The sequence below is a fragment of the Azospirillum sp. B21 genome (assembly GCF_008364825.1).
In the GTDB taxonomy this organism is placed as follows: Bacteria; Pseudomonadota; Alphaproteobacteria; order Azospirillales; family Azospirillaceae; genus Azospirillum.
Map to the genome: position 1 here is coordinate 115,344 of NZ_VTTO01000005.1, position 47,335 is coordinate 162,678.

Sequence of the window (47,335 nt, forward strand, 5' to 3'; positions counted from 1 at the left end):
GATGTCGGCATTGTTCCGCAGCGTGTCGGCCGAGGATCCCCAGCTGAAATGTTTCACCGGATTGGTGATGTGGCTGCAGATCGAATGGACGAAGGCGAGGTTGCCGTTGTTGTGCCCGATGCCGTTGTACAGGTCGTCGAATGCGGCGTTCGAATACAGGCCGAGATTCGGCGTCTTCCACAATACCGCGACGCGCAGAGGCTGGGTCGACGCACGGCCGGAGCCTTGTCCGGACGTGTGCGGCCGGTCGACAGGAGTATCGATGACGATGTCTTCAAGCATGTCGGCTCTAGCCTCGGGTCGGTGGATGCTGGAAACGAACCGACCGTATGCGCAGAAGAGGTACGACTGCAAGTGACATCCGAAAAATAACACAAAGAGGAAAAACGCGGACTGTGCTTAGAATTTCAATACAAAGCGGGACGTCTTTCGGCTATTGATCGGGATGCTGCGAGATATCCCGCAACATTTCATGGAAACGCATAGAAATTCGAAAGAAGTTCATGCGGGTACATGTGGAAGCGTGCGGCCAGAGCGATGGGCTTGAAACCGGCGAAGCGCCATCCTATTTCAGGCGAAGTTCCCGCCAATCCAGACGCGGGGCCAAGCGTAAGCTAAGGTGCCAGGAAAATTCGCCTGGGCGCCCCTTTAATCCGTTGTCGAAATTCCTATATAGAGTCTGTTGCGCCGTTGAAAGCGCCGGCCCCTACAGGATGGTTTCCTCTTTTGTAATCGATCCGTTCCCTTCGGTTCGGCTGCGCTGAACGGTGTGGCCCTGCCTCTCCTCTCCGGCCCTGTGGCGTGCCGGCTGCCGCGATCCTTTCCCCGGTCGCGGCGCTGCCCGCGGGGCTGGAGAGGACCCCTTCACGATCCGGCACCGTAACCGGTGCACGCCGTCCGGCAGCGTCGAATGCCGGCAACGCAATGAACAAACAAACGCAACGTCAACAGGACCGACCCGAACGACGCGGGGGGGGCAAACCCCCGCGGCGCCGTTTCCGTCGGCTGGGAGAGACAGAGACACCATGCAGCGAGACGCCGAGACCGATACCGTCCAAACCCGCACCGCCCAATCCAACTCCACCGGGGCTCGCATCAACGAACCCCGCACCGCCGAACCGATGCAGCTCTATCTGCAGGATGCCCGCAAGTACCAGTACCTGACGGCCGAGCAGGAGCATGAGCTGACCGTCCGCTGGCACGACCACCAGGACCCGGCGGCACTCGACCAGCTGGTCGGCAGCCATCTGCGGCTCGTCGTCAAGATGGCCCGAGGCTATCTCGGCTATGGCCTGCCGTTGGCCGATCTGGTGGCGGAAGGCAATGTGGGCGTGATGCAGGCGGCGCAGAAGTTCGATCCCTCAAAGGGCTTCCGCTTCGCCACCTATGCGTCCTGGTGGGTGCGTGCGGCGATCCAGGAATATGTCCTGCACAACTGGTCGCTGGTGAAGATCGGCACCACGGCCGGGCAGAAGAAGCTGTTCTTCAGCCTGCGCCGCCTGAAGGCGCGGATGCAGGAACTGGAGAGCGGCGACCTGTCGCCGGACGCGGTGGAGAGCATCGCCACCGAGCTGAACGTGTCGAAGGCCGAGGTGGTGGAGATGAACCGCCGCCTGGGCAATGACCGTTCGCTGAATGTCGGGCTGTCTGAGGACGGCGATGCCGAATGGCTGGACCTTCTGGCCGACGATCGCCCCGACCAGGAGACGACGCTTGCCGATTCCGAGGAACGCCGCCGGCGCCAGCAGTTCCTGAAGCTGGGGCTGGGCGTGCTGGACGACCGCGAGCGCCAGATCCTGGTCGCCCGCCGCCTGCGTGACGAGCCGCTGACGCTGGAAGAGCTGAGCCAGACCTTCCACGTCTCGCGCGAGCGCGTCCGGCAGTTGGAGGTGCGTGCCTTCGAGAAGCTCCAGAAGGCGGTGATCGCCAATGCGCGGACGGAACAGGCGGCGATGGAGAAGAACCGTCTGCTGTCCCGCGCCTGATCGCACGGGGTTCGCATCTGTCGTCTCGAATTTGAGTGTCCTGGGGCGTGGCTTTCAAAAGGCCGCGCCTTTTTCTTGTCCGGACTCCTCACTCCCCTTCGAACGACACCACCCGCATGTCGCGCCCGGCCAGAAGGGTGCGGTCATGGCTGCCGCAAGATGGGCAGGGGGAGATCAGCGTTTCCGGGGAGAAGCCGGTTCCGCAGCTGGCGCAGCGGGCCTTCAGCGCGATGCGGTTGACGGCGAGTTCCGCCCCCGCCGCGGCCGTGCCCTCCGTCACGATGGGGAAGCAGAACAGCAGGGCGTCCGGATCGATTGCGGAGGCCACGCCGATGTCGACCGTCACGCGGGTGACCCGGTGCAATCCCTCACGGCGGGCGCTTTCCGCCACCATGGCGACGATGCTTTCGCACAGCGACAGTTCATGCATCGATTACACCCGCCGAACGACCAGCTGCCAATTGTATCAAGTCTTCACCGCAATCGATCTGCGCGCGTTGATGTAAATCATATCGGAGCATGCCAAGTCGTGATAAATCTGGCACGTCTGTTCCAAAGATTGCCAGACCCGCCTTCCAGACCAAGTCGCCAGACGGGCCCTATGTTTTTCCAATCATAGCGGGCCAAAACTATGAACGACAAAACGGCGCATACCCTGCTCTTCCCCGATCTTCCCCTCCGCGGGATGGAACCGGTCATCGCCGGTTGCCACCCACCCTGAGCCGGGATCCGTCCTGACGGACTGGCATCGTCCCCGGACCGGTCCCCGACGGACTCCACCCGCGCATCCCCTGCGCCGCATGCCGGCGCCCTCCCTGTCGACGCAATCGGACCGTCCAACATCGTGGCGGTGATCCCTATTGCGTGCGGGGGTGCGGGACCATCCGGGGTCATCCCAGAGCCGGACGCGCAAGAACGGCCGCCAACCGCAAGCGGCGCCCGCGTCACGGTATCGAGGAGGTCATCGACCATGAGCATGATGCTGATGATCCATCCGGACAAATGCACCGGATGCCGCAACTGCGAACTGGCCTGTTCCATGGAGCATGAGGGGAGCTTTCGCCCGAAAGCCTCCCGCGTCCATGTCTATACGTGGGAGCGCGAAGGCTTCTCCGTTCCCATGATGTGCCAGCAGTGCAAGGATCCCGCCTGCGTCGCCGTCTGCATGCCCAAGGCCATGCATCGCAACCCGGCGAACGGGCAGGTGGAGCTTGATGCAGATAAATGCATCGGCTGCAAGATGTGCGTCCAGGCCTGCCCCTTCGGCTGCGCCTCCTGGGATTTCCAGGGCCTGCAGATCCTGAAATGCGACACCTGCGACGGTGCGCCGTCCTGCGCGGCCATCTGCCCCACCCACGCGCTTGAATGGGTCGAGGACACCGTCTCGGCGCAGGCGCGCAAGCGCTCCTTCGCCGCCAAGCTCAAGAACGCCTTCGCGGAGGTCTGATCATGCATGGCTGGATTGGAAAAATCCTTCGGGTCGATCTCGGCACCGGCAAGATCACGACCGAAGCGTTGAAGCCCGACCTGGCGCGCGATTACATCGGCGCCCGCGGGCTGGGCACCAAATACATGTATGACGAGGTCGATCCCACGGTGGATCCGCTGTCGCCGGCGAACAAGCTGATCTTCGCCTCCGGGCCGATGACCGGCACCTTCGCGCCGTCGGCGGGCCGCTACGACGTCGTGACCAAGGGTCCGCTGACCGGCACCATCGCCGCCTCGAACTCCGGCGGCGCCTGGGGGCCGGAGCTGAAATATGCCGGCTACGACATGCTGATCCTGGAAGGCCGCGCGGCCAAGCCGGTCTATCTGTGGATCCAGGACGACAAGGTGGAAATCCGCGACGCCGCCCATCTGTGGGGCAAGGACGTGCCGGAGACCACCGAGGCGCTGAACGAGGAGACGGCGGCCGACGCCAAGATCGCCTGCATCGGCCCGGCGGGCGAGAAGCTGTCCTACATCGCCTCGATCATGAACGACATGCAGCGCGCCGCCGGCCGCACCGGCGTCGGCGCGGTGATGGGATCGAAGAACCTGAAGGCGGTGGTGGTGCGCGGCACCGGCGCCGTGACCGTCGCCGACAAGGAGGCCTTCCTGGCCGCGGTCGCCAAGGCCAGCACCATGATCAAGGAGCATCCGGTCGGCGGCACCGGCCTGCGCCTCTACGGCACCAACGTGCTGGTCAACATCCTGAATTCGGTGGGCGGGCTGCCGACCGGCAACTTCCAGGACGGCCATTTCCCGACCGCCGACAAGGTGGGCGGCGAAACGCTGGCGGCCAACCAGCTGCAGCGGCCGAAGGGCTGCTTCTCCTGCATCATCTCCTGCGGCCGCGCCACCAAGGTGACCAACCCCAAATACAAGGGCGAGGGCGAGGGGCCGGAGTACGAGACCGCCTGGGGCTTCGGCCCGGACTGCCGGATCGACGACCTGGATGCGGTGATCAAGGCCAACTATTACTGCAACGAATACGGTCTCGACACCATCTCCATGGGCGGCACAGTCGCCTGCGCCATGGAACTGTTCCACCGCGGCATCATCACGCGGGACGACACCGAAGGGCTGGAACTCGACTTCGGCAACGCCGACGCGATGGTGGAGGCGGTGCGGCTGACCGGTCTCGGCCAGGGCTTCGGCAAGAAGCTGGCGCTGGGATCTTACCGGCTGGCGAGCCTCTACGGCCATCCGGAACTGTCGATGACGGTCAAGAAGCAGGAAATGCCGGCCTATGATCCGCGCGCGGTGCAGGGCATCGGCCTGAACTATGCCACCAACAACCGCGGCGGCTGCCATGTCCGCGGCTATACCATCAGTCCCGAAGTGCTGGGCGTGCCGGTGAAGGTCGACAAGGACAGCATCGACGGCAAGGCCGAACTGGTGGCGCTGTTCCAGAACCTGACGGCGGCGCTGGATTCCAGCGGCTCCTGCCTGTTCGCCACCTTCGGCATCGGCGCGCCCGAATTCGCCGAACTGATGACCGCGCTGACCGGCTTCGCCTACACCGGCGACAGCTTCATCGAGGCGGGCGAGCGGATCTGGAACCTGGAGCGGCTGTGGAACCTCAAGGCCGGCCTGACCGCCGCCGACGACACGCTGCCGCCGCGCCTTCTCAATGAGCCGATCGTGACCGGCCCGTCGAAGGGGGCGGTCAGCCGCCTGCCGGAAATGTTGCCGCTCTACTACGGTGCCCGCGGCTGGGACGCCCAAGGCGTTCCGACCAAGGAGAAGCTGAGCGCCCTGGCGCTGGCCTGACATCACCGGGCCGCCGTCGCACCCTGCGGCGGCGGCTCGGATGGTGGGGTCGGCGGCTATCCAGGCAGGAAGGCAGCTGTGCCATGAAAGTCTCCTATTTCGCGCTGCTGCGCGAAGCCACCAAGAAACGCAGCGAGATATGGGAGCGGCCGGCACCCACCGTCCGCGATCTGTTGCGCGATCTGGTGGCCGAATACGGCCCCAACTTCGCCCGCTGGATCCTGAAGGACGGTGAACTGGCCGGCTTCGCCATCATCCTGGTCAACGGCCAGGACGTGCGCGGCCTGCAAGGGCTGGACACGCCGCTGACCCCGGATTCCGACGTCTTCATCTTTCCGCCGCTGGCCGGCGGCTGAGAAAGGGGCGAGCCATGACCTTTGTAACGCTCCCCATTCTTCTTCTGCTCGGCGGCTTCGTCCTGCAACTGCTGCTCGCCCGGCTGCTGACGCCGGTCGGCAAGGGCGTGCTCGCGACCGCGGCGGTCTTCGCCTCCTTCCTCGCCACGCTGCCGCTGGTGCCGGCCGGCATGACCGGCATCGCGATGGAGGCCCCGCTGCTGCCGGTGTGGGACGGGCCGTTCTCCCTCGCTCTGCGCATCGACGGGCTGAGCGTCCTGTTCATGCTGATGGGCACCGGCATCGGCGCCGCCATCCTGCTGTTCTCCGTCCGCTACATGGAGCATGAGGAACAGGGTACGACGCGCTTCTACGCGATCATGCTGGTCTTCATCGCCGGACTGCTGCTGCTGGCGAGTGCCGCCGACATGCTGGGCGCCTATGTGGCGTGGGAGGTGATCGGGCTGTGCTCCTACAGTCTGGTCGGCTTCTGGTACAATCAGAGGGCGGCGACCGACGGCGCCCGCAAGGTGCTGGTCATCACCCATCTGGCGGGTTACGGCTTCCTGATCGGGCTGGTGCTGGTCTATTCCCGCGCCGGGACGCTGGTCTGGACCGATCCGGCCGTCGCCACCGCCTTCACCTCCGGCGTCGCGGCGCTGTTCATCGTCGCGGCGATGGCGAAGTCTGTGATGTTCCCCCTGCACACCTGGATTCCGGAGGCGATGAACGCCCCGACCCCGGTGTCGGCGCTGCTGCACTCCGCCTGCTACGTCAAGGCCGGCGTCTATCTGATCGCCCGCATGTATGTGATCGGCGACGGGCAATGGCAGGCCGCGCTGGAGGTGCCGCTGCTGGCGGTCGGCTGCGTCACCATCCTGGTCGGCGTCATCTTCGCCATGGCGCAGACCGACCTGAAGCGGCTGCTGGCCTTCCACACCGTCAGCCAGCTCGGCTACATCGTCGTCGGGCTGGCGCTCGGCACCGATCTCGGGCTGGCGGCCGGGCTGTTCTATTGCCTGAGCCACGCGCTGTTCAAGGGCACGCTGTTCATGTGCGCCGGCGCCATCCAGCATGCGACCGGCACCCGCGACCTGCGGGAGTTGGGCGGGCTCGCCACCGCGATGCCGGGGACGGCGAAGGTGTGGATCATCGCCGCCGCGTCAATTGCCGGCGTGCCGCTGACCAACGGCTTCGTCGCCAAATGGCTGCTGTTCGGTGCAGCACTGGACAAGGGGCTGCTGGTTGTGGTGCTGGTCGGCTGGATCGGCAGCATCCTGACCGCCTTCTCCTTCCTGAAGGCCACCGTCAACGCCTTCTACGGTGTTCCGTCCAAGGCGATGCTCGGCCGTCCGGTGCATGAAGCGTCCCCCAGCATGCTGGCCGGCATGGGCTCCATGGCAGGGCTGTGTCTGCTGTTCGGGCTGGCGCCGCAGCTGCTGATGGTCCCGGTGGTGGCACCGGCCGTGCGTTCGCTGGGCTTCGACTGGGCGGTGCAGATGAGCTGGCTCGGCATCCTCACCGACCGCGGCAGCATCGCGATGACGGTCGGCGGCGTGGTCGTGCTGGCATCGGCTATGCTGGGGCTGCTGGTCTACCGGCTGGCCCAGGCGCCGGCTTCCGGGCTGGTGTCGGTCTATTCCGGCGGCGAGCCGCTGCCGGCCGGCGACCGGCCCGGCGCGGTCGACTTCGCCGAGATGGCCGAGCACGCCTTCCATCCCGTCTATTCGCTCGATCCCGATCCCGCCTACCTGCGGATCTGGCGCAGCCTGACCCGTGTGGCCGGTGCGGCGCAGACAGCGGCAGGTGCCGTTTTCGAGAATCGTCCGCTCCTGGCCATCGGTCTCGTCGCGGTCGCGGCGCTGGCCGGCGTGTGGCTGGTCTGAGCGCAGCCGGAGGCATCCATCATGGATATGGTGCTGATCCCCCTCTTTCTGGCAATCGCGCTCGGCGTCGGCCTCTATGCCCGCGTGATCCCGCAGGGGAATGGCGGATGGTGGCGCTTCGCCGCCGCCGCCGTCGCCCTGGCGGTCGCCGCCCGGCTGGCCGGCCATGGCTGGGCCGCCATCCTGCTGGCCTCGGCCGCCGAGTTCCTGGCGGTGGGCATGGTGTGGAGCGGCGGGACCGCAGAGTCCCGCGCTGCCGCCCGCAAATATCTGACCGCGGTCGCTCTCGCCGCCCTGTGCGGCTGGACGGCCCTGGCGCTGATCCAGCTTGGCGCGGTGCGCCCGGCTGCGCCCTGGGACAGGCTGGCGGTGGCGTTGCTGCTGGTCAGCGTGGCGCTGAAGCTTGGTCTGGTGCCGGTCTATTTCTGGCTGCCGGCGGTGGCCCGTGCCTCCTCGGCGATGACGACGGCGCTGATCGTCGCGGTGGTCGATGTCGGTGCCTTCTGCGAGTTGCTGGCCCTGCGTGATGCGGCGCCGTGGATCTTCGTGGATTTCGCGCCGCTGTGGATCGGGCTGGCGGTGGTGTCGCTGCTGGGGGCGGCGCTGCTGGCGCTGGCCCAGCGCGAGCTGAAGCCGATGCTGGCCTTCTCCTCCATCGACGACATGGGTTATCTGCTGCTTGGGCTGGTGGCCGGCGGGGCGGACGGCATGGCCGGGGCGTGGTTCGGCATCCTCGGCCATGCGATGGGCAAGATCGTGCTGTTCGGCGCGGTCGGGGCGGCGGAGTGGCATCTCGGCCGGGCGGTGACGCTGGACGACCGCGGCCTGTCCACCCCGCTGCCGGTGGCGAGCGCCGCCTTCATGCTGGGGGCGCTGGGCTTCATCGGCATTCCGCCGACGCTGGGCTTCATCGGGCACTGGCGGCTCTATCTGGCGGGGGCGGAGCTTGGCGGGCCGCTGCTGCTGGCGGTGCTCTATGCGTCGTCTGCCATGGCGCTGCTCTGCTATGTCCGCGCCATCCACCGGGTGTGGCTGGGGCCGGTGGAGGCACCGGTCGCGGGACGGCCCCTGCCGCGTGCCGCAGCTTTGGTGCTGCTGTCCTTCGCCATCGCCCCGGTGCTGTTCGGGCTGGCCCCCAACGGGCTTCGTCCGGCCGCCGAGCCGCATCCCCATGTCGCCGAACTGCCAATTGAGCCGGCGGGAGGTGTGAAATGAACCTGATCGAACGGGTCATCGCGATCTCGCGCCGCCGGTCGCCCTGGATCTGCCGGTTGAATGCCGGATCCTGCAACGGCTGCGACATCGAGATCACGCCCCTGCTGAGTCCGCGCTACGACGCCGAACAGCTGGGGGTCGAACTGCACGGCACGCCCAAGCATGCGGACATCGTGCTGATCTCCGGCACGCTGACCCTGCGGTCGCGCGAGGCCATCCTCGACATCTACGCGCAGGTGCCCAATCCGAAGGCAGTGGTGGCGCTGGGATCCTGCCCGGCGTCGGGCAACGTCTTCGCCGGCAGTCCGCTGGTGCTGAGCGAGTCGCTGGACAGCGTCGTTCCGGTCGATGTCTGGGTGCCCGGCTGCCCGCCGCGGCCGCAGGCCATCCTGGACGGCATCGCCCGCGCCGCCAAGCTGCTGGAGGACGGCGCCACCAAAAGCCAGCTGGAGAGCCGGCGGGGGAGGCTGTCATGAACGCCGTCTGGTCTTCTCTGGGATCCTATCTGCTCGCCTTCGCCGTCTGGCCGGGACTGTTGCTCGCCGCCCCGCTGGGATGGCTGGAGCTGTGGTTCATGCGCAAGCTGGTGGCCCGTCTGCAGGGACGCCAGGGTCCGCCCTTCTTCCAGCCCTTCTTCGATTTCATGAAGCTGCTGGGCAAGGAGACGGTGATCCCCCGCGGCGTCAACCGCGGCATCTTCCTGGCCCTGCCGGTGGTGTCGGTGGCGGCGGTGACGGCGGCGCTCGCCATTGTGCCGCTGCCCGGCAACCCGGCGCCGTCACTGCCCGGCGACGTCGTGCTGCTGCTGTACCTGATGGAGGTGCCGATCCTGTGCGAGGTGCTGGCCGGCTATGTCAGCCGCTCAATCTACGGGCAGGTGGCGGCGATGCGCGAGGCGCTGCTGTCGCTGGCCTACAATCTTCCCTTCCTGGTCGCCATCATCGCCATGGCTCAGGAGGCCGGAAGCTTCCAGATGAGCACGCTGCAGGCCGCCCCCTATGGTCTTGTCCATCTGCTGGCGGCGGTGACCTTCCTGCTGGCGCTGCCGGCGCGGATGAAGCTGAACCCCTTTTCCATCGCCAACGCCGAGCATGAGATCGTCGCCGACAGCCACATCGAATACAGCGGCCCGCCGCTGGCCCTGTTCAAGCTGTCCCATGCCGTCGAGCTGGTTCTGCTGACCGAGCTGTTCGCCGTGGTCTTCATTCCGGCCACGCCCTGGCCCCTGGTCAACCTGCTGGTCTATCTGGCGGCGGGCGTCGCGGTGCTGGGCGGGGTGACGCTGCTGGCGACGGCAACGGCGCGGCTGCGGCTGACCCAGGCCTTCCGCTTCTACTGGGTCTGGGGCGGGCTGGCGTCGGCGGTCACCCTGGCCGCGACGCTGGTCCGTTGAGGGAGGATGCGCCATGGCCATGCTGAAAACCATCCTCGGCAACCTGCTGCGCCCCCCGCGCACACGGGATCCTGCCGACATGCCGGAGGTGCCGCCGGTCTACCGCGGCGCGCTGGCCCATGATGCCGCCCGCTGCACCGCCTGCGGCACCTGCGCCTTCGTCTGCGCGCCGAAGGCGATCACCTTCACCCAGGAGCCCGGCGTGTCGGTGTCCTGGCACTTCTTCATCGGCCAATGTTCCTTCTGCGGGCTGTGCGCGCAGAACTGCCCGACGCGGGCCATCAGCCTGCAGGCCGACGCGCCCGGTGCGACGAACAGTGCGGCCGGTGATGGGCTGCGGCTGGAAAGCGTCATCCGGCTGCAACCCTGCACCCGCTGCGGGGCCGCCCATGTGCCGCTGCCGGATGCGACCATCGAGGCGCTGTGGGGAGTGGAGGAGGCCGAGCGCGGCTATTGCCCGGAGTGCCGGCGCCGGGCGGCGAGCGAGAAGCTGCGCGCCGCCTTCGTTCCGGCGGAGGAGGCCCATCATGACCGCTGACCGAAACCGCAACCCCCGCCGGCTTGCCGAGGCGCTGCAGGCCATCCCCGGTGTCCGCACCGTCACCGAACGCAACGGCGCCCTGTGGGTGGATGCTCCGCTGCTGCAGGTGGAGGCGATGGCCGCCGCCATGGCGGACCTCGGCATCCGGCTCGGCACCGTCACCGCCATCCCGCATGCCGGGGACGCCGAATCGACGGTAATCTACCACTACATCGACGAGCATCGCGTCATCAACGTGAAGACCTGCACCCGCAACGGCGCGCTCGCCTCGCTGGCGCCGACCGTCCGCGCGGCGTCCTGGGCGGAACGGGAGATCCGCGACCTGTTCGCAGTGGAGTTCCCCGGCCATCCCAACCCGGTGCCGCTGATCCGGCCCGACGGCATCGACACGGCCACCCTGCGCGCGGCGATGTGCCGGCCGGCGGAGGTCGCGCGCAAGCCGGTGTCGCCGCTGGCCTCGCCCTCGGCCAACAATCCGGCCCGTTCCTAGGAGTTTCCGGCCATGCCCTACAGCTTTCCGCTCGGCCCCTATCACCCGGCGCTGGAGGAACCCTTCAAGGTCAAGGTCCAGTGCCGCGGCGAGGTCATCGACAGCGCCACCGTCGAGGTCGGATTCAGTTTCCGCGGCATCGAGCTGCTGGCGCAGAAGCGCAACTGGGTGGAGGTCATCACCCTGATCGAGCGTGTCTGCGGCATCTGTTCCAACACCCATGCCATGACCTTCTGCATGGCGGCGGAGACGATCGCCGGGATCGAGGTGCCCAAACGGGCCGCCCATATCCGCACCATTATCGCCGAGCTGGAGCGGCTGCATTCCCACCTGCTGTGGGCCGGGGTGGGGGCGGAGGACATCGGGTTCCATTCCCTGTTCATGGAGGTGTTCACCCTGCGCGAACTGGTGATGGACACGCTGGAGGCGATCAGCGGCAACCGGGTCAATTACGGCATGAACTGCATCGGTGGCGTCCACCGCGACATTCCCGATCCCAAGCGGCATCTGCCGGCGCTGGACACGCTGTCGAAGGGGCTGGCGGAGATCGTCATCCCGACCTTCACCGAGAACCCCACGGCGCTCACCCGCACCCGCGGCGTCGGCCGGCTGACGCGGGAGCAGGCGGTGGAATGGGCGGTGGTCGGGCCGGTCGCCCGCGCCTCCGGCCTGGACATCGACGTGCGCAAGGACCAGCCCTACCTGTCCTACGCCGATCTGGGGTTCGAAAGCGTCGTTCGGCCCGAGGGGGACGTGCTGGCCCGCGTGGTGGTGCGTGCGCTGGAGATGGTGGAGAGCATCCGCCTGATCCGCGAGGCGCTGCTGTCCCTGCCCGCCGGGCCTTTGCGGGCGACGCAGGGTGTGCCGGAAATTCCGTCCGGCGAGGCCACCATCCGCACCGAGGCGCCGCGTGGCGAAGCCTTCTACTATGTTGCGTCGGAAGGCGGGGCCACCCCGGCGCGGGTCAAGATCCGCACGCCGTCCTTCGTGAACATTCCGGCCATCGAGGCGATGGTGGTGGGGCAGCCGCTGGCCGACCTGTCGATCATCCAAGCTTCCGTGGACCCTTGCATCTCCTGTACCGACAGATAGCGGGGGAGGGATGCCGGAACCACCATTCCGGGGTGGCGGTTGATCGGGGTAACGCCATTCTTTGAAAGGGCAGTCCCATGGCTCGCGCCGCCAACACGCAACTCGCCGTCGTGACCGGAGCCTCCAGCGGCATCGGCCTCGAACTCGCCAAGCAATGCGCCTCCAATGGATTCGACCTCGTGATCGCCGCCGACGATTCCGCGATCGAACAGGCGGCGGGCGACCTGCGCAAGCTGGGGGCCGCGGTCGAGACGGTCCAGGCCGACCTCGCCACGCTGGAGGGGGTTGACCGGCTCTACGCCGCGCTGAAGGGCCGGACGGTCGACGCGCTGCTCGCCAATGCCGGGCACGGGCTGGGCCATGGCTTCCTCGACCAGGATTTCGCCGATGCCCGCCATGTCATCGACACCAACATCACCGGCACGCTCTATCTGATCCAGAAAATCGGCCGCGACATGCGCGCCCGCAACCAGGGGCGCATCCTGATCACCGGGTCCATTGCCGGTTTCATGCCCGGCAGCTTTCAGGCCGTCTACAACGGCACCAAGGCCTTCATCGACTCCTTCTCCTTCGCGCTGCGCGACGAGCTGAAGGACACCGACATCACCGTCACCTGCCTGATGCCCGGCCCGACCGATACGGAGTTCTTCGAGCGCGCCGACATGATGGACACCGCGGTCGGCCAGGGGAAGAAGGACGATCCGGCGATGGTGGCCAAGGTCGGCTTCGATGCGATGATGAAGGGTGAGGGCGACGTGGTTGCCGGTTGGAAGAACAAGCTGCAGACGGCGATGGCGACCGTCACCCCGTCCGGCATGCTGGCCAGCCAGCACCGCAAGATGGCGGAGCCGGGGTCGGGGAAGAATTGACGCCCCCGGCTCCGGCCCCGGCCGACATCAGGTATCGAGGCAACCGCCTCGTGGTGCCACGGTGATGCGGATCAACTCCGATCCGCCGCCGCCGAAGACGTTGCCGCCGGTGTAGGTCAGGCAGCCTTCGTTGCGGTAGATGACCTGCAGCCGCTGGGCGTCGTTGCCGAAATAGAAGGGGATCCAGCGCTTGCCGGTCTCGTGCCGGATCATGTTGTCCGGCGCGCCGATCAGGGTCGACACCTCTTCCATCGTCATGCCGATCTGCAGCTTGGCGAAGCGGCTGCCGGGGGCGGGGGTGCCGATCAGTTCGCCCTCATAGCGGCCGTCACGCGATTTCACCATCCTCCCGCCCGGCGTCGACGGCGCCGCAGACGCCGTCGCGGCGGTGCCGGTGCCGTCGGTGGTGGTCGACGCCTGCTGCTGGCCGGCGCAGCCGATCAGCAGCGCCAACGTCGACAATGCCGCCCAAGTCGCTTTTCCCGCCATGTCTGTCCCTGCCTGTTCTGTTCTGGTTGACTCCCTCTGCCCGCGACTATGGGTCCGATAACCGCAGGACGGCATCGGCAAAGGCGGATGAAGAACGCCAAAGAGGGGTAATATCAACAGGCAGTCCGTCCGCTTCCCTGCTTTCAGGCGACGGGATCGGACTGTCGGCGGCCGGTATAGTTCTTGAACAAGTCGTAATCGGTGTCGCAGCGGACCTGCCCCAGTCCAGCGGCGGCCATCGCGGTCGTGATGATCTCCGGTTCGACGCACTGGTCGATGGTTTCCCAGTAGTAGCGCATCAACGTACGGCCTTCTTCTCCGCCGCCGCTGAGGCGCGAGACCGCCGGCACCACCATGCCGAGATAGGCGTTCATCAGATGCCGGGTGACAGGGCGCTTGGGGCGGCCGATCTCCATCACCAGCACCGTACCGCCGGGGCGCAGCACGCGGCGGAACTCCCGGAAGGTAGCAGTCAGGTCGCCGACATGGCGAAGCGCGTAGCCCATGGTGATCAGGTCGACGCAGGAATCGGCGAGCGGCAGCGCGTCCGCCACGCCCTGGATCAGCGGGATGGGCAGACTGCGCCGCGCCTCCGCCAGCATCGCTTCACTGAGGTCCAGTCCGATGACGTCATCGGGACTGCCGCAGATCGCCACCGCCTCCCGCGCGACCAGTCCGGTGCCGATGGCGACGTCGAGCACCCGCATTCCCGGCCGCAGCCCCGCCCGGCGCAGGCATTGCGCCCGATACCAGGAGCCGGATCCGAGCGCGAAGATGGTGTTGATGCGGTCGTAATGGTGGGCGGTTTGGTTGAACAGCCCACGGACGAAGTGCTGCCGCTGCGCCTTGTCGTGATAGTAGGAATCCAGCACCGGATGCGGTTCGACGGTGCCGACGCGCGGGGAGGGTTCGGTCGGCACGGCGGTGTCTCCTTCGCGGTTGGCATAAGCGTCAGTCCAGGATGTCGCTCACCGCGCTGACCCGGCTGTCCGACCGGTAGAGCGAGAAAGTGAGGCCAGCCCCGACCGACAGGTTCACATTGCGCTTGTAGAGCGGGCTGTCGTCATTGGCCGCACCGGAGAACAGCTCTCCCCGCACCGCGCCGAAGGCGGAGATGCGGTCTGTCACCGGCATGACCAGGGAACTGTGCAGGCGCAGGCCCAAATAGCCGGCGCGGGCGTCGTAGGCGTCGCGTCCGGGGCGGGCATATTGCGGGTCCACCTGATAGAAATAATCCATCAGATGGCTGGACGCGAAGATCGGCCCCAGGCCGAGGCGGAACTGGTCGTCGGCGGATATCAGCCCGGCCTTGCTGTAGGCGATATCGGGCGCGAAGACGAGGCCGCGGTACTTGATGCGGCTGAAGTCGGTGGAAAAGACGCTGCGCACCGGCAGGGTCAGGTCGATCCGCTCGCGCTGGCCCCTGTCGCGGTGCAGGTTGATCTTCAGCGCCGGCCCAACCTCCCCCAGCAGGTCGATGTCCGGCATTCCCTGGCGCGCGCGGTTGTCGTCGGCGGAGGAGCCGAGCGCCCCTTCCAGGCTGACCTCGAAGGTCACGCGGTCGGAGCGGTAGAGCCGTCCCTGGATGCCGTTCCGGTCGGCGCGGAACACGTCGCCGCGATAGATGACGTAGGGCAGGGCGGCGGCCTGGACGTGGTTCTGGTCCGCTGCCGGATAGTCTGGGATGTAGCCGACACCGCCGCCGATGCCGACCTCGAACAGCGGCTTGCCGTTCTCAGTCCCCGGTTCCTGCGCAAGGGCCGGCCCCGATGCGCAGAGGATCGCCGGCAGGGCGTAGGCGGCAACGGCAAGCGTCGTTGTCAACACACGCACCATGCATCCCCGATCGAGTTCGCCGCCTTCAGGCCGTGCAGCATCTTGTAAGCGCCGCACACGGCAGGCAAGTAGCATCGCAACTCGCGAAATGGGTAACCAATCAAGCTAGTTGCACTTTCCCAAGTGCAATGGCGGAAATCCACCAGCAATGCATGGAGGTGGTGCAATCGATCCGTAATATCGCCGACGCGGCGTCTTCAAACAGAGGAAGCTGCTATCGGAAACGTGCGGATATATCATTTTGGTTATGCCCCGGATAAAGGGCATGTCGGGCTTTTGTCCCTGGAACGCCCGTGACGGGGTCTGATAAAAACAAGGACATGACCTCCTGGTCGCATTGCCGGAAACGGGTATCGGGAATCGAACAACCCAAAGCAGAACAACCGGGAGAGCGGCAAAGGCCGCAAAGGCGAAGATGTCGAACGGCTCCGATTACGATTGCGACGTTCTGGTGGTGGGTGGCGGTCCGGCCGGATCGACGGCGGCGGCTCTTCTGGCCGGCAAGGGTCATCGGGTGATTCTGCTGGAGAAGGACCACCACCCGCGTTTCCACATCGGTGAATCCCTGCTTCCCTGCAATCTGCCCCTGCTGGAGCGGCTAGGCGTGCTGGAGGAGGTGGAGCGGATCGGCATGCTGAAATATGGGGCGGAGTTCGTGTCGCCTTATCACGGCAAGGCCGTCACCTTCGACTTCGCCAATGCCTGGGACAAGACCAAGCCCTACGCCTTTCAGGTCCGCAGGTCGGAGTTCGACCAAATCCTGATCCGCAACGCCGCCGCCAAGGGTGCGACCGTCATCGAAGGCTGCAAGGTGACCGACGTCGATATCCGCGGGACGGAGGGCACCATCGCCACCGCCCGGCAGGACGACGGCACAATCCGCAGCCTGCGCACGCGCTTCCTGGTCGATGCGTCGGGCCGCGACACGCTGCTGGCCTCGCGCTTCGGCATCAAGCGGCGCAACGTCAAGCACAACAGCGCGGCGATGTTCGGCCATTTTACCGGCGCCAAGCGGCTGCCGGGCAAGGCCGAGGGCAACATCACCGTCTTCTGGTTCGACCATGGCTGGTTCTGGTTCATCCCGCTGGCGGACGGCACCACCAGCGTCGGCGCGGTCTGCTGGCCCTATTACTTCAAGACGCGCAAGACCGACCAGACCCGCTTCTTCCTGGACACGGTGGCGCTGTGCCCGGCGCTGGCGGAACGGCTGGAGGGGGCGGAACTGACCGGCCCGGTGACGGGAACCGGCAACTTCTCCTATCAGGCGGACCGTATGTCGGGGCCGGGATACGTCATGCTGGGCGACGCTTTCGCCTTCATCGACCCGGTCTTTTCCACCGGCGTCTACCTGGCGATGACCAGCGCCTTCGAAGGGGCCGAGGCGGTCGATGCCTGCCTGCGCGAACCGGCGCGGCAGGAACAGGTGCTGAAGCGCTTCGAGCAGACCGTCCGGCAGGGAATCGGCACCTTCTCCTGGTACATCTACCGGGTGACGACGCCGGCCCTGCGGAACCTGTTCATGGGGCCGCGCAACGTCTTCCGGGTGGAGGAGGCGCTGCTGTCGCTTCTGGCCGGCGACGTCTTCCGTCCGTCGCCGATCAAGGCCCGGCTGAAGATATTCAAGGCGATCTACTACATGAACGCCCTGCTGGACTTGAAAAGGAACTACATGGCATGGCGGAAACGGCGACAGAACGTGCGGACGCCCCTGGGCGACGCCGTCTGACCTTTGTCGGCGCGGTCCGGCAGGTCTGGGAGCATGTCCTGTTCTATGGCCTGCTGTTCCTGTTCGGGCTGATGTCGCTGGCCTGGAGCCTGACGGCGGCGCTGATCGGCCCGCTGCTGCCGCGCCGCATCGCCGGTCCGCTCGGCCGGCTGGCGATCAAGACCGGCTTTCGCCTCTATCTCGGCACGCTGCGGGCCTGCGGGGTGCTGAGGACGGATATGTCGGCATTGGACGGGTTGAAGGGCGACAGCGGATTGCTGATCTGCCCGAATCATCCGTCGATCCTGGATGCCGTGCTGCTGATCTCCCGGTTGCCAGATGTAGTGTGCATCGCCAAGGCCCCGGTCTACGACAATCTCTTCCTCGGGGGAGGTGCGCGGATGGCCGGATACATCCGCAACGACGCGCCCAATTCTCTGGTCAAGATGGCGGCGCAACGGGTGCGTGCCGGCCACCATCTGCTGATCTTCCCCGAAGGAACCCGCACCGAACGCGCGCCGGTCAACCCGCTGAAGGGCGGCTTCGCGCTGATCGCCAAGACGGCCGGGGCGCCGGTGCAGACCGTCTTCATCGACAGCAACACCAATTTCCTCGGCAAGGGCTGGCCGCTGTTCCGCAAGCCCGAGTTTCCGCTGGTCTACACCGTCCGTCTCGGCCGCCGGTTCGAACCGGTCACCGACGTGCGCGGCCTCGTCGCCGAACTGGAACACCACTACAGGTCTGAATTGTGATCACCGACGCGTCATCCACCCACCTTGTGCTAGTTCCCAGCTACAACACCGGCCCGAAACTGTTCGAGACGGTGCGGGCGGCGCGCCAACATTGGGCGCCGGTCTGGGTGGTGGTCGACGGCAGCACCGACGGGACGGTGGAGGAGCTTCGGGCCATGGCCGCCGACGACCCGCATCTGCGCGTGCTGGAACTGCCGGCGAACCGCGGCAAGGGAGCCGCGGTGCTGCATGGGCTGGAGGAGGCGGAGCGCTGCGGCTTCACCCATGCGCTGACCATGGATGCCGACGGCCAGCATCCGGCCGACCGCATTCCGCAATTCCAAGGCGTTTCGCAGGCCAATCCCAATGCCCTGGTGCTGGGCAAGCCGGTGTTCGACGCCGCCGCCCCGCGGCTGCGGGTGGGCGGGCGCAAGATCTCCAACTGGTGGGCCAATCTGGAAACTTTGTGGTGTGGGATCGGCGATTCGCTGTTCGGCTTCCGCGTCTATCCGATCAAGCCGCTTAGGGCGGTGATGCGGCGCAATCCCTGGATGCGTCGCTTCGACTTCGATCCGGAGGCGGCGGTGCGGCTGTGCTGGCTCGGCCTTCCGACCATCAACGTGGCGGCACCCGTCCGCTACTTCAAACCGGAGGAGGGCGGGGTTTCCCACTTCAACTATGTCCGGGACAACGCCCTGCTGACCTGGATGCACACGCGGCTGATGCTGGGCTTCATCGGCCGGCTGCCGATGCTGACGATCCGCCGGGTCCGTTCCCGCCCTCTCAGATCATCCCCCCGTTGATCGAGATGATCTGGCCGGAGATGTAGGCGGCGCGGTCGGACGCCAGGAAGGCGACGAGGTCGGCCACCTCCTCCGGCCGGCCGGCGCGCTTCATCGGCACCATCCGCTTGACCATGTCGGCGTCGAAGGCGGCGTCGGCCATGGGCGAGGCGATGATGCCCGGCGCCACCGCGTTGACGGTGATGCCGCGCGGCGCCAGCTCCAGCGCCAGCGACTTGGTCGCGCCATGCAGCCCGGCCTTGGCGGCGGCATAGTTGGTCTGGCCGCGGTTGCCGGCGATGGCCGCCACCGACGACACGGTGACGATGCGGCCCCAGCGCGTGCCGATCATCGGCATCAGCAGCGGTTGCGTCACGTTGAAGAAGCCGTTGAGCGAGACGTCCACCACGCGGCTCCACTGGTCCCGCCGCATGGCCGGCATCACGGCATCGTCATGGATGCCGGCATTGTTGACCAGGACCTGGATCGGGCCGGCGTCGAGCGCGCGCTCCAGCGCCGCGGCGGCCGCATCGGCGTCGGTGACGTCGAAGGCCAGCGGCTCCGCCGACCGGCCGGCCGCGGCGATCTCCGCCACCAGCGCCGCGGCCCGGTCGGCGGCGCCGTTCGCGTGGACCAGAACATGGCAACCATCCGCCGCCAGCGCCCGGCAGATCGCAGCCCCCAACGCCCCGCTGCCGCCGGTGACGAGTGCCCGTCTCATGCCGCCCCCAAATCCGCAATCCCGGCGTCGATCACCACCGCTGCCCGGCCGCTCAGCAATTCGCGGTCCGCCGCCGTGACGGAAAAGGCGTAGATCACGCGGCTGCCTTCGCCGGTCAGGTTCTCGACATCGATGATCAGGTCGTCCGCCACATCGTCCAGCCGTTCGACGTGGCAGGCGAGGTCGCGCAGGCTGGCGAGATATCCCGCGGCCGGGCGCGTTCCTCCCCCCGTCAACCCGCCATGCACCGCCATCGCCTGCGACGCGTATTCCACCCCGCACAGGACGGCTAGCCGCCCGGCATGGCGCAACGGATTATCCGGATCGCGGTGGCTGCGGGCGATGCAGCGGATGTGGGTCTCGTCCCAGGACAGCACGCCGTCAAGCAGGCACATGGTGCCGGCATGGGGAATGAGGGCCGCCAACGCCTCGCGCGTCATCAGCATGGAGAACCCACCCGGATCACCAACCGTCCGCCCGGCGGCAGATCCAGCACCACCGTCTCGTGGCCGCCGCCCGCACAGACGCGCGCCAGCGCCGACAGCAGCGGCAGTGCGCGGGCGGTCGGGTTGCCGGTCCGCAGCGCCTCCAACCCGATATCGGCCATGCGGGTGAGCGGCTCATCCCCCCGCGTGATGTCGATGTCCAGACAGGCGAGGCAGCGATCGGTCGGCTGCGGCGTCAGGACCAGAGCGGTGCCGAAGCTGCCGGCGATGGGGCGGACCCTGTTCAGCGGCTCCGGGTAGGGCATGTCGTAGGCGATCAGCCCGACGGTCCAGCCATCGGCGGCGACCTCCGCCGCTGCTTCCAGCAGGCCGGCCTGGAAGCTCTCGTCATGGGCCGACAGGCTGGTGGAGGGCTCGCGCGAGCGGGTGGCGATGCTCCAATAGCCCGCCGGCGCATTGTGGACGGAGTTGTGGAAGCGCGTCGGAGAGATCTCGCGCTCCTCCGTCGCCAGTGTGTCCAGGATCTGGTGCAGGGTGTCGGGATCGCCGCTGGAGGAGGCGAAGACGGTGGCGACGGTCGCGGGATCGCGGCCGGCCTGCTCCATCGCCTCCGCGCCCACCGCCATGGAGAGCTTCACGGTCGGCACGCTGCGCCGCCGCTCGGCCGGCGGCAGCAGCGGGCTGGCGCTCAGCACGGTCGGCGTCGCCACATAGGGGCTGTCGCCGGTGAGTATGGCGCGGGAATCCGCCCAGCCGGCCAAGCCGGGGCCGAGCAGGCCGATGCCCTCGACATGGACCTGCATCAGGCGGCCCACCCGAAAATCAGGCTGCTGTTGCTGCCGCCGAAGCCAAAGGAATTGGTCATCACGCGGTCCATCCGTCCGGTTTCGTTGGCCTGGAGGTAGCGGCTGCGCAGGGCGGGATCGAGATTGCGGGTCTGCGGGCTGCCGGGGATCAGCCCGGTGCGCAGCGCCAGAATGCTGACGATCGCCTCGACGATGCCGGCGGCGCCCAGCGTGTGGCCGGTGTAGCCCTTGGTCGAGCTGACGGGGGTGCGGGTGCCGAGCAGTTCCGTGATGGCACGGTCCTCCGCCGCGTCGCCATAGGTGGTCGCGGTGCCGTGCAGGTTGACGTAGTCGATGTCCCGAGGCTGCAGGCCGGCATCGGCCAGCGCCCGCTCCATCGCCAGCCGCGCGCCCAGCCCTTCCGGGTGCGGGGTGGACATGTGGTGTGCGTCGTTGCTTTCGCCGGCCCCCAGCAGATGGACGCTTCCCAGCGCTGGTCTGGACGCCACACGCTCCAGCAGGGCGAAGCCGGCGCCTTCACCCAGCGAGACGCCGCTGCGCTGCGCGTCGAACGGTCGGCAGGGGGTGGGGGAGACCAGCTCCAGCGAGTGGAAACCATAGAGCGTGGTCAGGCACAGGCTGTCGGCCCCGCCGACCACCGCCGCGTCGCACATGCCTGCCGCGATCATGCGGGCGGCATTGGCGAAGACCTTCGACGTGGTCGCACAGGCCGACGAGACGACGAAGGCCGGTCCCTCCAGCCCCAGGCGGCGGCGGACGAAATCGGCGAGCGAGCCGGTGCTGTGGGTGGTGGCGAAGCTGAAGTCGGCGGGGAGGGCGCCGGTTCGCGGATCGCGCGCCCGGAAGGCCAATTCTGCCGACAGGATGCCGGAGGTGCTGGTGCCGAGGAAGACGCCGACCCTGTGCGCGCCGTAGCGGTCCCGTGCCGCAGCCACCGCTTCGGCGAAACCGTCCTGTCGCAACGCCATGTCGGCCAGCCGGTTGTTGCGGCACTCATAGCCGGCAAGCTCGGCCGGCAGGCGCACATCGTCCAGCCCCTCCACCTCGCCGATGTGCGTGTCGAGCATGACCGTTTCAAAACTGCAAGGCTTCAGGCCGCCACGACCGTTGCGCAGAGCATCGAGGGTGGCATCCTGCCCAGCTCCGATGCTACTGACGATGCTCATATGGCTTACGGCAAGTGGATGCACGATGATTTTCTTATGAATGTTGGACGGGTCTATAGTCTGTCTGCGGTTTCATTGTCCGTTGAATGCTAGCACCGGCAATTTCATGCGAGGAAGGACAAAAATGGACTGGATCGCTGCTTCGGCGGGCTATGAACAAGGTGTTGGCGAAGGGCGTGCCCTGGCTCATCGGCAGGGCGGTGGCTGTCAGGCCCAGCCCGTTCAACAGCAATAGCCAGTCAGCCGAAGGGCGGTAGGTCAGTCTCTGCCGCCATTGGCCGCGTGCGGCGCAGGCCGCCTGCTCGGCCCAGCGGGTGATTTGGAATGGCAGGCCCCCACTGGGATCCGCCTCCCGCAGTAGCAGAACGCCGCCCGGAGCCAGCGCGTCGGCGCAGCGGGCCAACACCGCCGCCTGCTCCACCGGCTTCAGATAGAGCAGGACGTCGAGGATGACGATGGCGTCGCTGGGCCGCAGCTCGACCTTTCGGATGTCGCCTTGGCTGACGGCATCCGCGCCCAGAGCCGTCCGGGCGATTCGGACTCGTCTGGGCGACAGTTCCACCCCCTGGGTGGCGAGGTCGGTGGGCGGGGCCGGCCAGTCCGCCGGCCAGTCGCCGGAGGCGTGCCGCTCGGCCGCGGCGCGCAGCAGCGCCGTCAGCACACCCTGCCCGCAGCCCAGGTCGAGCAACCGCCCGCGGGTGGGAAGCAGCGGCCGGCTCAGCAGGTGGCGGAAGACGGGGTCGCCGGCGAGCTTGCCCTTGGCGAAATGCCAGGCGTAGCGGCCGCAGGGGCGGTATGGTCGGGCGGCGGCGGTCACCAGTTCCCGGAAGACGGCCTCAGACATCGGGCACTCCATCGGGGGCCACCCCCTCCAGCGATACGGCCGTCAGTCCACGGGCGCCCAGCCTATCGAGCAGGCGCGGCAGCACCGTCAGAACCACCGGTCGTCCATCGCTGTCGCGGGCGGCGGAGCCGTCATGCAGCATCAGCAGGTCGCCGGGGCCGAGTCCGCGGAGCAGGCGCCGCTCCACCGCCGCCGGATCGCGCCGCACCGCATCAAAGCCACGCCGGGTCCAGGTCGCCAGACGCAGGCCGAACCCCGCGAGGACGGGGTCGAGCAGGGGGTTGCGCAATCCCGCCGGCGGCTTGAAGAAGCGTGGCGGGCGGCCGGCGAGAGCGGTGAGGATCGTTTGCGCCTCTCCCACCTCGCGGCGGATCGCGCGGATACCCATGGCGGCGAAGCGGTGGGAATGGTGCCAGCTGTGGTTTTCCACCGTGTGGCCGCGGCGGACGATGGCTTCGACCAGGGCGGGGTGGCGGGCGGCACGATCGGCGATGCAGAAGAAGCTGGCACGGGCGCCAGCGCGGTCGAGCAGGTCGAGGACGGCAGACGTCACCTCCGGATCGGGGCCGTCATCGAAGCAAAGGCCGACCTGCCCCAGCCGGGCGTTGGCGTCAGGCAGGCGGCGCAGGTTGGGGCCGAGCAGGCTGCTGCGCGGCCAAAGCCCGATGGCGCCCAGCAGGGCGTGGTTGCCCGCCACCGCTCCCAATGCCCAGGGCCACAACGCCGGAGCCGCCGCGACGCCCGCCGCGGCAGCGACATGCAGAAGGGCGGATGCCCGCAGCAAGGGGGCCGGGCGCCAGCGCATCGGATCAGGCATGCCCCTTGACCTCCCGTACTGTGGAGGCGTCCTGCCGGCTCAGCACCGCGGCGAAGGCGAGGCTAAGGAAGGCGCCGATGGCGACGGTCGTGCCGATGCCGTGCAGAACGGGAATGCCGGAAAAGGCCAGCGTGCCGAAGCCGATGACGGTGCAGAGATTGGCGATGGCGACCGACGCGACCGTGCGCTCGCGCAAGGCGGCGGACGGTTCCGGCCGCTCGAACAGCAGCGAGTAGTTGGACCCCACCCCGACCACCAGAAGCAGCCCCACCAGATGGAAGATCGACAGCGCCTGTCCCAGCGCCGTCAGCAGCGCCATGGTGACGACCACCGCCGCCGCCAGCGGCATCACCGCCACCACCAGCGACCGCAGGGAGCGGAGCGTCACGGCCAGCAGCAGTGTGATGGCGGCCGCTCCCAGCACCGCCAGCGTCAGTGCCTCCTGCCGGTAGCTGCGGTATAGCTGGTCGGATTCCTCCTTCAGGTTCAACAGGACGGCCCCCCGCGCCTCCTCTTCGCCAGACATCCGGGCGGCAACGGCCTGTGGGTCGGTCACGCCGCGCAAAGGAAGCATGGCGGTCCAGCCGTCCCCATTGCGGACCAGCAGGGAGTCGAGCTTCAGTTTCAGGCTGGTGCCTTCCAGGCTGGCCGGGGTCAGCAGCGGCATGGTCCTGGCCCTTTCCGCATCGGCCAGGAAGGGGGCGAAGGCATCGGGGCGGAAGGGCAGGCCCTGCAGAGCCTCGTTCAGCGCCGCGCTCAGGGTGTCGGGCGGTGGCAGGGCGGCTTGGCGCGCGCGCTGGGTCGCCTGGCTCGGCAGCGTCAGGGCGGGGGAGTCGTAGCCGGCGATTATGCGATCGCGGACCAGCGCCTCCAGCGGAGCGGCCAGCCGTTCGGCGGCGGCCAAGGCCTCGTCCGCCGTGGCGGCGCCGGTGACCAGCAGATGGCCGGCATCGGGCGCGCCGAGATCGCGGCGCAGCGCCTCGTCCAGCGTCTGGTCGGCCTCCGCGATGGGGCTCAGGCTCGACAGCTCCGCCGACCAGACGGCCGGTCCCTGGTGGACCAGCCATGCCAGCGACAGCAACGTCGCGGCGGCCAGCGGCAGGCGCAAGGCCGGAGCCGCACCGGCCAGGGCGGTCAGCAGCGGTGCCAGCCGTGCCGGCCGCTCCGTCGAATAGCCCTCCGGCAGCAGGGTCGGCAGCACCCAGCGGGTGACGGCCAGCGCCACCAGCAGCCCGGTGATGGAGAAGAGGCCGAGCTGCGCCAACCCGCTGAAGCTGGAGACCAGCATCGCCCCGAAACCAACGATGGAGGTCGCGACCCCCAGCAGAAGCGTCGGCCAGATGCGCAGCAGAGTTCGCCGTGCCGGGCTGCCCGGTTGGGTCTGGGTGAAGAGATAGATGGCGTAATCGACGCTCTCTCCCAGCAGGGTGACGCCGAAGCCCAGCGTGATGCCGTGCACGGTGCCGAAGCCCAGCCCGACCGCCGCCACGCCGGCCAGCGCGCCGGTCGCTGCCGGTAGCAGCGACAGCGCCAGAACGCGCAAGGACCGGTAGACCAGCAGCAGGACCCCGGCCACCAGCAGCGTCGCGGTGATGGAGGCGCGGGTCGCGTCCGCTTCGATCCGGTCGCGGGTCTGGACGGAGAAGACCGCAGTCCCGGTCATCACCAGCCGCGCGGCGCCGTCCGCCCCCCGGACCTGATCGAAGGCGCCGCGAATGAGATCCAGCGTCTTCTGTTGGGCGTCGAGGTCGAAGCCGGGGGCGGTGGTCTGCACCAGCAGCAGCGCCCGCGCCCCATCTGCCGAAACCCATACCCCGTCACGGCTGGCCGGGCCTCTGGTGCCGTCCAGCATCCGGTCGGTCAGGCGCAGGATTTCGGCGGTGGGATCTGCCGGCAAGGCCTGTTTCAGGAACATCCCCGCCGGCGATTGCAGAAGGCGCAGATCGTTCTGCAAGGCTTGCCGCAGCCCGTCGGCGGTGAAGCGGTCCGGCGTGACGGCGGGGCTCAGCAGATAGCGGTTGGTCCAAAGATAGGCACCGTCGGCGCCGCGTCCGGTCCGCTCGCCATTTTCCACCGCCGCGACCAGCGGGTTGCCGCGCAGCCGGGCGGCGAGGTCGCGGCTGACCCCGGTCACCCGGTCCGGGGCACCGCCCTCGATGGCCACGAGGATCAGGCGGGAGACGACGCCGTCGCGCAGCTGGTCGACCAGCAGCTGCTGGGTCGGCGAGGGCGAGCGGGGCAGGAAGGCGGAGAGGTCGGCGGTGACGGGAGTCCGCGCCACCAGCAGGCCGCAGGCGATCAGCCCGGCCAGCCACAGCGCGACACCCCATCCGGCCCCCCATCCGCCCCGCCGCACCGTACCGGTCATGCGGGGTCCGGCTGGATGGTCATGACGGAGCGATCGCCGTCGGCCTGGAGAATCTCGATCCGGCGGATCACCGCCTCCCGGCCGGCAATGACGATGCGCTGCACGGTTGCGCGCGCCTCTTCCGCCCGCGGGGTCAGCTGCATGCGCCAGTCCTGCGGTGTGCCTTCCAGCACAACCTCGTAGAAGCGCATGATGGCGGGAACGTCGCCGCGCAGGGTCGCGCGGATGCTCTCCACGTAGGTCTGGATCTCCGGCACCGAGGATACCGACAGCGTGCGCGACGCCCCGTCGGCCTGGGTCAAAGTCAGTTGGTCGCCCTCCAGCCGCAGGCTTTCCGCTTGGGGCTGCAGGGTGCGCTTTTCCAGGAAATCCGGCCGCCGGTAGGTCAGCGTGCCGCTGCTCTCCATCGGGGCGTTCAGCAGGCTGACCTCGCGCGTCTCGACGAAGCGGGCATTGGAACTGCCGACCTCGGCGAAGCGGGCGAACAGGGCCTCCAGACCCCAGGGTTCCGCCGCCATGACCGGCATGGCGGTGGCCAGCAGGACCGCGGCCAGACCTGCGAAGATCAGGCGCCGGCCCGGTCTATTTCCAGAAATCATAGAAATTGAACCAGTTGTAGGGATGGGAGCGGGCGTAATGCTCCAGCCGGTCGGCGAAGCGGCCGGCGGCCCAACGCACCAGACCCGGACGGTCCTGCACCGGCACATCGGAGAAGTCGGCGATCCGCTCGAAATGGACGTCGTAGTGGCGACCGCCCTGGTAGATCCCGACCATCAGCACCACCGGTCGCTTCAGCATCGCCGCCAGCTGGAACGGACCCAGGGCGAAGCCGGCCGGCTGGCCCAGGAAGGGCAGGCGGACCTCCTCCTCCCCGTCCAGGGTGCGGTCGGCCAGCATGCCGACAAAATGGCCCTGGTCCAGCCGTTCGCGCACGCGCAGCATGGAATCCGGCCGGCCCAGCCCGATCACCTCCATCGACAGCAGCGGGTTGATGGCGTTGAGCACCGAATTGATCTTGCGCGCGTTCTCCTCGTACATCACCAGACTGACGCGCAGATCCTTCTGGCGGTGGCCCAGCATGCGGATCGCTTCGAAGCTGCCCATATGGGCGCCGAGCAGCAGGCAACCCTCCCCCCGCTCCATCAGGTCGATGACGATGTCCTCGCCATGGACGCGGATGTCGAAATCGTCGGACTGGTCATTCAGGAAGAAGACGCGGTCGAGCAGGCAGGCGGCGAAGACATGGTAGTGGCGGAACAGGTCGCGGAAGCCGGGGGCCCGTCCCAGCGCCTTGGACAGGAACAGCGCCGAGGCCACGCGGGGCTTGCGCGAGAACAGCACGAAGTAGAGGCAGATCGGGTAGAGCAGCAGTCTCGCCGCCCGCCGGCCGAGCCGCAGGGCGACCCAGACGATGAACTTGATCGCCGTTGTCGTGCTGCGCTCCGGCCGGTTCATCCACTCCTTGCGGCGGCGGCGTGGCGGCGGCGGGGCGATGGGGGAGGCCGCGGCGTCCGCTGCTGGCTTCGCGCGCAGGGGAAGCTTCATGAGGTCACGCTGCCCGTCATCACGCTGCCGGTCATGACGGGGCGGCCGTCGACGCTGCCGGTGAAGGCGATGCCGCCGGATGGCGCCGCCTGCCATTCGACCAGCATCCGGTCGCCCGGCCGCACCGGGTACAGGAACTTGGCCGAGCGCAGCCGGCAGGGGCCGGGCCGGCACCCCTCCGCCGCCGCGATGGCGGTCAAGGCGGTGTCGAGCAGCACGGCCCCCGGAATGATCGGATTGCCGGGGAAATGCCCGGCGGCGGTGGGATGGTCGGCGGGGAACCCGATGTCGGTCTGTCGAGGCACGGCGGCGGCACCTAGTCGCGTTGGGGGATGTCGAGCATCCGCAGCAACGCTTCCCGCGGCAGCTTGCCGGTCGGGTTGCGCGGCAGGTCGTCGACGAAGCGCAGCGGACGCGGCAGGAAGATGGGGTCGATCCGCTCGCGCAAGGAGGCCAGCAGCGTCTCGGCGTTCAGACCCGGCGCAACCACCAGGGCCGCGAGGCGGGTGGTCCCGCGCTCCCCCTCATTCGGCATGAAGAAGACGCCGTCCTTCACCCCGTCCACCGAGTTCAGATGGTGGTTGAGGAAGGCCAGCGAGCTGCGCTTTCCCGCGATATTGACCTGATCGGCGGAGCGACCGTGCAGGATGAAGCGGGTGTCGCTCTTCAGCTCGATCACGTCGGCCAGCAGGGTCTCGCCGTCCAGGAAGTCACCCGACGCCCATGTTCCCTGTTCGTCCTGGCGCAGGCGGATGCCGTCGATGCACAGCCAGTCCGCCGTGGCGCTGGTGCGGCGCACGGCGACCTGACCGGTTTCCGAACAGCCGTAGATCTCGTGCAGCGGCGCGCCCAGCTTCGCCTCCGCGTCGATGGCCAGCTGGGGTGCGAGCGGGGCGGTGGCGCAGAGGATCAGGTCGAGCGGCGGCAGGGGGGTGCCGTCGGCGAGCAGGGCCTGGAGATGGACCGGCGTGGTCACCAGGATGCGGCGGCCGGGGAAGTTGCCGAGGCAGGCGGCGATGTCGGCCGGGAACAGCGGGCGGCCGGCATGGAGGACCAGCCCATGCTGCAGGGCCAGCAGGGCGACCGATTCCAGCCCGTACATGTGCTGGTGCGGCACGGTTCCGACCAGACCGGCGGAGCCCAGTCCTGCGATATCGAGAGCGGTTCCGGCCCCGTGGACGCTGCGCACCAGCGTTCCCCAGCTCTTGACCTGCGGCATCGGCCGGCCGGTGGAGCCGGAGGTGAAGGCGATGGCGGCGACCTGATCGGTCGGGAAGGCGAGATCGTCGCCGAAGGGCAATGCGGCGGCGGACAGGCGGTCGAGCCCGCCCGGCGGCAGCGCTTCGATGCAGGCCATGCCGGGATAGCCGGCCCCGGCATCGGTCAGGCAGACGAGACCGGGGTAGCTTTCCTCCAGCTGGCGCAGGGTGGCCGGCGTGTCGTTGGGCGGCAGCAGGCTGACCTGACGGCGCAGCAGGGCGGCACCCAGCCCGACGACGAAGCCCAGCCGGTCGCCGCACAGGTTCAGCACGAAGCCGCCGTCGGGCAGGCGGCGGGCCAGATCGCGCACCGCGGCGAGATAGCCCCGCACCGTCACCGGCCGGCCGTCGTGCCAGGCGAACAGGTCGTCGGGACTGCCGTGCCGGATCAGGGGCAGGCGGGTGGTGGACAGCATCGTCATGGCAGGACCGTCGTCGTTCTGGCCTTCATGGATTTGGCCGCTCCGAGAAGACGCGGACGACATCCGCGATGGAGCCGTGGGAGTGGTTGCGGAATTTCCGCAGCCGATAGGCGTATTCGGCCAGAAACATCGCCGCCACCAGCGGCAGGTCCAGCACGTTGATGAAGAACGACCAGACCGTGTCGGGGGCGAGGCGGAACAGGAGGGCCGACATCGCCAGCTGTCCGGCGAAGAACAGGCACCAGGCGATGGTGACGCGGCGGGTGTAGACCAGCATCTCGTCGGTCAAGGTCCCACGGATGCGCCGCGCGATCCAGGTGATCAGCGGTTCCCGCCCGGCCAGCAGGGTGCGGCCGAACAGGACCAGCAGGCCGACATAGATGGTGGCGTGGCTGACCGCAGAGGCCGCCAGCAGTCCGTCGCGGGCGGAGCGCCAGGACAGGCCGATCAGGGCGGCGGCGGCGGCCAGCGCCACCCAGCGGTATTGGGGAGCGGCACGGCTGACCGCCACGCCGGTCACCGTGGCCTGGACCAGCGCAAGCGCCATGGCGGTGTCGGCATCCAGGTCGGCGACGATGGCGCCATGGACCAGCAGGGGGTAGAGGGCGAACAGCGACAGGCCGGCGCCGACCGCGAGCGCGCTTCTGGCACCTCTGCCGCCTCCCCGGGCCTGGGCCGCGACATCCGGCATCAGGCGGCTTTGAGCTGTTGAATGTGGTCGTTCAGTGTGCGCAGCGAGGAGAAGATCCTGGTGTTGTTCTCGTCATCCGCCCGCAGCTTCACCCCGTAGGTCTTGGAGACGGCGAGCGCCACTTCCAGAATGTCGATCGAATCGAGCCCCAGCCCTTCGCCGTACAGGGCGGCGTCCGGGTCGATGTCCTCCGGGGTGGTTTCAAGCGTCAGGGTATTCACGATCAGCGTCGCCAGATCGAGTTCAGCGGGAGACATGGTCTTCAAGTCACTCATTATGCCTCGCTAAAGCAACGCCTGTGACTTGCGAGATATTCTACCCCTTTCGATATAATCCGATGGTGTAGAAAACCGTATTCGAGTCCCAGGATTCGCAATTTCAGGAGTCACGATAGCCACGCACCCGAAGCGATGCCATCATTATTTCGGAGTGATCAATTTGTTTTGTTAAAGATTGATTTTCTTTGCAGCGATGTGTCTCGGGGGCGCTCGGCAGGGTTGCCGATGGCGGGGCCGGGTGAACATTTGAAACACCGTGGAACGGTTTTCCGCCCTCTGTTCACTGTTCCATCCGGCGCCACGGCAGCATGGGCAAAGCCATGGCGACGGGTCCGGAGGAAGGCCGGGGCACGGACTGGGCTGGGACGGACAGGGTTGTGGAGATGACGCCAAAGTCTAACGGCGGGCGACGCCGCTGACCACTGAAAGCTTCAAACAGTGGCTTTCAGATAACGATGCCCGCAAGGGCCGGGCTCTGCTCCAACGTGTCGGCCAGGATTTCCAGCATGTGGCGGCAATCCGCGCGGGTCACCGGGGCGCCAAGGCAGATGCGCAGGGCTTCCGGGGCGGGGCCTGCGGTGAGAAAGGTGTCGCTGACGGCGGCGGCGATGCCGCGGCTGCGCAGATGGGCGGCGAACTCCCCGCGCGTCCAGGCCGGCGGCAGGCGGAGCCACAGGTGGAAGGCCTCCGGATGGGCGGTCATCGCGGAGGACGGCAGCAGGTCGCGCGCCATGCGCTGGCGGACCGTCGCCTCGGCCCGGATGGCGGCGAGAAGCGCATCGGCGGTGCCGTCGCCGATCCATTGCGTGGCGACCGCGGCGGGGATCGGCGGGGTGCCGAGCATGGTCGCCCGCTGGGCGGCGGCCAGCCGCATCGCCTGACGGGCATCCGGTGCCGCGACATAGGTGATGCGCAGGCCCGGCGCCACGCATTTCGCCAGACCGGTGACATGGAAGGTAAGGTCCGGCGCCAGCGTCGCGATGGGCGGCGGCGCATCCTGCGGCAGCACGCCGTAGATGTCGTCCTCGATGACCGGGATGCCGTGGTCGCGGGCGATGGCGGCGATGGCCGCGCGCCGGTGCGCCGGCAGGGTCGCCGTCGTCGGATTGTGCAGGGTAGGGGTGCAGTAGAGCGCCTTCGGCGCATGGGCCTCGACGGCGGCGCGCAGGGCGTCGGGATCGAGCCCGTCGCCGTCCATCGCCACCCCGACCACCCGCAGCCCCAACTGCCCGGCGATGGCCTTGAAACCGGGATAGGTCAGCGCCTCCGTACAGACGGTGTCGCCGGGGCGGGCGAGCATGCTGAGCAGGGCCAGCAGGGCGCTTTGCGTGCCGGGGCAGACGACGATCCGGCCGGCGTCGGCAGTGCCCAGCCGCCGCGACAGCCAGTGCGCGCCGGCCCTGCGGTCCTCCTCCAAGCCGCCGGCCGCCGTGGCGGTGTCGGGATAGCGCAGCAGCGATTGCGGGTCGATCCGCAGCATCGCCTGGGCCAGACCCTGGCGCACGCGGTCCAGCAAATCCGGCGCGTCGGGCAGGGGCGGCTGGTTCATCGTCATGTCGATGATCGCCGCTGCCTCCCGCCGGACAGTGGTGGGTGGCGGGACGTTCAGCGCGAGGCTGGTCTGCACGCTGATAAAAGTGCCCTGGCCGACGCGGGCGTCGAGAAGCCCCCGGCGGCGCGCCTCGCCATAGGCCCGGCTGACCGTGGTCAGGTCCAGCCCCAGCCGGTCGGCCAGCGCGCGCTGCGGCGGCATCCGGTGCCCCGCCGCCAGACGGCCGCTGCGGACATCGTCGGCGATGGCATCGGCGATGGCGAGATAGACCGGCTTGCTGCGGTTCGCCAGATCGGGCTGCCAGATGCCGGAGCCGGACTGCTCCGCCGGATCGGAGGCTTCGGCTGTACGGGCCGGGATATCGGATTGCATGGACTGTCCTGACCGTTTCCTTGGCCCGCACCCTGCGGCGTTGTTCGCATTATATGCGGGTTATGGGGCGAGGAACACGCTGTCGTGGCGGACCGGCTCGCCGGCAGGCTCAGGCGTCAGCGTGAAGGCGAGCGGAGTGGAGGCGCCGGCCAAGGCCGACTGCGGTACGCGGACCTGAATGCGGTAGGTCTCCACCGCGTTGCCGCGGGCCGACAGCGCCAGTTCGCCGGCCTCTCCGCTTTCGCCGGACAGGGCGAGGCTGGCCTGCGGCAGGCCGGACAGGGTCAGGCGGTAGTGACGGTCTTCCAGCGACATGTTCGCGATCTTGATGGTGTAGGCGTTCTGGATGCGCCCGTCGCTGAGCGTCACGAACAGCGGCGCCCGGTCGCGCAGCACGGCGATGTCGTTGCTGGGTTTCAGCGCCAGGGCGATGGCCATCGCGCCGCCGACCACCACCAGCATCAGGCCGTAGACGATGGTGCGCGGCCGCAGCAGGCGGTAACGCGGCGGCGGTGCCGTCGTGGCCTTCGCGGCTTGTGCGGTGAGGGTGTCGAAACGGATCAGGTCACCGGGGCGGCCGATACGCGCCATCACGTCGTTGCAGGCGTCGACGCACAGGCCGCAGCCGATGCATTCCATCTGGATGCCGTCGCGGATGTCGATGCCGGTCGGGCAGACCTGGACGCATTGGCCGCAATCGATGCAGTCGCCGAAACCCTTTTGGGCGCGGGTGTCCCACCCCTCGCTCTTGCGCAGCGGCGCGCGGCCCTCGCCGCGCCAGTCCTGATAGGTAACCACCAGGCTGTCCTCGTCCAGCATGGCGGCCTGGATGCGCGGCCAGGGGCAGACGTAGAAGCACATCTGTTCACGCATGAAGCCGGCCATCAGATAGGTGCAGCCGGCCATGAACAGGACGGAACCGGCGGCGAGCGCCGGGGCGTCGAAGCGCAGCAGATCGACCGCCAGCGTCGGCGCATCGGTCAGGTAGGCGATGCTGAGGAAGCCGGTGACGGCGGATATCGCCAGCCACGCCGCATGCTTGACCGCCTTCTTCGCCAGCCAGCGCGCGGTCCAGGGCTGCTTGTCCAGCCGGATGCGGTCGGTGCGGTCGCCCTCCACCCGCCGTTCCACCCAGACGAACAGGTCGGTCCACACCGTCTGCGGGCAGGTGAAGCCGCACCAGACCCGGCCGCCCAGCGCCGTCGCCAGGAACAGGCCAATGGCGGCGATGATCATCACCCCGGTGATGTAATAGACATGCTGCGGCCACAGCTGGAGCGCGAAGATGTAGAAGCGCTGGCTTCCGAGATCGAACAGCACCGCCTGATCGGGGACGCCCGGCCCGCGATCCCAGCGCAGGAAGGGCAGCAGGGCGAACAGCGCCAGCAGCACCGCGCCGAGCCAGGTCTTCACCCGCCGGTATCGCCCGCGCACCGCCTTGGGATGGATCTTGCGGTGGGAGGCGTAGTCAGACTGCGGTTCTTGCGTGGCGGGAGAGCGGTTGGGGCGGCGGGTGATGGTCGGCGCATCGCTGGACATGGGGCACCTGGAACGAAGGAACCGTCAAGCCGCCGCGTTCCGACAAGGCGTATGGAGCGGCGGCATCTCGGCGATGGGAGTTGTATGGATCATTGACCGGATTGCTTCAAGCGGGTTACCGGCATTCTGTGCGCTGGAATGGGCATCTGCGTTGGTTTGTCGCACCGGATGCGGGCGGCACCGTCTGAAGAACCCATACAATATCCAATGACCTGAGGCTGTACAGCCTCATTGCATGGATGGATGGGGTGCTTGCCGGGCCATTGCCGAACAAGCAATCCGATACACATAGTGCTCGGAGGGAAGCGATCATGCGACAGGCGCAATGAGCATCATCAAGTTCAAGTTGGGCGGCAGGAAGTCCAAGGACGGCGCGGCGGGCAAGGACACCAGAAATCCCTGCATCGGGCTCTGCCGCTTCGGCGGGCAGGGGGCCTGCCTGGGCTGTCACCGCACCAAGGCCGAGGTGAAGGGCTGGAAACGGCTGAGCGATGCCGCCAAGGCGGCGATAAACGAGCGGATCAGGCAGGGAATGCAGGCCGTGTCGGCGACGGCGGCGGACGGCAAGCCGTCGCGCAAGCGCCTGCGCAAGCTCGACCGGAAGATCGGCAAGCTGGAAGCGAAGCTGGCCGCCCTGCGGGCCGAGCGCGACACCATGGCGGGGCCGGGCTGAGGATGCGCTTAGGGGGCGCCGTGACGCTGCCGATGAGCGTCAGCCTCGCGCAAGAAAGACCCTGATCGCCTCGACCACCCTGTCCTCGCATTCCCGGTGCGGGACGTGGCCGGTGTCGGCAAGCATAAGCATCGTTCCGCGCCCGGCGGCGATGCGGGCGGGGTGTTCCTGGGAGCCATATTCGTCACGGTCGCCATGCAGCGCCAGCACCGGGCAGCGGATTTCCGCCAGCGCGGCGTCGAGCGTCCAGCCGGCGAATTCTGGCGACAGCCAAGCTCCGGTCCAGGCATCGACCGCCCAGCGGGCCTTGTCGCCCTGGTATTTCGCCAGCCGGGCGAGTTGATCCGGGTCCTGGAACCCCTGTTCGGCGACGCGGATGCCGGCGAGCGTCCGGTCCTCGACGAAGGCCTGGGCCGCGATGGTCACCAGGGCATTGCAGCGCGACTGGAAATATGCCGCGGTCTCCACCGCCATGCCGCCGCCGACGCTGTGGCCGCAGGCGACGAAATCGCCGACGGCGAGCCGGTCCAGCAGAATCGGCACGACGGCCCGCGCCTCCGCCGCCACGAAATCGAGGGCGAGTCGTCCGGGATGCGGATCGGACCGGCCGAAGCCGAGCCGGTCATAGGCAATGACCCGCCTTGCCGTCGCCGCCGCGAGCCGGGAGGGGAAGCTGCGCCACAGATCGACGCAGCCGAGGGAGTCGTGGAACAGCAGGATCGGGGGAAGGCCGGTCCCGTTCGGGGTGTCCGGCCTCCAATCCCTCACGAACAGGCGACCGCCATCGACCTGGATGAAATGATCTTCGTCACGGACGGCGGGCTGCGAAGGCTGCGTGGTCATGTCATCCATCGGCTGCGGTCGATCGGCATCGGCGTCACTTCACCGAAACATCGTAGCCGAAATGCTGCTGGCTCAGCTTGGCGATGGTGCCGTCCTTGTTTGCCTCGGCAATCGCCTTGTCGAAGCGCGCCTTCAGGTCGGCATCGGACTTGCGCAGGCCCACGCCCATGCCCTCGCCCAGGACGCCGCGCGTCATGGTCGGGCCGACCAGCGTCATGCTGTCCTTGCCCATGCTGCGGATGATCGCCTCGATGGGAGAGCGGTCGCCGAAGATGGCATCCACCCGGCCGGAGGACAGGTCGATGGCGGCGTTGTCGATCTTGTCGTAGCTGCGCACCGTCACGTCCGGCAGGTGCTTTTCCAGGAAATCGACCTGGATGGTCGAAACCTGGACGCCCACCGCCTTGCCCTTCAGCAACTCCGCCAGCTTGGCCAGCGCGGCCTTGCTGCCGGCCTCGTCGGCGAGGTCGATGCTGTCGGCGCCGAAGGCGGCGCCGTTCAGCTTAGAGGATTTCATGACGGCGAAGGTCGATTGTTCGGTGCCGTAGGGACCGGCGAAGGCGATGACCTTCTTGCGCTCGTCCGTGATGGTCATGCCGGCCATGATGGCGTCGATCTTGCCCTGCTGCAGCGACGGGATCATGCCGTCCCAATCCTGGGCGATCAGTTCGCACTCCGCCTCCATGCGCTTGCACAGATCCCAGGCGAGGTCGATCTCGAAGCCGACCAGCTTGCCCGACGAATCCATGCCGTTCCACGGGGCGAAGGAGCCTTCCGACGCGATGCGGATCTTCTTCGCGTCCTTGGCGGCGGCGGGGTGGTCCATGGTGACGCCGGCGGTCCCGGTCGCCAGCGCACCCAGCACCAGCGCCATAAGGATCTTCTTCATCGGCTTGTTCCTTCCATTCATTGTGCTGCCCGGCACCGGCTGTCCGCCTCCTTGCCGTCAGCGAAGCGCCCGGACTTTGGCACAGGCCTCCGCCGGCCGTCACCCCCGCGATGGCGGGAGCCCCTGCGTTTCCATGGCGCAGCCCGTTGGGATGACCGACTGTCCGTGACCGGGACCGGCCTACAGGCGGGCGCGGGTGCTGCGCGGAGTGTTGAGCAGAAGGTTCGTCTCGCTGGTGGTGATGCCGGGGATCAGGCGGATGCGGCGCAGGATCGCATCGAATTCCGGCAGGCTTGCGGCGGAAAGCTCCACGATCAGGTCCCAGCGTCCGTTGGTGCTGTGGATCTCCATGATTTCGGGGAAGCCGCTGAGGGTCCGCACGACGCGGTCGGTGGCCTGCCCCTCCACCTCGATCAGCATGATGCCGCGCACCGGTGCCTCCACCGTGTCGGCGCGCAGGATGACGGTGTAGCCGATGATGATGCCGGACGCCTCCAGCCGCTCCATCCGCCCGCGCACCGTCGCCCGCGACACGCCGAGTTCGATGGCAAGGTCGGAAATGCTGCGGCGGCCGTCATGGCGCAGCAGGGTGATCAGCTTTTCATCCAGCTGGTCCAGTGTCATTTTCGGCGGTCTCCGCCAATATGGTAAGCTTGGCTGTTCAGTTTGGTAGGCCGGATGACGACTTTTGTCAAATTGCCCTGTCCGTTCCGCCACGCGTCTGTGATTTGCTGGTGAGGGGAACAGGCAAGAGACCGAACAATGTCCTACCAGAAGACAAAGACGAAGCAGTGCCGGCTGGTCGGCGTGCCGGTGCAGGACGGGGCGGGCCGCCTCGGCTGCGAGATGGGGCCGAGCGCCTACCGGACGGCAGGCATCGCGCGGGCGCTGTCCGAGCTGGGGCACAGCGTCGCCGACCTCGGCAACGTGGCGCCGATGCCGCAGCGGCCGATGGCGCATGGCAACGCCGCGCTGAAGCTGCTGCCGGAGGTGGCGGGCTGGACCGCCTCGCTGTCGAAGGTGGCGTATGAGGCGAGCGCCGGGCAGGACGCCATGCCGATCTTCATGGGCGGCGACCACAGCCTTGCCGCCGGCACCCTGACCGGGCTGGCGCAGCGCGCCGTCGAGATGCGCCGCCCGCTGTTCGTGCTGTGGCTGGACGCGCACCCCGATTTCCACACGCTGGAGACGACGGAGAGCGGCAACCTGCACGGCGTGCCGATGGCCTACGCCACCGGGCGCGCCGGCTTCGACGGCTACTTCCCGCCGCCGCCGGCGCGGCTCGACCCGCACAATGTCTGCATGATGGGCATCCGCAGCGTCGATCCGGCCGAACGGCGGGCGCTGGAGACGTCGGGCATCATCGTCCACGACATGCGCAAGATCGACGAGCATGGGATCGTCTCCCTCCTGCGTCCGTTCCTGGAGCGGGTGGTCGAGGCGGACGGACTGCTGCATGTCAGCCTGGATGTCGATTTCCTCGATCCCGGCATCGCCCCCGGCGTCGGCACCACGGTTCCCGGCGGGGCGACCTTCCGCGAGGCGCATCTGGTGATGGAGATGCTGCACGACACCGGCATGGTCAGCAGTGTCGATCTGGTGGAGCTGAACCCCTTCCTGGACGAGCGCGGGCGTACCGCGATCCTGATGGTGGAACTGCTGGCGAGCCTGATGGGGCGCCGCGTCCTCGATTACCCGACCCGCAGCTTCTGACCGATTGGAGCGTTAGACAATGATCCCGAACCTGAACCTCGTTCCCTTCGTCAGCGTCGATCACATGATGAAGCTGGTGCTGCACATCGGCGTGGAACGCTTCCTGACCGAGCTGTCGGCCTATGTGGAGGAGGATTTCCGCCGCTGGGAGAGCTTCGACAAGACGCCGCGGGTCGCCTCCCACAGTGCGGAGGGCGTGATCGAGCTGATGCCGACCAGCGACGGCCGCACCTATGGCTTCAAATATGTGAACGGCCATCCGAAGAACACGCGGGAGGGACGGCAGACCGTCACCGCCTTCGGCGTGCTGGCCGATGTCGGCAACGGCTATCCGGTGCTGATGACGGAGATGACCATCCTGACGGCGCTGCGCACCGCCGCCACCTCCGCCGTTGCCGCCAAGCATCTGGCGCCGAAGGATGCAACCTGCATGGCGATCATCGGCAACGGGGCGCAGGCGGAGTTCCAGGCGCTGGCCTTCAAGGCACTGCTCGGCATCGACAGGCTGCGGCTCTACGACATCGACCCGGCGGCGACGCAGAAATGCGTACGCAACCTGCGCCACCAGGGTTTCGAGATCACGGCGTGCAAATCGACCGAGGAAGCGGTGGAGGGTGCGCAGATCATCACCACGGTGACGGCGGACAAGCAGTATGCGACCATCCTGACCGACAACATGGTCGGGGCCGGCGTGCACATCAACGCGGTCGGCGGCGACTGCCCCGGCAAGACGGAGCTGCACCGCGACATCCTGCTGCGGTCGGACATCTTCGTCGAATATCCGCCGCAAACGCGGATCGAGGGCGAGATCCAGCAGCTGGCCCCCGACCATCCTGTGACGGAGCTGTGGACGGTGATGACGGGGCAGGCGGTCGGCCGGCGCGACGCCCGGCAGATCACGCTGTTCGATTCGGTCGGCTTCGCGACGGAGGACTTCTCGGCCCTGCGCTATGTCCGCGACAAGGTGGCGGGGACGGGGCTGTACGAGAATCTGGACATGCTGGCCGACCCGGACGAGCCGCGCGACCTGTTCGGCATGATCCTGCGCGCCGCCAAGCCGGCCCCGGTGGGCGAGGTGGCTTGAGGGGATTTCCCACATCCCGCGAAATCCCCCTCTCCCCCCCCGGGGTGAGGGTCGGGGTGAGGGGGATGCACCGGGTGGATTCTCGGAAGGATGCCGCCGCGCTTCCCCCTCACCCTAACCCTCTCCCCGGGGGGGAGAGGGGACTCTGGCGGTTGGGGAGAGGGGCTTCGAGGGGATCACTCCCCAGCCCGCAGGCGGTAGCCGACGCCGGTTTCGGTCAGGATATGCTGCGGGCGGTCGGGTTCGGCTTCGATCTTCTGGCGCAGCTGGCGGATGTAGATGCGCAGGTATTGGATGTCGGTCTCGCCGCCCCAGACCTCGTTCAGGATCATGCGGTGGGTCAGCACCTTGCCGGCATGGGCGACCAGCAGGCGCAGCAGGTCGTATTCGCGCGGCGACAGCTTCACCTCCGCGCCGCGGACGGTGACGATGCGGCGGACGAGGTCGACCGTCAGGTCGCCGCTGCGGAAGACCGGGCGTTCGCCCTGGCGTTGCAGCCGGTGGCGCAGGGCGGCGCGGATGCGGGCCAGCAGCTCGTCCATGCCGAAGGGCTTGGTGACGTAATCGTCGGCGCCGAGGTCGAGCGCCTCCACTTTCCCGGCCTCGTCCACCCGGCTGGACAGTACGATGATCGGCAGGCTTGCGCCGGGACCGTCCGGGTCGTCGCCGCGCAGGCGGCGGATCACCTCCAGACCGTCGATGCCCGGCAGGCCGAGGTCGAGCACCAGCAGGTCCGGCGCCCGGCGGCGGATTTCCTTCAGCGCGGCGTCGCCGTCCTCCGCCTCCACGATGTCGTAGCCCTGGGCCGACAGGCTGGTGCGCAGGAAGCGGCGGATCGGCGGTTCGTCATCGACGACCAGGACTCGCAAGGGGGCGGAGGGCTGGGTCATAAGCTGCTGTCCTCCAGGGCCGGCAGGTCGGCCGCGGCGGGGATGGTCAGGGTGAAGACGGCGCCGGAGCGGTCGCTGCGGTTGCCGGCGGCGATGGCGCCCCCCATCGCCTCGACGAAGCCGCGGCAGATCGCCAGCCCCAGCCCGGTGCCGGCGCGCTGCCGGTCCTGGGCATGGACACGGTAGAACTTGTCGAAGATGCGGTCCACATCGGCGGGCGGGATGCCGTCGCCCTCATCCATCAGCTGGACTTCGACCGCGTCGCCCAGCCGTCGCGCCCGCACCGTCACCCGGCTGCCGGCGGGTGCGTATTTGGCGGCGTTGTCCAGCAGGTTGAACAGCACCTGTTCGAACAGGACGGGATCGAGATCCACCATCGGCAGGTCGGGGGCGAGGTCCACCTCCACCCTGTGTCCGGCAAGGATGCGCCCGGTGCGTTCCAGCGCGCTGCCGACCATCTCCGACAGGTCGACCGGGCCGTTGCGCGGGCGGACGGCGCCGGATTCCAGGCGGGTCATGTCCAGCAAATTGGCGATGAAGCGGTTCAGCCGCTCCGCCTCCTCCTGAATGTTGGTGGCGAGATCGAGCCTGCCGGCTTCGTCCAGCGTGGTGCCGTAGCGGGTCAGGCTGGTTGCCGATCCCAGGATGGAGGCCAGCGGCGTGCGCAGATCATGCGAAATGGAGGTGAGCAGGGCGGAGCGCAGCCGTTCGGTCTCCGCCGCCAGCTTGGCGCGGTCGACATCCTCGGCCAGCATCACCCGTTCGATGGCGAGTGCCGCCTGATCGCCGAGCGCGTCGAGCAGCCGGCGTTGGTCGGGGGAGAGCAGGCCGCCCTTCCGGCTGCGGTCGCCGCCGCCGGTATCGACGCCGACCAGCGCCACCGGGCCGCGGCCGGTCCGCATCGGCAGGAACAGCCAGCGGGCGCCGGGCAGCGTGTCGGCGCCGCGGCCGGCCGGCTTGTTGTGCTGCCAGCTCCACATGGCGGCGGCGAGGTCGGCCTCCTCCAGCACATCCTCCGGCGGGTAGCCGGCGCGGACGGTCAGGCGGTCCGCCTGCCCGTCGCCGTCGGGCATCAGCAGGACGACATGCGCCTTCAGCATCGCCGCGATCTGATAGGCGGTGGCCCACAGCAGGTCGTCCATGGTGACGACGCCGGCCAGCTTGCGGCTGAAGCGGTAGAGATCCTCGGTGGTCTTGGCGCGCTGGTGTGCGGTCAGCGCCTGGGCGCGGACGCGGGCGGTCAGGTTGCTGGCGATGGCGGCGACGACGGCGAAGACCAGCAGGGCAACGATGTTCTCGGGATCGGAAATCGTGAAGGTGTAGAGCGGCGGCAGGAAGAAATAGTTGAAGGACAGGACGCTGGCGACGCAGGCATAGAGCGACGGCCCCAGCCCGCCGGTGACGGCGCTGGCGAGGACGGCGGTCAGGAAGACCAGCGCGACGTTGCTGAGCCCCAGCGCCAGATGCAGCAAATGCCCCAGCCCCAGCGCCGCCGCGACATAGCCGGTGGCGGCCAGATAGGGCAGGCCGTGGAAGGACCAGCGGTCCTCGGTTGCGGTCCGCACCGTCTTGGGCGGCACGGTGTCGCCGGGGTTGGCGGCGGCGATGACATGGACGCTGATGTCGCCGGCCCGGCGGATCAGGCTGTGCGCCACCGATCCGTACAGAAGCTCCGACCAGCGCGGGCGGCCGGACTTGGCGATCACGAGATGGGTGATGTTGTTGGCGCGGGCATACTCCACCACCGCGTCGGCGACGTCGCGGCCGGGAATCGTCACCGCCTCTCCGCCCAGCCGTTCGACGAGGCGCAGGGTGTCGGCGATGCGGTCGCGCTCCGCCTCGCTCAGGCGCAGGTCGCGGCTGGTCTCGACATGGATGGCGCCCCAGCGGGCGCGCAGCCGCTCCGCCTGACGGCGGGCGTAGCGGACCAGCGCGCCGCCGCCGGCGTCCTGGTCGATGCAGACCAGCAGCCGCTCCCCCGCCGCCCAGGGGCCGGAAATGGCGTGGGCCTGCATGTGGGTGAGCAGCTGGTCGTCCACCCGGTCGGCGGTGCGGCGCAGCGCCAGCTCGCGCAGCGCGGTGAGGTTGCCGGGGGAGAAGTAATGGCGGATCGCCTGTTCCGCCGTGCGGGGGACATAGACCTTGCCCTCCTTCAGGCGCTGGATCAGGTCCTCCGGCGTGATGTCGATGACCTCGATGTCGTCGGCGCGGTCGATGACGGAATCCGGCACGGTTTCGCGCACGCGGACCCGAGTGATCTTGGCGACGACGTCGTTCAGGCTTTCGACATGCTGGATGTTCAGCGTGGAGTAGACGTCGATGCCGGCGTCCAGGAGCTCCTGCACGTCGAGGTAACGCTTGGCGTGGCGGCCTCCGGGGGCGTTGGTGTGGGCCAGCTCGTCCACCAGCACGATCTTGGGCCGGCGGGCGAGGATGGCGTCGAGGTCCATTTCGGCCAACGCATGGCCCTTGTGGCGAACGGTGCGGCGGGGGATGACCTCGAGCCCGGCGACCAGCGCCTCGGTGTCGGCGCGACCGTGGGTTTCCACCACGCCGACGACGAGGTCGGCACCGTCGCGCCGCTTGGCCTGGGCGGTCAACAGCATGGCGAAGGTCTTTCCCACGCCGGGGGCGGCGCCGAGGAAGATCTTCAGCCGCCCGCGTTCCTCCCGCTCCGCCTGCCGCAGCAACGCGTCCGGTGATGGCCGCTGGTTGCGCCCGCCCTGGTCGTCGGTCATCCGGTTCCGTCTCCCCCGCTCACTGACAAAGCCCCTCTCCCCTTGTGGGAGAGGGGTTGGGGTGAGGGGTGACATATCCGATGTTTCCAGCGGCCTGTGGCCGGCCGCCCCCCTCATCCCAACCCGCGGGTCGGCAAAACGCCGTTGGCGTTTGGCCGATCCCGCCCCACAAGGGGAGAAGGGCTTCAGAGATCCAACGTCATTGCTCCAGATCCGAATGCGATCGTCTCCGCCGGATCTCTAGCGGGCTGCTGCCGCCCTGTCCAAGGCTAGATTGAGCGCCAGCACGTTCACGGTCGGTTCACCCAGAAAGCCCAGCGGGCGCGGCTCGGTGGTGTCGGCGACCAGCTTGCGCACGGCGTCCTCCGACAGGCCGCGGGCCCTGGCGACGCGCGGCACCTGGAAGTCGGCGGCGGCCGGCGACAGGGCAGGGTCGAGGCCGCTGGCCGAAGTCGTCACCAGATCCACCGGGACCGGCGTGCCGGGATTCTCCGCCTTCAGCCTTTCGGTCTCGGCCTGCACCCGCTCGACCAGCGCCTTGCTGGTCGGGCCGAGGTTGGAGCCGCCGGAGCTTGCGGCGTTGTACGGGGTCTCGGCGGTGGCGGACGGGCGCGGGTGGAAATAGCGGTCGGCGGCGAAGGTCTGGCCGATCAGCGCGGAGCCGATCACCGTGCCGTTCCGCTCGATCAGGCTGCCGTTGGCCCGATGCGGGAACAGGCTTTGCGCGATGCCGGTGACGGCCAGCGGGTAGGCGAGGCCGGTGACGACCGCCAGGGCGGCGGTCATGACCAGGGCGGGACGCAGTTCCTTCAACATGATTGGGGTCCTCTCACACGAGCCCGAGGGCGGTGACGGTCAGGTCGATGGCCTTGATGCCGGCGAAGGGCACCACCAGCCCGCCAAGGCCGTAGATCAGCAGGTTGCGGCGGAGCAGCCCGGCGGCGCCCACCGCGCGGTAGCGCACGCCGCGCAGGGCCAGCGGGATCAGCGCCACGATGATCAGCGCGTTGAAGATGATCGCCGACAGGATGGCGCTTTCCGGGCTGTGCAGCCCCATCACGTTCAACGCCTGCAGTTGCGGGTAGAAGGCGAGGAACATGGCGGGGATGATGGCGAAATACTTCGCCACGTCGTTGGCGATGGAGAAGGTGGTCAGTGCGCCGCGTGTCATCAGCAACTGCTTGCCGATCTCGACGATCTCGATGAGCTTGGTCGGGTCGCTGTCGAGATCGACCATGTTGCCGGCCTCGCGCGCCGCCACCGTGCCGGTGTTCATCGCCACGCCGACATCCGCCTGGGCGAGCGCCGGGGCGTCGTTGGTGCCGTCGCCGCACATGGCGACCAGCTTTCCCTTCGCCTGCTCGTCGCGGATCAGCTGCAGCTTCGCTTCGGGGGTGGCCTGGGCGAGGAAGTCGTCCACGCCGGCCTCCGCGGCGATGGCGGCGGCGGTCATCGGGTTGTCGCCCGTAATCATCACGGTGCGGATGCCCATCTGGCGCAGGGCGGCGAAGCGTTCGCGGATGCCGCCCTTGACGATGTCCTTCAGGTGGATGATGCCGAGCAGCCGGCCGTCGCGCGCCACCGCCAGCGGGGTGCCGCCGGACTTGGCGACCCGCTCGGCAAGGGCGAGGATCTCGCGCTCGGCGGGATCGGCGGCGGGATGCAGGGCGGTGACGCCGCGGCCGCCGGACACCGCGATGCGCTGCGATCCGTGGACATGGGCCAGCACCGCGTCCACCGCGCCCTTGCGGATCACCGTGCCGCCGGTGTCGATGCCGCTGATGCGGGTCTGGGCGGTGAAGGGGACGAAGCTGGCGTGCATCTCCTCCATGGCACGGGCGCGGATGCCGTACTCCTGCTTGGCCAGCACGACGATGGAACGGCCTTCCGGCGTCTCGTCGGCCAGCGAGGCGAGTTGCGCCGCGTCGGCCAACTCCTCCTCACCGACGCCGGCGACCGGCAGGAACTCGGCGGCCTGACGGTTGCCAAGGGTGATGGTGCCGGTCTTGTCGAGCAGCAGCGTATCGACGTCGCCCGCCGCCTCCACCGCGCGGCCGGACATGGCGAGCACGTTGAAGCGGACCAGACGGTCCATGCCGGCGATGCCGATGGCCGACAGCAGCGCGCCGATGGTGGTGGGGATCAGCGTGACGAACAGCGCCACCAGGACCAGCACGCCGACCGACCCGCCGGCATAGGCGGCGAAGCTGGGGATCGTCGCCACTGCGATGACGAAGACGATGGTCAGCCCGGCCAGCAGGATGTTCAGCGCGATCTCGTTGGGCGTCTTCTGGCGCTGGGCGCCTTCCACCAGCGAGATCATGCGGTCGAGGAAGGTCGAGCCGGGGGCGGCGGTGATGCGCACCTTGATGTGGTCGGAAATCACCTGGGTGCCGCCGGTCACGGCGGAGCGGTCGCCGCCGCTCTCGCGGATGACGGGGGCGGATTCGCCGGTGATGGCGGCTTCGTTGACCGACGCGACGCCTTCCACCACCTCGCCGTCGGAGGGAATGATGTCGCCGGCCTCCACCAGCACGAGGTCGCCGGTCTTAAGCGCGGTGGCGGGGATGTTGCGGATGGTGCCGTTTTCCAGTTTCTTCGCGGTGGTCTCGGTCCGGGTCTTGCGCAGGCTGGCGGCCTGGGCCTTGCCGCGGCCTTCCGCCACCGCTTCGGCGAAGTTGGCGAAGACCAGGGTGAACCACAGCCAGACGACGATCTGGACGGCGAAGCCGCTCACCCCGGCGCCGGTCACCGCGTCGCGCAGGACCAGCAGGGTGGTCAGCGCGGCCACCACCTCCACGCAGAACATCACCGGGTTGCGGATCATCTGGCGCGGGGCGAGCTTGGCGACCGAACCACCGATGGCCGGCAGCAGGATGGCGGGGTCGAGCAGCGTGCTGGACGAGGAGCGCCCGGACCGTTTGCTATTGGCGTGCATGGGATCGTTCCCGATCAGAAGAGGGTGCCGGCGCTCATCGCCAGATGTTCGACCACCGGGCCGAGGGCGAGAGCCGGGAAGAAGGTGAGGCCGCCGACGATCAGGATGACGCCGACCAGCAGCCCGACGAACAGCCCGTCATGGGTGGGGAAGGTGCCGGCCGATGCGGTGGCGCGCGTCTTGGCGGCCAGCGAGCCGGCAATCGCCATCATCGGCACGATGACCAGGAAGCGGCCGACCAGCATGGCGATGGCGATGGTGACGTTGTACCAGGGCGTGTTGCCGCCGAGACCGGCGAAGGCGCTGCCGTTGTTGGCCGCACCCGACACATAGGCGTAGAGCGCCTCGGAGAAGCCGTGCGGGCCGGCATTCGCCATCGACGCGGTGCCGGTGTCGAGAACCACGGCGGCGGCGGTGAAGCCCAGCATCATCAGCGGCAGGCAGAGAATGGCGAGCATGGTCATCTTGACCTCCTTCGCCTCCAGCTTCTTGCCGAGATATTCAGGTGTGCGGCCGACCATCAGCCCGGCGACGAACAGCGCGACGATGGCGAACAGCAGCATGCCGTAGAGCCCGGCGCCGACGCCGCCGACGATGATCTCGCCCAGCATCATGTTGATCATCGGCACCATGCCGCCCAAGGGCATGAAGCTGTCATGCATGGCGTTCACCGCACCGCAGGAGGCGGCGGTGGTGACGGTGGCGAACAGGGCGGAGGCGGCGACGCCGAAGCGGGTCTCCTTGCCCTCCATGTTGCCGGCGCTGCCGTCGATGCCCAGCGTGGCGAAGGCCGGATTGCCCTGCGCCTCCGCCCAATAGGCGATTGTGACGCCGGCGACGAAGAGCAGGCCCATGGCGGCCAGGATCGTCCAGCCCTGCCGCTCGTCGCCGACCATGCGGCCGAACAGGTTGGTCAGTCCGGCGCCAATTGCGAAGATCGACAGCATCTCCAGCAGGTTGGTCAGGGCGTTGGGATTCTCGAAGGGGTGGGCGGAGTTGGCGTTGAAGAAGCCGCCGCCGTTGGTGCCCAGCATCTTGATCGCCTCCTGCGAGGCGACGGGGCCGAGTGCGATGGTCTGCCTCGCTCCCTCCAGCGTGGTGGCGTCGACGGATCCGGCCAGCGTCTGCGGCACGCCCTGCCACACCAGGAAGACGGCATAGACGAGGCAGATCGGCAGTAGGACGTAGAGCGTCGCACGGGTCAGATCGACCCAGAAATTGCCGATGGTGCGGGCCGACGCGCGGGCGAAGCCGCGGACCAGCGCCACGGCCAGCGCGATGCCGGTGGCGGCAGAGACGTAGTTGTGGAAGGTCAGCCCGGCCATCTGGACCAGATGGCCCATGGTGGTCTCGCCGCCGTAATTCTGCCAGTTGGTGTTGGTGGTGAAGCTGGCCGCCGTGTTGAAGGCGAGGTCGGCCGGCACCGCCGCCATGCCCTGCGGGTTCAGCGGCAGGACAAACTGCAGCCGTTGCAGGGTGTAGAGCAGCAGCATGCCGACGGCACTGAACAGCAGCATCGACACGGCGTAGCTCACCCAATGCTGCTCGGTGCGCTCGTCGACGCCGGCCAGCCGGTGGAGCCCGCGCTCGATGGGTCCGACGACGGGGGAGAGCAGTGTGCGCTCGCCGGTGAAAACGCGCGTCATGAAGCCGCCAAGGGGCCGCGTAACCGCGACGACCAGGGCGAGGAAGACAAGGATCTGGATCCAGCCGTTGACGGTCATGGGATGGGACTCCTCAGAACCGTTCGGGGTGGATCAGGGCATAGACCAGATAGGCCAGCAGCCCGCCGGTAACGAGGCCGGCCAGCGCGTAATCGAGGATCATCGCCGCCTCCCTCACAGCCGGTCGCAGGCGTGGACATAGGCCACCGCCGCGGCGAAGAATCCGGCGGTCAGTGCCAGGAACAGAAGGTCGAGCATGGGATCAAGGCTCCGGTCGAACGGAAAGAGGGCCGGACCGCCCGTCTGCCGAGATGCCGGCGGGCGGCGGGTCCGACCCTGCAAGGATGATCCGGACCCGCGTATAGATTCGATGGGGGGCGGCGGTGCCCGGAAATATAGAAGCCGTATATGGCGCTGGAAAATGGCATTGAAATATAAGGGAAATTCGCCTCGATCCAGAAAATTCCCGAAAT

The 47,335-nt window shown here is 68.1% G+C and carries 48 protein-coding genes (1 of these 48 running past the window's edge); 18 read left to right on the top strand and 30 right to left on the bottom strand.

Features of this window, described 5'->3' with window-relative positions:
* Positions 1 to 282, bottom strand: the 5' end (the start) of a protein-coding gene (locus tag FZ983_RS13995; RefSeq protein ID WP_149224138.1) for a polysaccharide pyruvyl transferase family protein. Its footprint begins 960 nt before the window's first position; only the first 282 of its 1,242 coding nucleotides appear in the window; its start codon is at positions 280 to 282; its stop codon lies off the left edge, out of view.
* A gap of 839 nt (positions 283 to 1,121) precedes the next feature.
* Here FZ983_RS13995 and rpoH point away from each other — a divergent pair.
* Positions 1,122 to 1,985 carry an RNA polymerase sigma factor RpoH gene (gene rpoH / locus FZ983_RS14000; RefSeq protein ID WP_149224407.1) on the top strand — a complete coding sequence of 288 codons (864 nt, stop codon included), beginning with the start codon at positions 1,122 to 1,124 and terminating at the stop codon, positions 1,983 to 1,985.
* 88 nt (positions 1,986 to 2,073) lie between these two features.
* Here rpoH and hypA read toward each other — a convergent pair whose 3' ends face one another.
* On the bottom strand, positions 2,074 to 2,415 hold the full coding sequence (gene hypA, locus FZ983_RS14005) for a hydrogenase maturation nickel metallochaperone HypA (RefSeq protein ID WP_149224139.1): 342 nt from the start codon (positions 2,413 to 2,415) through the stop codon (positions 2,074 to 2,076).
* A gap of 540 nt (positions 2,416 to 2,955) precedes the next feature.
* On the opposite strand from hypA, the gene FZ983_RS14010 reads away from it, so the two are divergent.
* The 11 genes from FZ983_RS14010 to FZ983_RS14060 all read left to right on the top strand — a co-directional run bounded on the left by FZ983_RS14010 (position 2,956) and on the right by FZ983_RS14060 (position 13,061).
* Positions 2,956 to 3,432 (top strand): 4Fe-4S dicluster domain-containing protein, encoded by a 477-nt coding sequence (locus tag FZ983_RS14010; protein ID WP_149224140.1) that lies wholly within the window; start codon positions 2,956 to 2,958, stop codon positions 3,430 to 3,432.
* Positions 3,433 to 3,434: 2 nt separating this feature from the next.
* Positions 3,435 to 5,240 carry an aldehyde ferredoxin oxidoreductase family protein gene (locus FZ983_RS14015; protein ID WP_149224141.1) on the top strand — a complete coding sequence of 602 codons (1,806 nt, stop codon included), beginning with the start codon at positions 3,435 to 3,437 and terminating at the stop codon, positions 5,238 to 5,240.
* Between the two features lie 83 nt (positions 5,241 to 5,323).
* Positions 5,324 to 5,596, top strand: coding sequence for a MoaD/ThiS family protein (locus tag FZ983_RS14020; protein ID WP_149224142.1), 273 nt, complete (start codon positions 5,324 to 5,326; stop codon positions 5,594 to 5,596).
* Between the two features lie 14 nt (positions 5,597 to 5,610).
* Positions 5,611 to 7,461, top strand: coding sequence for an NADH-quinone oxidoreductase subunit L (locus tag FZ983_RS14025; RefSeq protein ID WP_149224143.1), 1,851 nt, complete (start codon positions 5,611 to 5,613; stop codon positions 7,459 to 7,461).
* Between the two features lie 21 nt (positions 7,462 to 7,482).
* The gene (locus FZ983_RS14030; protein WP_149224144.1) at positions 7,483 to 8,676 is read left to right on the top strand and encodes a proton-conducting transporter membrane subunit; all 1,194 of its coding nucleotides are present in this window, start codon (positions 7,483 to 7,485) and stop codon (positions 8,674 to 8,676) included.
* Positions 8,673 to 9,152 carry an NADH-quinone oxidoreductase subunit NuoB gene (gene nuoB, locus FZ983_RS14035; protein ID WP_149224145.1) on the top strand — a complete coding sequence of 160 codons (480 nt, stop codon included), beginning with the start codon at positions 8,673 to 8,675 and terminating at the stop codon, positions 9,150 to 9,152. Before FZ983_RS14030 ends, nuoB begins: the two co-directional genes overlap by 4 nt.
* A complete protein-coding gene (locus tag FZ983_RS14040; RefSeq protein ID WP_149224146.1) occupies positions 9,149 to 10,069 on the top strand; it encodes a complex I subunit 1 family protein in 921 nt (306 codons plus the stop codon). Before nuoB ends, FZ983_RS14040 begins: the two co-directional genes overlap by 4 nt.
* A 13-nt stretch (positions 10,070 to 10,082) precedes the next feature.
* A complete protein-coding gene (locus FZ983_RS14045) occupies positions 10,083 to 10,607 on the top strand; it encodes a 4Fe-4S dicluster domain-containing protein (RefSeq protein ID WP_149224147.1) in 525 nt (174 codons plus the stop codon).
* Positions 10,597 to 11,100, top strand: coding sequence for an NADH-quinone oxidoreductase subunit C (locus FZ983_RS14050; RefSeq protein WP_149224148.1), 504 nt, complete (start codon positions 10,597 to 10,599; stop codon positions 11,098 to 11,100). The genes FZ983_RS14045 and FZ983_RS14050 overlap by 11 nt, the downstream gene beginning before the upstream one ends.
* A 12-nt stretch (positions 11,101 to 11,112) precedes the next feature.
* Positions 11,113 to 12,192 carry a nickel-dependent hydrogenase large subunit gene (locus tag FZ983_RS14055; protein ID WP_149224149.1) on the top strand — a complete coding sequence of 360 codons (1,080 nt, stop codon included), beginning with the start codon at positions 11,113 to 11,115 and terminating at the stop codon, positions 12,190 to 12,192.
* Between the two features lie 77 nt (positions 12,193 to 12,269).
* Positions 12,270 to 13,061, top strand: coding sequence for an SDR family NAD(P)-dependent oxidoreductase (locus FZ983_RS14060; RefSeq protein WP_149224150.1), 792 nt, complete (start codon positions 12,270 to 12,272; stop codon positions 13,059 to 13,061).
* A 27-nt stretch (positions 13,062 to 13,088) separates the two neighbouring features.
* On the opposite strand, the gene FZ983_RS14065 is transcribed toward FZ983_RS14060, so the two are convergent.
* The 3 genes from FZ983_RS14065 to FZ983_RS14075 form a co-directional block, all read right to left on the bottom strand.
* Positions 13,089 to 13,550: a hypothetical protein gene (locus FZ983_RS14065; protein WP_149224151.1), complete on the bottom strand. Its 462-nt coding sequence runs from the start codon at positions 13,548 to 13,550 to the stop codon at positions 13,089 to 13,091.
* A 143-nt stretch (positions 13,551 to 13,693) separates the two neighbouring features.
* The gene (locus FZ983_RS14070; RefSeq protein ID WP_247883749.1) at positions 13,694 to 14,470 is read right to left on the bottom strand and encodes a class I SAM-dependent methyltransferase; all 777 of its coding nucleotides are present in this window, start codon (positions 14,468 to 14,470) and stop codon (positions 13,694 to 13,696) included.
* 31 nt (positions 14,471 to 14,501) lie between these two features.
* The gene (locus tag FZ983_RS14075; protein ID WP_188092323.1) at positions 14,502 to 15,374 is read right to left on the bottom strand and encodes a MipA/OmpV family protein; all 873 of its coding nucleotides are present in this window, start codon (positions 15,372 to 15,374) and stop codon (positions 14,502 to 14,504) included.
* Positions 15,375 to 15,801: 427 nt separating this feature from the next.
* Between FZ983_RS14075 and FZ983_RS14080 the strand changes: the two genes are divergently transcribed.
* From FZ983_RS14080 to FZ983_RS14090, 3 genes are read left to right on the top strand one after another with little or no spacing between them, the layout of a single operon-like run.
* Positions 15,802 to 17,112: an NAD(P)/FAD-dependent oxidoreductase gene (locus tag FZ983_RS14080; RefSeq protein ID WP_149224153.1), complete on the top strand. Its 1,311-nt coding sequence runs from the start codon at positions 15,802 to 15,804 to the stop codon at positions 17,110 to 17,112.
* The gene (locus FZ983_RS14085; protein ID WP_149224154.1) at positions 17,061 to 17,843 is read left to right on the top strand and encodes a lysophospholipid acyltransferase family protein; all 783 of its coding nucleotides are present in this window, start codon (positions 17,061 to 17,063) and stop codon (positions 17,841 to 17,843) included. Before FZ983_RS14080 ends, FZ983_RS14085 begins: the two co-directional genes overlap by 52 nt.
* Positions 17,840 to 18,625: a glycosyltransferase family 2 protein gene (locus FZ983_RS14090; protein WP_247883750.1), complete on the top strand. Its 786-nt coding sequence runs from the start codon at positions 17,840 to 17,842 to the stop codon at positions 18,623 to 18,625. Before FZ983_RS14085 ends, FZ983_RS14090 begins: the two co-directional genes overlap by 4 nt.
* Here the strand turns inward: FZ983_RS14090 and fabG are convergent.
* The 15 genes from fabG to ccoG all read right to left on the bottom strand — a co-directional run bounded on the left by fabG (position 18,606) and on the right by ccoG (position 33,430).
* A complete protein-coding gene (gene fabG, locus FZ983_RS14095) occupies positions 18,606 to 19,325 on the bottom strand; it encodes a 3-oxoacyl-ACP reductase FabG (protein WP_149224155.1) in 720 nt (239 codons plus the stop codon). The two genes, FZ983_RS14090 and fabG, sit on opposite strands and share 20 nt — an antisense overlap.
* On the bottom strand, positions 19,322 to 19,771 hold the full coding sequence (locus tag FZ983_RS14100) for a hydroxymyristoyl-ACP dehydratase (protein ID WP_149224156.1): 450 nt from the start codon (positions 19,769 to 19,771) through the stop codon (positions 19,322 to 19,324). Before FZ983_RS14100 ends, fabG begins: the two co-directional genes overlap by 4 nt.
* Entirely contained in the window at positions 19,765 to 20,574 is an 810-nt protein-coding gene (locus FZ983_RS14105) for a beta-ketoacyl synthase chain length factor (protein ID WP_211102904.1), read from the bottom strand. The genes FZ983_RS14100 and FZ983_RS14105 overlap by 7 nt, the downstream gene beginning before the upstream one ends.
* Complete coding sequence (locus FZ983_RS14110; RefSeq protein WP_188092324.1) at positions 20,574 to 21,767, bottom strand: beta-ketoacyl-[acyl-carrier-protein] synthase family protein; 1,194 nt, start codon at positions 21,765 to 21,767, stop codon at positions 20,574 to 20,576. Before FZ983_RS14110 ends, FZ983_RS14105 begins: the two co-directional genes overlap by 1 nt.
* Before the next feature lie 10 nt (positions 21,768 to 21,777).
* Entirely contained in the window at positions 21,778 to 22,587 is an 810-nt protein-coding gene (locus FZ983_RS14115) for a class I SAM-dependent methyltransferase (RefSeq protein ID WP_149224158.1), read from the bottom strand.
* Positions 22,580 to 23,404 carry a polysaccharide deacetylase family protein gene (locus tag FZ983_RS14120; RefSeq protein WP_149224159.1) on the bottom strand — a complete coding sequence of 275 codons (825 nt, stop codon included), beginning with the start codon at positions 23,402 to 23,404 and terminating at the stop codon, positions 22,580 to 22,582. The genes FZ983_RS14115 and FZ983_RS14120 overlap by 8 nt, the downstream gene beginning before the upstream one ends.
* The gene (locus FZ983_RS14125; protein WP_149224160.1) at positions 23,397 to 25,772 is read right to left on the bottom strand and encodes an MMPL family transporter; all 2,376 of its coding nucleotides are present in this window, start codon (positions 25,770 to 25,772) and stop codon (positions 23,397 to 23,399) included. The genes FZ983_RS14120 and FZ983_RS14125 overlap by 8 nt, the downstream gene beginning before the upstream one ends.
* Positions 25,769 to 26,371, bottom strand: a complete 603-nt coding sequence (locus FZ983_RS14130; RefSeq protein ID WP_149224161.1) for a LolA-related protein — start codon at positions 26,369 to 26,371, stop codon at positions 25,769 to 25,771. Before FZ983_RS14130 ends, FZ983_RS14125 begins: the two co-directional genes overlap by 4 nt.
* Positions 26,355 to 27,317 (bottom strand): acyl-CoA synthetase, encoded by a 963-nt coding sequence (locus tag FZ983_RS14135; protein ID WP_149224162.1) that lies wholly within the window; start codon positions 27,315 to 27,317, stop codon positions 26,355 to 26,357. The genes FZ983_RS14130 and FZ983_RS14135 overlap by 17 nt, the downstream gene beginning before the upstream one ends.
* Entirely contained in the window at positions 27,314 to 27,622 is a 309-nt protein-coding gene (locus FZ983_RS34070; protein WP_188092325.1) for a hypothetical protein, read from the bottom strand. Before FZ983_RS34070 ends, FZ983_RS14135 begins: the two co-directional genes overlap by 4 nt.
* A gap of 11 nt (positions 27,623 to 27,633) precedes the next feature.
* A complete protein-coding gene (locus FZ983_RS14140) occupies positions 27,634 to 28,998 on the bottom strand; it encodes an AMP-binding protein (protein WP_211102905.1) in 1,365 nt (454 codons plus the stop codon).
* A 25-nt stretch (positions 28,999 to 29,023) separates the two neighbouring features.
* Complete coding sequence (locus FZ983_RS14145; RefSeq protein ID WP_149224163.1) at positions 29,024 to 29,689, bottom strand: hypothetical protein; 666 nt, start codon at positions 29,687 to 29,689, stop codon at positions 29,024 to 29,026.
* Positions 29,689 to 29,946 carry a phosphopantetheine-binding protein gene (locus FZ983_RS14150; protein WP_211102919.1) on the bottom strand — a complete coding sequence of 86 codons (258 nt, stop codon included), beginning with the start codon at positions 29,944 to 29,946 and terminating at the stop codon, positions 29,689 to 29,691. Before FZ983_RS14150 ends, FZ983_RS14145 begins: the two co-directional genes overlap by 1 nt.
* A 466-nt stretch (positions 29,947 to 30,412) precedes the next feature.
* On the bottom strand, positions 30,413 to 31,891 hold the full coding sequence (locus FZ983_RS14155; protein ID WP_149224165.1) for a PLP-dependent aminotransferase family protein: 1,479 nt from the start codon (positions 31,889 to 31,891) through the stop codon (positions 30,413 to 30,415).
* Between the two features lie 60 nt (positions 31,892 to 31,951).
* Entirely contained in the window at positions 31,952 to 33,430 is a 1,479-nt protein-coding gene (gene ccoG / locus FZ983_RS14160) for a cytochrome c oxidase accessory protein CcoG (protein ID WP_149224166.1), read from the bottom strand.
* Positions 33,431 to 33,755: 325 nt separating this feature from the next.
* Between ccoG and FZ983_RS14165 the strand changes: the two genes are divergently transcribed.
* Positions 33,756 to 34,103 carry a DUF1289 domain-containing protein gene (locus tag FZ983_RS14165; protein ID WP_149224167.1) on the top strand — a complete coding sequence of 116 codons (348 nt, stop codon included), beginning with the start codon at positions 33,756 to 33,758 and terminating at the stop codon, positions 34,101 to 34,103.
* Between the two features lie 39 nt (positions 34,104 to 34,142).
* Here the strand turns inward: FZ983_RS14165 and FZ983_RS14170 are convergent, their stop codons facing one another.
* The 3 genes from FZ983_RS14170 to FZ983_RS14180 all read right to left on the bottom strand — a co-directional run bounded on the left by FZ983_RS14170 (position 34,143) and on the right by FZ983_RS14180 (position 36,459).
* Entirely contained in the window at positions 34,143 to 34,946 is an 804-nt protein-coding gene (locus tag FZ983_RS14170; RefSeq protein WP_149224168.1) for an alpha/beta hydrolase, read from the bottom strand.
* 34 nt (positions 34,947 to 34,980) lie between these two features.
* Complete coding sequence (locus FZ983_RS14175) at positions 34,981 to 35,835, bottom strand: transporter substrate-binding domain-containing protein (protein WP_149224169.1); 855 nt, start codon at positions 35,833 to 35,835, stop codon at positions 34,981 to 34,983.
* A 180-nt stretch (positions 35,836 to 36,015) separates the two neighbouring features.
* Positions 36,016 to 36,459, bottom strand: coding sequence for an Lrp/AsnC family transcriptional regulator (locus FZ983_RS14180; RefSeq protein WP_014189061.1), 444 nt, complete (start codon positions 36,457 to 36,459; stop codon positions 36,016 to 36,018).
* 138 nt (positions 36,460 to 36,597) lie between these two features.
* On the opposite strand from FZ983_RS14180, the gene rocF reads away from it, so the two are divergent.
* A complete protein-coding gene (gene rocF, locus FZ983_RS14185; RefSeq protein WP_149224170.1) occupies positions 36,598 to 37,548 on the top strand; it encodes an arginase in 951 nt (316 codons plus the stop codon).
* A 19-nt stretch (positions 37,549 to 37,567) separates the two neighbouring features.
* Positions 37,568 to 38,632 carry an ornithine cyclodeaminase gene (locus FZ983_RS14190; RefSeq protein ID WP_149224171.1) on the top strand — a complete coding sequence of 355 codons (1,065 nt, stop codon included), beginning with the start codon at positions 37,568 to 37,570 and terminating at the stop codon, positions 38,630 to 38,632.
* Between the two features lie 176 nt (positions 38,633 to 38,808).
* On the opposite strand, the gene FZ983_RS14200 is transcribed toward FZ983_RS14190, so the two are convergent.
* From FZ983_RS14200 to FZ983_RS34500, 7 genes are all read right to left on the bottom strand, one after another.
* Positions 38,809 to 39,522 (bottom strand): response regulator transcription factor, encoded by a 714-nt coding sequence (locus FZ983_RS14200; RefSeq protein WP_149224172.1) that lies wholly within the window; start codon positions 39,520 to 39,522, stop codon positions 38,809 to 38,811.
* On the bottom strand, positions 39,519 to 42,260 hold the full coding sequence (locus FZ983_RS14205; RefSeq protein WP_149224173.1) for a sensor histidine kinase KdpD: 2,742 nt from the start codon (positions 42,258 to 42,260) through the stop codon (positions 39,519 to 39,521). The genes FZ983_RS14200 and FZ983_RS14205 overlap by 4 nt, the downstream gene beginning before the upstream one ends.
* 240 nt (positions 42,261 to 42,500) lie before the next feature.
* Positions 42,501 to 43,076 (bottom strand): potassium-transporting ATPase subunit KdpC, encoded by a 576-nt coding sequence (gene kdpC, locus FZ983_RS14210; protein WP_149224174.1) that lies wholly within the window; start codon positions 43,074 to 43,076, stop codon positions 42,501 to 42,503.
* Positions 43,077 to 43,089: 13 nt separating this feature from the next.
* The gene (kdpB, locus tag FZ983_RS14215) at positions 43,090 to 45,198 is read right to left on the bottom strand and encodes a potassium-transporting ATPase subunit KdpB (protein ID WP_149224175.1); all 2,109 of its coding nucleotides are present in this window, start codon (positions 45,196 to 45,198) and stop codon (positions 43,090 to 43,092) included.
* A 14-nt stretch (positions 45,199 to 45,212) separates the two neighbouring features.
* A complete protein-coding gene (gene kdpA / locus FZ983_RS14220) occupies positions 45,213 to 46,922 on the bottom strand; it encodes a potassium-transporting ATPase subunit KdpA (RefSeq protein WP_149224176.1) in 1,710 nt (569 codons plus the stop codon).
* A 13-nt stretch (positions 46,923 to 46,935) separates the two neighbouring features.
* Positions 46,936 to 47,025: a K(+)-transporting ATPase subunit F gene (locus FZ983_RS14225; protein ID WP_014189053.1), complete on the bottom strand. Its 90-nt coding sequence runs from the start codon at positions 47,023 to 47,025 to the stop codon at positions 46,936 to 46,938.
* 11 nt (positions 47,026 to 47,036) lie between these two features.
* On the bottom strand, positions 47,037 to 47,335 hold a 299-nt coding region (locus FZ983_RS34500; RefSeq protein ID WP_211102906.1), incomplete at its 5' end, for a hypothetical protein.

Bases quoted from the DNA above. Each gene is read 5' to 3' on its own strand.
- rpoH (WP_149224407.1), top strand. From the start codon at position 1,122: ATGCAGCTCTATCTGCAGGATGCCCGCAAGTACCAGTACCTGACGGCC.
- hypA (WP_149224139.1), bottom strand. From the start codon at position 2,415: ATGCATGAACTGTCGCTGTGCGAAAGCATCGTCGCCATGGTGGCGGAA.
- FZ983_RS14010 (WP_149224140.1), top strand. From the start codon at position 2,956: ATGAGCATGATGCTGATGATCCATCCGGACAAATGCACCGGATGCCGC.
- FZ983_RS14015 (WP_149224141.1), top strand. From the start codon at position 3,435: ATGCATGGCTGGATTGGAAAAATCCTTCGGGTCGATCTCGGCACCGGC.
- FZ983_RS14020 (WP_149224142.1), top strand. From the start codon at position 5,324: ATGAAAGTCTCCTATTTCGCGCTGCTGCGCGAAGCCACCAAGAAACGC.
- FZ983_RS14025 (WP_149224143.1), top strand. From the start codon at position 5,611: ATGACCTTTGTAACGCTCCCCATTCTTCTTCTGCTCGGCGGCTTCGTC.
- FZ983_RS14030 (WP_149224144.1), top strand. From the start codon at position 7,483: ATGGATATGGTGCTGATCCCCCTCTTTCTGGCAATCGCGCTCGGCGTC.
- nuoB (WP_149224145.1), top strand. From the start codon at position 8,673: ATGAACCTGATCGAACGGGTCATCGCGATCTCGCGCCGCCGGTCGCCC.
- FZ983_RS14040 (WP_149224146.1), top strand. From the start codon at position 9,149: ATGAACGCCGTCTGGTCTTCTCTGGGATCCTATCTGCTCGCCTTCGCC.
- FZ983_RS14045 (WP_149224147.1), top strand. From the start codon at position 10,083: ATGGCCATGCTGAAAACCATCCTCGGCAACCTGCTGCGCCCCCCGCGC.
- FZ983_RS14050 (WP_149224148.1), top strand. From the start codon at position 10,597: ATGACCGCTGACCGAAACCGCAACCCCCGCCGGCTTGCCGAGGCGCTG.
- FZ983_RS14055 (WP_149224149.1), top strand. From the start codon at position 11,113: ATGCCCTACAGCTTTCCGCTCGGCCCCTATCACCCGGCGCTGGAGGAA.
- FZ983_RS14060 (WP_149224150.1), top strand. From the start codon at position 12,270: ATGGCTCGCGCCGCCAACACGCAACTCGCCGTCGTGACCGGAGCCTCC.
- FZ983_RS14065 (WP_149224151.1), bottom strand. From the start codon at position 13,550: ATGGCGGGAAAAGCGACTTGGGCGGCATTGTCGACGTTGGCGCTGCTG.
- FZ983_RS14080 (WP_149224153.1), top strand. From the start codon at position 15,802: ATGTCGAACGGCTCCGATTACGATTGCGACGTTCTGGTGGTGGGTGGC.
- FZ983_RS14085 (WP_149224154.1), top strand. From the start codon at position 17,061: ATGGCGGAAACGGCGACAGAACGTGCGGACGCCCCTGGGCGACGCCGT.
- fabG (WP_149224155.1), bottom strand. From the start codon at position 19,325: ATGAGACGGGCACTCGTCACCGGCGGCAGCGGGGCGTTGGGGGCTGCG.
- FZ983_RS14100 (WP_149224156.1), bottom strand. From the start codon at position 19,771: ATGCTGATGACGCGCGAGGCGTTGGCGGCCCTCATTCCCCATGCCGGC.
- FZ983_RS14105 (WP_211102904.1), bottom strand. From the start codon at position 20,574: ATGCAGGTCCATGTCGAGGGCATCGGCCTGCTCGGCCCCGGCTTGGCC.
- FZ983_RS14115 (WP_149224158.1), bottom strand. From the start codon at position 22,587: ATGTCTGAGGCCGTCTTCCGGGAACTGGTGACCGCCGCCGCCCGACCA.
- FZ983_RS14120 (WP_149224159.1), bottom strand. From the start codon at position 23,404: ATGCCTGATCCGATGCGCTGGCGCCCGGCCCCCTTGCTGCGGGCATCC.
- FZ983_RS14125 (WP_149224160.1), bottom strand. From the start codon at position 25,772: ATGACCGGTACGGTGCGGCGGGGCGGATGGGGGGCCGGATGGGGTGTC.
- FZ983_RS14130 (WP_149224161.1), bottom strand. From the start codon at position 26,371: ATGATTTCTGGAAATAGACCGGGCCGGCGCCTGATCTTCGCAGGTCTG.
- FZ983_RS14135 (WP_149224162.1), bottom strand. From the start codon at position 27,317: ATGAAGCTTCCCCTGCGCGCGAAGCCAGCAGCGGACGCCGCGGCCTCC.
- FZ983_RS14140 (WP_211102905.1), bottom strand. From the start codon at position 28,998: ATGACGATGCTGTCCACCACCCGCCTGCCCCTGATCCGGCACGGCAGT.
- FZ983_RS14145 (WP_149224163.1), bottom strand. From the start codon at position 29,689: ATGCCGGATGTCGCGGCCCAGGCCCGGGGAGGCGGCAGAGGTGCCAGA.
- FZ983_RS14150 (WP_211102919.1), bottom strand. From the start codon at position 29,946: ATGTCTCCCGCTGAACTCGATCTGGCGACGCTGATCGTGAATACCCTG.
- FZ983_RS14155 (WP_149224165.1), bottom strand. From the start codon at position 31,891: ATGCAATCCGATATCCCGGCCCGTACAGCCGAAGCCTCCGATCCGGCG.
- ccoG (WP_149224166.1), bottom strand. From the start codon at position 33,430: ATGTCCAGCGATGCGCCGACCATCACCCGCCGCCCCAACCGCTCTCCC.
- FZ983_RS14165 (WP_149224167.1), top strand. From the start codon at position 33,756: ATGAGCATCATCAAGTTCAAGTTGGGCGGCAGGAAGTCCAAGGACGGC.
- FZ983_RS14170 (WP_149224168.1), bottom strand. From the start codon at position 34,946: ATGACCACGCAGCCTTCGCAGCCCGCCGTCCGTGACGAAGATCATTTC.
- FZ983_RS14175 (WP_149224169.1), bottom strand. From the start codon at position 35,835: ATGAAGAAGATCCTTATGGCGCTGGTGCTGGGTGCGCTGGCGACCGGG.
- FZ983_RS14180 (WP_014189061.1), bottom strand. From the start codon at position 36,459: ATGACACTGGACCAGCTGGATGAAAAGCTGATCACCCTGCTGCGCCAT.
- rocF (WP_149224170.1), top strand. From the start codon at position 36,598: ATGTCCTACCAGAAGACAAAGACGAAGCAGTGCCGGCTGGTCGGCGTG.
- FZ983_RS14190 (WP_149224171.1), top strand. From the start codon at position 37,568: ATGATCCCGAACCTGAACCTCGTTCCCTTCGTCAGCGTCGATCACATG.
- FZ983_RS14200 (WP_149224172.1), bottom strand. From the start codon at position 39,522: ATGACCCAGCCCTCCGCCCCCTTGCGAGTCCTGGTCGTCGATGACGAA.
- FZ983_RS14205 (WP_149224173.1), bottom strand. From the start codon at position 42,260: ATGACCGACGACCAGGGCGGGCGCAACCAGCGGCCATCACCGGACGCG.
- kdpC (WP_149224174.1), bottom strand. From the start codon at position 43,076: ATGTTGAAGGAACTGCGTCCCGCCCTGGTCATGACCGCCGCCCTGGCG.
- kdpB (WP_149224175.1), bottom strand. From the start codon at position 45,198: ATGCACGCCAATAGCAAACGGTCCGGGCGCTCCTCGTCCAGCACGCTG.
- kdpA (WP_149224176.1), bottom strand. From the start codon at position 46,922: ATGACCGTCAACGGCTGGATCCAGATCCTTGTCTTCCTCGCCCTGGTC.
- FZ983_RS14225 (WP_014189053.1), bottom strand. From the start codon at position 47,025: ATGATCCTCGATTACGCGCTGGCCGGCCTCGTTACCGGCGGGCTGCTG.